Here is a 52848-nt window from a genome sequence, read left to right on the forward strand (position 1 = left end):
GGCAAACATGTGGGTCGGAATGCGGTTGTCCCACTCCTGCCGGTCATCATGGGCGAGTTCTACCTCCTGATCGGCGGTTCGGTGCTGGTCGAGAAGGTGTTCTCGATCAACGGGCTCGGGAACATGTTTTTCCGGGCCGTCCTGGGGCCGGACATTCCGCTGGTGATGGCGTTGGTTTTCATCTTCATCATCTTCCAGGTTCTCTTCAACATCACCCAGGACCTGCTCTACACGTTTATCGATCCGCGGATCACGCTGGAGGGGGCTGAGAGGTGACCAAGATGGACGACGATGTCATTTCCACGACACGGGCCGAACTGACTGATGCCGAGAAAGCCCCGCTGCGCGAGCGCATTGCTGAGAACCCGGAACCGGCCCTGCGCTGGGGCGCGGTGATGGCGTTTCTCGTTCTCATCGAGATATTCACGTTCGCAGAAATCGCGGTGACGCTCAGCCAGGCGTTAGTCGTGGCCGTCACAGGGCTTATCGATATCATTGTCGGACTCATTTCGCCCTCGGCCGCCGCGGTGATTGTTGACGTCCAAACCGCCATTACGGGCTTCCTCGATGGGGTTCGGATCTTCTTCGAGCAGCTGCCCACGTTGCTTGGCCGGGAAGTCATCCCCAACCAGGGCTACCAGACGGGACCTGACGGGCCATGGGTCGGCTCGTTCCTCGGGCTCGAACCGGCGATTGCCTGGGCGATCCGATTCACGCTCCTCGTCGCCTATACGATTTTCACCTCCTATTGGATCTTCCGAGGCTGGCTCGTCTTCCGTGACAATTACCGGCACGAAGGATGGACTCCCACAGATGACATTATCCGCCGATTGCGCGGACATCGATGGGGTCAGTTCGGAATCGTCGTGCTTATCCTGTTCTTGATGATGGCGACCTTCGGTCCGGCGTTGAGTCCCTCGACGGTCGAGCAGAACATTCAGAGTCCGTACAGTTACGACATCCAATACTTCTCGGAAGAGACGGGGCAGGTCGAAACGATTGCAGCTGGAACGGCGAACTTCGAATCGAAGTCGAAGGGATCGGTCGGGCAGAACATTGCCCCGATGACCTATGACGATTACAGCCGGTTCCATCCATTCGGCACACTCCCCAACGGCCGAGACTTGTTTACATATATGATGGGTGGGGCCCGCATCTCGCTCATCGTCGCGGGCATGGCTATCGGCATCGCTTCGATCATCGCAGCGATGCTCTCGATGATCTCGGCATACTACACTGGCTGGGTTGATCTCACGATCCTCACCACGGCAGAGGGGGTAATGTCCATCCCGAGACTACTCCTGCTCATCATGGTGAGTGTCGTCTTCGCGAACCACTGGATGGGGAGCGTTCTCGACGGCGGATTTATTTTAGCACTTGTGTTTGCCCTCACCACTTGGCCGTTCCTCTGGCGGGCGGTGCGCGGTCCGGCCCTCCAGGTCTCCGAAGAGGGGTGGATCAAAGCCGCAAAGAGCTTCGGCCAACGGCCGCGGACGATCATGCGCAAGCACATGCTGCCGTATATCGTCGGCTACCTGATGGTGTATGCCTCCATGTCGACAGGGGGCATCATCATCGGGCTTGCCGCACTATCCTTCCTCGGAAACGGGCTCGGGATCAATCCCCCGACTCCTGCATGGGGACGGGCCGTTTCCGCGGGCCAACCCTACGTTTCAGGACCGTCGTGGCACATTTCGTTCCTGCCCGGGGTGATGATCGTCTTCCTGGTGACCGGACTGAACGCGTTCGGTGACGGCATCCGGGACGCTATCGATCCCGAAACTGAAGGCAGTGACACTGAGGAGGCTCAGGTCGGAGGTGGTGGCTGATGGCCCGATCCAACGCGGAACCGATCCTTTCGGTCCGCAACCTCCAGACGGTGTTCTATACGGAACACGAAACGATCCGGGCTGTCGACAACATCAGTTTCGACGTGAATCGTGGCGAAACAGTCGGTATCGTCGGGGAATCGGGCTCGGGGAAGAGCGTGACCGCCCGGTCGATCATGGGGATGATCGAGTCGCCGGGCCGGATCCTGGAGGGGTCCTCGATCGAGTTCGAGGGCCGGGAACTCACCGAGTTGACGAACGAGGAGTACCGATCCGTGCGGGGCAGCGGCATCGGCATGGTCTTCCAGGACCCTCGGAACTCGTTGAATCCAGTCTACACGATCGGGAACCAGATCAAAGAATCTCTCAATGTCAATCGGGGAATAACGGGGGCAGAAGCCACGAGAGAGGCGATCTCACTGCTTGAATCCGTCGGGATTCCCGACGCGGAACGGCGTCTCAGCGAATATCCTCACGAGTTTTCCGGGGGGATGAACCAGCGGGCCGTCATTGCGATGATGCTCGCCTGCGAACCGGAGTTTCTCATCGTCGACGAACCGACGACTGCCCTGGACGTCACCATCCAGGCCCAGATCCTGGATCTCCTGAAAGAGTTGCAGGAAGAGCGGAACCTCTCGATCCTCTTCATCACGCACGACATGGGGGTCATCGCGGACATCTCCGATCGAGTCAACGTCATGTACGCCGGTCAGATCGTCGAGAAAGCGCCCGTTGAATCGCTGTTCGCGAATCCACAACACCCCTACACGGAGGCTCTTATCGAGACGATTCCGGGCGAGGAAACCCGCGAAGAGGGCCTTCGGACGATCGAAGGCGAAGTGCCGACGCCGAATGAACCGGCTACGTATTGCCGGTTTGCCCCGCGTTGCCCGAAGGCCTTTGACGCCTGTGAAACGAATCCGCCCGCCAATGTTCCGGTCGGGGAAGGCGACGAACACTTCGCGGCGTGTCTGCTCTATCCCGAGGGGCTATCTGAGGCGGAACGACTTGAACGACACCGTGAGCACCAACCCAGGACTGGGATCGACTCAGGAGGTGCAGACGAATGAGTGAGTCCGATCTCCGCCCCGAGCGTCCGGTCCGACCCGGTGAACCGCTTATCGAGGTTTCCGGCTTGAAAAAACACTACGGAGGTGATGGCGTGTTCGCGGGGCCACCAGTCAAGGCTGTCGACGGGGTGAGTTTCACCGTCAAACGCGGTGAGACACTGGGCCTGGTTGGTGAATCGGGCTGTGGAAAGAGCACCCTCGGCCGGACTCTGATCCGACTCGAACGGGCGACGGACGGTGAGGTGTTGTTCGATGGGGAGGACATCACGACCCTGTCGGGCCGAGACCTGCACAAGTGGCGTAAAAACGCCCAGATGGTGTTTCAGGACCCACAATCGAGTCTGGACGACCGGATGACTGTCGGTGAGATCGTCCGCGAACCGCTTGATGCCCACGGTTGGGGAACGGATAATGACCGCAAGACCCGCGTTCTCGACCTCATTCAGGACGTGGGGCTCCAGGATGAGCATTACTATCGCTATCCGGCACAGTTCTCAGGGGGACAGCGCCAACGGATCGGGATAGCCCGTGCCCTTGCACTGGAACCGGAGTTCATGGTCCTCGACGAACCGGTCAGCGCGCTCGACGTGAGTGTGCAGGCCAAGATCATTAGCCTCCTCGAACGGCTCCAGGACGAGTTCGACCTGACCTACCTCTTCATCGCCCACGACCTCTCTGTTGTCAGGCACATCACAGACCGTGTGGCGGTGATGTATCTGGGCAAGGTCATGGAACTCGGCGAGACCGAAGAGCTGTTCAGCAACCCCTCGAACCCGTACACACAATCGCTTCTCTCGGCGATTCCGGTCCCGGATCCAACGGCGGGCGATCACCGGATTACCTTGCCTGGCTCGCCCCCGAGCCCCCGGGACCCACCGACAGGATGCCAGTTCTCGACGCGGTGTCCAGCGAAGATCCGGCCCGAGGGGTATGACCTCTCCGAGGACGTCTGGGACGCGATCGAGCGGTTCCGCGAGATCGTTCGTGAACGATCTCGCATCGATCTGGGCGTTCCCGACCTGGTCAAACGACGGGTGGGGCTGTTCTCCCGCTATGACGACATCGATCACACCCTCGAAGATCTCTTCGCGGATCTTGACCTGCCTCCCGAGGTCGAGGAGATCATCGACGGGGCAGCGAACCGGGTGAAAGCAGGTCGCCCCTCGGAGGCCCGGAAACACCTCAGCTCGGCCTTCAACAGTGTTTGTGACGATAAACGTCCGGATTTCCACGAAGTCAGTGGATCGGGCCGACAGAGCTACTGTCACCGCCATGGACGGGAGTACGAGGATGTCGGCCCCGTCATCGAACGCCGCACGAAATGACGACCCGACTTCGGGTACTCGAAGCATTCTACTGGGTCGTTGCTGTGGCCCTGCTGCTTACAGTCGGCCTCACAGTGCTCGCCTTCATCTTCGGCGACGGGTGGTTGACGCTCAAATACCTGCTTTTCGTTGTCGGGTTTCTCATCTTCGGCGTGGGGAGCTGGACCCTCTGGGCACGCTCTCGCAAACGACCCACCATCTGGCCCTCGGTCGACGTCGGTCCTGACCCGGACGACGAACTGTGGTTCGAGCCCAGATTGTGGGAACTCCCGGGGCTCCGAGGTGAGTGGCTCCCACCCCGCGATCGAGTGAGCCGATCGGTCAAAACCTTCCTAACTGGCATCGCTGTGCTTGCTATTTCCTATGTGATGGAGACCGTCTTCGACGTGGCTGTCTGAGCCGGCAATCATTTATCCCTATTCACGTCCTTGAGGCCGTATGACCAGAAATAGGCCCGACGAGACGACCCTCGGGGAGGCCGAACGGATGGCTCGGACGAGCGACGAAGCCCGGAGCGGCTGGAGTCAAACCCTCGAAGACATGGCGGCAATGGCTGAGGACCGGGAGGCCGCCGGGTACGAGGTACTCACACTCCAGGCCGGGAACACGGCGCCAAAAGGGCCGGAACAGGGCGAGAAAGAGCGGTGGGGCCTGTTTTACGTCATCCCTGGTGACGATGCCGAAACCTTTCAGGACCTCCTCGAACGCGCCGATTTCGAGGAGACCGGCGTCTATCAGCAGTCGATCGGGCGGTACACCTTCATCGTGACCGAGTGCATCGACCACGATGCCGAACTGGATCTGCTGATCGCCGGGAGCTATCTCCGACGGGCAGCGCCGGACCTCGTCCGAGCCGCACTGGACCGTGAGGGGATGTACACCCACGTGAAGAAACTCGATGGGACCCATCTGGGTTCGATCGAACACGAGGACCCCTCGGCGTTTTTCCCGAACCCGGACTCGATTTTCGCCTACGAACAGTCTCTATAACGTAGCGCCGGATCTGTCGCTGTCGGCTGTCCGTTTTCTCAGCCCGTTTGTTGTTAATCCAACCATTCGTTCCCGTTCCGATGTTTTTAAATAAAGCCTGAGACTTCGTACCATATGTCATGGTGTCTGATGCCACGTCCATGGCCGTCACGGAATCGACCGGTGAGGTCATGGCCGCTGTCGAGGAGGCCGGCTCCCAGTCGCGGTATGTGATCGCTGACATTTCCCGGGATGACGCCTGGGTATCCGCGTCGACAGACGCGACACGAGACCTCAAGGCGTGGCGATAGGCCACCTTTTTGCCCACGGACCCCGTTCCGCAGTGTATGCACGCACAGGAGGTGACACCGGAGCGAACCCTGCTCGTCGAGCTCGAGTACGACGAGTCACTCTCCTCGGAACTCGCTGCCCTCGCCGAGTCCGCCGACCTCGAATCGGCCTGGATCCTTGGAACAGGGGCCGTCAGGAAGGCCGAACTCGCCGTCTACGACCAGGACGAGTTCAGCGCCGAGTCAGTTGCCTTCGACGAACCGCTGGAACTGCCGGTTTTCACCGGGACGATAACGACTGCAGACGAATCGCCCGCCAGTCAGGTTCAGGGAGTACTCGCTCGGCCATCAGGCCAGGCGCTGGCCGGTCGGATCGAGTCCGCGACCGTCTTCGGTGGGACGGCGATCGTTTGGGGCGTTGCCGAATCGCTTTCCCGGGACCCCGATCCCGCGACCGGTGTGGACCGGCTTTCTCTGTAGATGCGCGAGGTCGAATCCGCCTATTTCACCGAACTCGAAACGCGCCTCCAGCAGGCCATCTCGGTCGCCGAAACCGCACGCAAGCACGGAGCAGACCCGGTTCCGGACGTCGAAATCCCGGTCGCAACCGACATGGCCGACCGCGTGGAGAACATTCTGGGGATCGACGGCGTCGCCGCGCGAGTTCGGGAACTCGAGGACGACTATTCCCGCGAGCGAGCCGCGCTCATGCTCGTCGAGGACTTTGTCGAAGGGAACGTCGGCGAGTACGAAACCCGGCAGGGCAAAGTCGAAGGTGCGGTCCGGACCGCAGTGGCGCTGCTGACTGAGGGGGTCGTTGCGGCCCCGATCGAGGGCATCGATCGGGTGGAACTTCGTCAGAACGACGACGGGTCGGAGTTCGTGGCGGTCTCGTATGCGGGCCCGATCCGATCGGCCGGTGGGACGGCCCAGGCGCTCTCGGTGCTCGTTGCGGATTACGCTCGCGCCCTGCTGGGCATCGAGGCCTACCAGCCCCGCGAGGACGAAGTCGAGCGCTACGCGGAGGAAGTCGCACTCTACGACAAGGAGACCGGGCTTCAATACACGCCTTCGGACGAGGAGACCAAACACATCGCCAGGAACGTCCCGATCATGCTCGACGGCGAGGCCACTGGCGAAGGCGAAGTTTCGGGTTTTCGAGACCTGGAACGAATCGATACGAATCGCTCCCGCGGGGGGATGTGTCTGGTACTAGCGGAGGGTCTCGCGCTCAAGGCACCCAAGATTCAGCGTTATACCGACGACCTCGCCGAAGTCGAGTGGCCGTGGCTCCAGGCGCTCATCGACGGCGAAGTCGGGGCCGAGGCGGAGTCTGTGGAGGATGAACCTGGGACCGATGCCGACGAGCCCGACGAAACAACCGGCCCACCCCGAGTTGACTCGAACAGGAAGTACCTCCGTGATCTCATCGCCGGCCGACCTGTTTTCTCTCACCCGAGCGAACCAGGCGGCTTCCGCCTGCGATATGGCCGGGCCCGAAACCACGGCTTTGCGACCGCTGGCGTCCATCCCGCAACGATGCATCTCGTGGATGACTTCCTCGCGACGGGCACCCAGATCAAGACCGAACGACCAGGGAAGGCTGCAGGGGTGGTGCCCGTCGACTCGATCGAGGGTCCGACGGTGAAACTCGCGAATGGGGACGTGCGTCGCATCGACGACCCGGAGGAAGCCCTCGATGTCAGGAACGGGGTGGAAGCGGTACTCGATCTGGGTGAGTACCTGGTGAACTACGGCGAGTTCGTCGAGAACAACCAGCCATTGGCCCCGGCGTCCTACACGGTCGAATGGTGGGTGCAGGATATGGCGGCGGCCGGCGCCAACGTCCAGGCCCTCGAGGATTCCCCGTACGTGGATTTGGCGCACCCCGAGCCCGAACAGGCACTCAACTGGGCGCGTGACCACGACGCACCGCTCCATCCCGAATACACCCCACTCTATCACGACATCGACGTGGCGGATCTCGATCAACTTGCAGCCGCCATCGCGGCGGGGTCAATCGAAGATGACTCGCTGCATATCCCGCGGTCGCCTGGTGTCCGGGAAATCCTGGAGGTGCTCATTCTTGAACATCACCAGGCCGAGGAAACACTCGTGGTGGATGACTGGCGACCGTTTGTTCGGACTATCGGTCTCAGCACCGATCTCGACCGGGAATGGACTGTGAGGGAGCTCTCGGCGGCTGCCAGGGACTGGGGCAACGCCATGAAGGCCGTCGAGGAGGTGGCACCGTTCTCCGTTCGGGAACGAGCACCGACTCGCATTGGGAACCGGATGGGCCGCCCGGAGAAGTCCGAATCACGTGAGTTGAGCCCGGCTGTCCACACGCTGTTTCCGATCGGCGAAGCCGGTGGCAACCAGCGTGACGTCGGCAAAGCGGCCGCGGCGGGTGACGAGATCGACGGCACACAGGGCACCGTTGAAGTGGATCTCGGCAAACGCGAGTGTCCTGAGTGTGGCACTCGAACCTACAAACCCCGGTGTGAGGAATGCGGGGCCCAGACCCGCCCGGTCTATGAGTGTCCCGAGTGCTCGATTCGGGTCGAACCCGACGAGGCGGGCCGGGTCGAATGCCCGAAATGCGAGCGGGAACTCTCGAACGTCGAACGACAGACTGTCGATGTTCGCAGCGAGTTCCAGGAGGCACTCGCTTCCGTTTCGGAGCGAGAGAGCACCTTCGATATCGTGAAAGGTGTCAAGGGGTTGATGTCAGAAACCAAGATTCCCGAACCGATGGAGAAGGGCATTCTCCGGGCCAAACACGGCGTCACCGCGTTCAAGGACGGGACGGTTCGCTACGACATGACCGACCTCCCGGTCACGGCAGTTCGCCCGGCCGAACTCGACGTATCTGTCAGGAATTTCCGGGAGTTGGGCTATGAGGAAGACATCAATGGCGACCCGCTGGAGCATGCAGACCAGCTCGTGGAGCTGCGGGTGCAGGACATCGTGCTCTCGGATGGGGCCGCCGAACACATGCTCAAGACGGCGGATTTCGTTGACGAACTGCTCGAGGACTACTACGACCTCGAGCCCTTCTACAAGCTCACAGACCGCGAGGGGCTGGTCGGCGAACTCGTCTTCGGGATGGCCCCCCACACGAGCGCGGCCGTTGTCGGGCGGGTGGTGGGCTTTACTTCAGCGGCCGTGGGATATGCGCATCCGTACTTTCACGCCTCGAAGCGTCGGAACTGCTTCCATCCGGAGACCAAGATTTGGTTTCAGGACGAGAGGGGCGTCTGGCACTACGACCCGATCGAGGAGTTCGTGGAAGAACGACTTGATCCGACAACAGCAGCGGAAGACGATTTTGGTACGCTCGTTCAGGAATTGGATGGTGGGGTGGTTGTTCCGTCACTGAGCCAAGATGGCGAGATCGTCCGCAAACCGGTTGATGCAGTCTCAAAGCATGTTTCAACCGATCATCTGGTCACGATTCAAACCAGAAGTGGACGGGAGTTGACGGTAACTCCCGATCACGATATCCAAGTCCTCGAAGATGATAGTATTCATTCTAAAATGGCCAGTGAAGTATCCTCCTCTGATTCGCTTCTGACGCCTGCCCATCTGGAAGTTTTCGACAGTAGCGACAGCGCCCAGACGTTTGACCTTTTGGAGGAATTTCTCCAAGTGGATGAGATCGACCGCGAGTCTCTGATGGTGAAGGGAATCGATAAAGGAGAGTTATATAGCCTTTTTAAAGGTGTTCTCGCCGATGAATGGGAAGGCGAATTCTATCCACTGAAGAGTACTGCGGAGTTTCTCGGGTTACCGAAGAAAAGACTGAGTAATTACATCTATCGTGAAAGCATTCCGGTGGCGATTTTGATGGATTTGCTGGGGTCTTCCGAAGCGACAGTTGAACGGATTCCAAATGCGGTTACGTTGGGGATGAAAAGAGATCGGGTCGAAATAGACCGAATCGTAACTCTTGACAAAGATCTGGCTACGCTGATTGGATATTATGCTGCAGAGGGTTTTGCTCGGAAGCAGGAGACATCGAAGGGGACAATTCATCAGGCCACTATCTCCGGGATAGAATCAGTCGCTCGTGATTTTTTCGAAAACACGCTTGAACGGACATTCGGGGTCAAACCGTATCGTGAAAATCATGCAAAAGTCACCGTCTCAGGCCGGTTAATGCGAGTGTTCTTCGATAAGATTCTTGAAGTCGGGATTACTGCAGAGACCAAACATGTCCCACCGATAATTTTCAATCAATCGGACGAACTCGTATCATCGTTTCTAAGTGGCTATTTCAGTGGCGATGGACGGGTTGACAAATCATCTCTCCTAATCACGGCGACTACAGTCAGTCGGGAACTAAAGGAAGACTTGTTAGCACTTTTGACCCGTTTGGGAATAAGTGCTAGTGTTGATACGACAGACCCAATCCCGTTAAAAGAAAAGTTCCCCGACTTTTACGACGAAGAGGACAATTCAGTTTCACGGAAAGGGTATGTGATTAGAATCTCATCCACCGACGCTGTAGAATTCAGCCAGTCCGTCGGGTTGCATCTCCCCCGAAAGAACAAACGACTTCTCAATCACGTCAAGGAAACGAACCCTGCGGGTAGAAGAATTTTCGACGGGGGTGACGGCGACTATTTGGTAGACGAGGTGGCCGACGTAACGTATGTGGAATCCGGTGTCGAGTACACCTACAGTCTCACCGTCCCTGGCACGCATTCGGTCATCGTCAATGATACCTCTCAAAAGCAGTGCGACGGCGACGAAGATTGCGTGATGCTCCTCATGGATGGCCTGCTCAACTTCTCGAAGAAGTACTTGCCAGACTCTCGGGGTGGGAGAATGGACGCACCCTTGGTCATGTCCTCCCGAATCGATCCGGAAGAAATCGACGACGAGGCCCACAATATGGACACCGTGACCCAGTACTCACGGGAGTTCTACGAAGCCACCCGAGAGATGGCCGATCCCGACGCTGTCGACGTCGAACTGGCCGAGGACCATCTCGATACCGACCGGGCGTACTCGGATTTTGGATTCACCCACGACACATCGGACATTGCGCTCGGACCGGATCTTTCGGCCTACAAAACCTTGGGCTCGATGACGGAGAAGATGGACGCGCAACTCGAACTCGCCCGGAAACTCCGCGCCGTCGACGAGACGGACGTGGCCGAACGGGTCATCGAATATCACTTCCTGCCTGACCTGATCGGGAACTTGCGAGCGTTCACCCGCCAGGAGGTCCGATGTCTGTCCTGTGGCACGAAATATCGTCGAGTGCCACTTTCCGGGACCTGTCGAAACTGCGGCGGTGACGTGAATTTGACTGTCCACGAGGGCTCGGTGACGAAGTACCTCGAGACCGCCCTGGAGGTCGCCGAGGAGTACGGCTCACGGGAGTACACGAAACAGCGGCTGCGAATTCTGGAACGCTCGATCGAGTCGATTTTCGAGAACGACAAGAACAAACAAAGCGGCATCGCAGACTTCATGTGAATCGGCGGAAGTACCTGTTGACCCTCTCAGCCGCGGTTTATCGGACGTTCCACTGGGATTCCAGGACGGTGTGAGATTCCAGCGCAGATTCGAGCTCGGCCACACTTCGGGCGAGAGTTCTGGCGATGGACCGTTCGTACGAGATCCGGTGTGGAGAACCCGAGATATCCATTGCTCCAAGCACTGATCCATCCGGGTCCTGAACTGGGACGGCCACTGCTTTGAGGTTCTCCCAGGCCTCCTCCTCGTTGACTGCGTAGCCTCTCCGTCTGACAATATCCAGCTCCTCGCTAAGGGTTTCACGGTCGGTGATGGTGTATTCGGTCCGCTTTGGCAGGCCCCACCGATCGATGATGCTGTCGACGCGATGTTCGTTCATTTCGGCCAGCATTGCCTTGCCAGCCGCCGAACTGTGGAGATAGAAGTACTGGCCTCGCTGGAATCCTTTGAGAGTACCCGTATCGAGGCTATCGAAGAGCGTGATCGCTCGGCCGTTTTCCAGCACGGAGAAATTCACGACCTCGCTTGTCCGGCCGGCGATCTCGTAGACCTTCTCACGGGCCAGTGTAAACTCTGTTTCCCGCCCTTTGGCTTTCGTCCCGAGGTGGAACAGCTTGAGTCCCAATTGGTATCGGTCGTCCTGTTTCACTACGAGGTCGTTCGAAAGCAGCGTTTGGAGGTGTTTATGAGCCGTACTCACGGCCATATCGAGCGCCTCGGCGACTTCGCTGACGGTCGGGCTGTCCATGTCGGCAACTGCGTCGAGGATTCGAAGGGAGGTGTCTGTTGTTTCGTGGGTTCGTGGCGTGGGCCCGCTCATTGTATAGCCCAATGTTTCACGTTATAGAAAAACCCCGGCATCGAGTGGTGGCCAGCACAAAATTTTATATCGCTATATGTAGTTTATTACTTAAACGATGAGGCGGCCATGGCAGATGTCAGGACACTTTCGGCGGATTACAGCAAGGGTGAAAATTTGGCTCGGCTATTGGCCGAAACAACAGGATTTTGTAATTCTCCTGGGCTACTCGCTGATCTTTTATAGAGCGCCACGAGCGATAATTTCTATATTGGAATGTGGTTTGGTTGTGGAACCTTCCAATCTTCAGCGAGTTCTTCGTGGCGACTCTTTCACGATCGTCTTTGAATATGATCTGTGGCATCATGGTTTGGTGCCAAACCTCCGATTAGCATATAAGTTAAACTTCATACCGCTATACAAAATTTAGGCTGCGACCGAACACTCCGTGATAAACCTGATTATATCAGTGAATATGCCTCGCAAAGCTTCTCTTAAGCCCATTTCCCATAGCTGCCCTGTGAGGCTCTTTTGAGCCCGTTACGAAAACTGTCGTTTTGAGACCTCTTCCTGCTAGCTATGGTAAAACCCGTGGACGAGGTCAACCGCCTCGGGGTCAAGCCCCGAGGTATCCGCCTTGTAAATTGATGAAACCAAAACGGCCTTAGAGCAGACCGGTTAGGCAGGGGCTGGCGTTTCGGGCTCCTCCAGAATCGAGTTGAGGAGTTTGGATTGGGCGGCTGCCAGGTGTTCGGTAAACGTCGAGGTGGTAATTCCGAGTGCCTCTGCCACTTCGCCCGCGTTCGAGCCTTTCGGGTGCTTGAAGTACCCCATCGAGTGGGCGGTCTCCAGCACTTCGCGCTGTCGCTCTGTGAGCTCGCCCCGGTCGACGAACACGAGGTCCTCGGATCCTTCTTCGTCGCGGGAACTCACCAGCCGCTGGACGTCGACGTTATCGTAGTTGTCCCGTAGCGCCGTGACCGCCCCACGGAGTTCGTTCATTGTGGGGGCATGGAACACGATCGAGAGGTCGCCGTCGATCGCTTGGGTATCGACGATCGGGCAGTCGTACTCCTCAACCATCTCACAGGCACAATCGTGCCCGAACGAGCGCTGGAAACGATAGACTGACTGCTCCCCGTAGGAGAAGATCGGTTCGAGGTCCGCCCCTTCGGATGTGACCTCCGTGTCTGTGGCGAACTCCTCGGTGACACGACCGCTCTCCGGATCGACCCGTTTCGAGACGTTGAAACATTCGACCTCGTCCTGAGACACCTGTGCGACTGGACAGCTTTCCAGATCCGACAACCGTATTTTGGCCCTGATTCCACCAGCCTCTACGGCGTCGCTTGCGAGGGCGCTCATCGCTCGTCACCAAGCCCGTCCAGGCTCAACGACGGGGCCATGTCGGCGATTGACCCCATTCGTGATCTCACCGTGGCGCGATTCGTGTCGTACATATTTGGTTGTTTACCCCCAAGGGTCCTATAATCCGTTGTCCTTCCCAACTTTTGAAAACCGCGGTTACGCGCGGTTTCAGCCGCGTTATCGGCCGGAACAGACCTCACGACCCAAACAGCGGCTCCTGAAACCACCCCCCATATACGGGAAAGATGGGGTTAGCCTTGCTGGGGCCAAAACGGTTTAGCTGTCCTCTCCAGAATGATATATTGATGACTTCCGGCATTCGGGCTGAGTTGGCATTCGAAGATCCCTCAGCCTGTCAGATTGCCGGCTTTACCGATGGGGACACCGACGCGAAGTCGATTTCCTGGTCGGTCGCCCCCGAAACAGGGCAGATCACTGAAGAGTTCGCCGTCGAAGGGGACCCGGAGGTCGACGGGGCTTCTGAGGTGTTTTCTTATGGCAATCGAACCATCTACCGGTTCCAGCGCGATCACCAGGGATGCTGTCCTTGCGAAACCGTCCAAGATTTCGATGTCCCGGTTCGGGACATCCACACCGTCGATGGTGCACTGCACCTGGCCATCCATGTCGAGGACATGGAAGAACTCCGGGACATCATCGTCGGTATCCGTAAGGAGTTCTCTGAGGTGCGGATCGTTCGATTGGTCCATGCCGAGGAGACCGGCGATGACGACCTTGTGTTGGTCGATAGGGGCGAGCTCACAGAGCGACAGCGCGAAGTGCTGGAAACGGCCCACTTGTTAGGATATTTCGATCACCCGAAGGGGGCAAATGCCGGCGAAGTTGCCGACGAACTCGGAATTACCACCTCGACGTTTACCGAACACCTGGCGGCCGCCCAATCAAAGCTCCTCGCTTCGATTTTGTCGTAAACTCAGCCGTCCAATTGCGCCCCAATCACGTCGTCCACAGCCGCCAGAAACGCGGGTTCCTGCCCGGCAGGGACCGTGGCTCCCGCTGCCATGGAATGGCCACCTCCCTCGCCACCGACATCGGTTGCCGACACACGCATGGCCTGTCCCAGATCGATCCCGCGATTAGCCAGCCGTCCTGGGGCCCGGGCCGACACTTTGACCCCGTCGCCCGCAAGTTTGTCCGCAAAGCCGACGATGGGCCTGTGGCGGTCGATACCGTCCGAGCCCAACACCATGCCGGCGACTATCCCAACGATCGTGTCCCGGATCTCCGACCGGGCGTGAAACCACTGGACATGTGATTCTCGCCTGACGCCTGTTTCGACAACCCATTCGATGCCCTTCGAGAGGTTCATTCGATGCTCTCGAAGCAACTCCAGGGCGGCCTCGAGAGCCTCCTCACGGTCACCTCGACAGACTGCCAGGCCGATCTCGCTTCGTTCGTAGCGAGCCGTGGCGTTGAGCACCGTCGAGAATTCACTCGCATCTCGAAGTTGGGTACCTGGCTCCTCCCGGGCGAGTATGTATCGGGTCCCGACTAACCGCTCAATTCTGTCCGAGGGGACGCCTCGTTCCATGGCCCTGGTCATAAGCCCGCTCGCGACCGTGGTTCGGGTCTCGGGATCTAGTTCGGTCCAGGTCGGCCATCGATCCCCGTCTTTGATCGGGACCGGGAGCTCTTCGAGGAATTTGATCGCTCCCCGCCGGTTGCCCGTGATCCCCGGAATACGAACGTCCGAGGTGTATTCGAGGAGTTTCGGCAGTGGTCGGGTCTGGGTCCCGTAGACGGCGAGATCGGTGCCACTTTCGACCATCCCTGCTGTTTCGCCCTCCGCAGCGATCGCCTGATTCGCGCCGACGAGTTCGCCCTCGACAGTTTGCCTATCACCGATCGCCCCGACGACCGCCAGCGCTGCGAGTTCACGTGGGTCTCCCTCCACGGCCCCGATCTGGTCCGCCATCGCTCGAGCCAGGACGTAGGCCGTCCCCGCTCCCGCGAGTTCCCGGCCCCCATCGAGACCGACTGTACGGGGATTGAGAAAATGCTCGATGCTGGCATCGACTGGCTGATGGTGATCGACCACGATGGGTGTGAACTGTCCCGTACTGGCATGGTGGGCGAGCCGATCCAGTCCGCCACTACCCAAATCGGTGAAGAGCACCGTCTCCGTGGACGCGGCAGCGAGTTCGTCGATGGCATCCTCGTCGAGCCCGTGTTTGATCTCGGTCATTACTTCCACGCCGGCCCACTCGAGAGCGGTCCCAGCAATCGCAGCGCTGGTCAGGCCGTCGGCATCGTCGTGAGAAACCAGTCGGACCGAATCCGCAGCCGCGAGATGAGCGGCCGCCCGAGATGCTCGCTCGTGCAGGGCGGGGACGGGTGGCTCCATTACGCTCAAATCAGTCGGCACCCGGGATAAACGTGCGGACCGGCTCAGTGGCTCTCCAGTTCGCCGACGACGGCTCGGGCCAGCGCCGCAAAATCGGCTGACTCGGGCACGATGCTGACAGTGACTCCGGCCGCAGCTGCAGTCTCTGCAGTCGGGGAGCCGATGGCGCCGACGACGGCTGACTCGAGTCCGTCCCGAACCGCGGCTTCGACGTCCCGGTCGGCGGCAATGGAGAGGAAATGCTTGACGGTCAGCGAGGAAGTGAAAAGCGCCCCGTCAAGTGCTCCATCCGCTGCCAAAGCGACTGATTCTCCGGCCCCGTCGGGAATCACGAGTTCGTAGAGCACCGTTTCGTGAACATATGCGCCGGCGTCGGTGAGCCCCTGGATGAGGGTTGGGCTCCCGTGATCGCTTCTGGCCACCTCCACTCGCTCACCGTCGACCGAGTCTTCGAGGGCGTTGACGAGCCCAGCCGAGGTGTACACTTCGGGAACCAGATCGACGTCGAATCCGGCCGCCTCGGCGGCGTCCGCGGTGGCCGGCCCGATGGCCACAAACTGTGTGTCTTTTGACTCCCACCCGGCCTCGGCAGCGAGTTCGACGCCCGTTTTGCTCGTGAGAACGGTGACTGCGCCGTCTGATCTGGGTTCGGTGCCGGTTGGCTCGACTGCAAGCATCGGGTCCGGAACTGGCTCCACATCGTGTTCCTCGAGCAGTTCGACTGCGTCTTCGATGCGCTCGTCATCGGGGCGAAAAACTGCCACCTTGGGGGCCGACTCCGTGTCACTGGTCATGTCCGTTTGGCCTCCTCGATGAGTTCGGCCGCGCCACGGTCGGCCAGATCAGCCGCAAACCCTCTGGCGTCTTCGGCATAGGACTCGACGTTCAGGGCCCGTCGCTCGGTGAGTTCCTCGCTCCCGTCCTGGCTGAGCACCTGGACGTTCGTTTGTACCACGTCGCCCTGAAGCGTTGCGTGGACGCCCAGCGGAGCGACACAGCCGGCGCCAAGTGCTTCCAGCACGATTCGTTCGGTCGTCGTCGCGACACGGGTCGGCGGATGATCGAGCGCGGTGTGGATCGCCTCGGCAACTTCTGTTCCCTCGTGGGCAGCGACCGCAAGCGCTCCCTGTCCCGCGGCGGGAACGTGGGTTTCGACGGGAAGGTCATGGGTAGGGACGGCATCGAGGAGCCGGCTCCGGACCAGACCGGCTTTCGCGAGGACGATGGCGTCATATTCGGTTTCGACCTCGCGACCGAGGGCGGCCCGCTCGATTTCGGCCAGCGAGTCGAACCACTCCTCGGCGCTCTGACTGTCCGGTGGGGCGACGTCCTCGTTTTCTTCGGCTTCGAGCCTGGCCTCGTGTTCGTCCTGTAGCGTCGGAGCGAGCGCCTTCTCGAGTCGCGTGTCGACGTTCCCTCGCAGCGGTTCGATGGTCAGATCGGGGCGACGGGACTGAACCTGAGCGCCCCGTCGAAGGCTGGAGGTGCCGACGACCGCTCCCGAGGGGAGCCCGTTGAGCGTGTCGCCGTCGGGCGAAACGAGCACGTCCCCGACTGCACCACGGGCGGGAACGGCGGCGATGACGATCTCCTTGGGTTCCTCCGTGGGCACGTCTTTCATCGAGTGGACCGCGCCATCGACGCTTTCGTCCATGACGAGCCGATCGAGTTCCCGAACGAACGCGCCGGTCTTCCCCAGATCCTGGATGAGTGCATCCTCAATGCGATCACCTTGCGTAGTTACGTGCCGCAGATCGGCCTCGATGCGGTGGTCCGAAAGCCGGGACTGGATCTGGGTCGCCTGTCGGAGGGCCAGATCCGACCCCCGTGTCGCGAGTTCGATGGTCCCTTGAATACTCATACGGCCTCATCCGTCCCCAGGGAGGGAAAACCCCTCGTCTCTGCGCTTCCGTTCACAGGACGGCTTTGTAGGCCTCCAGGGTCTCCTCGATGTCCTCCTGGGTATGGGCGGCGGTGAGGAACTGCGATTCGAACTGGTTGGGCGTGAGGAGCACGCCTTCCTCGCGCATTTTGTGGTAGAACACCCGCTCCCAGCGATCGGTGGCGGCGGCTTCGACGTCACTCGCGTCGGTCGGGCAGGTCTCGCTTTGGGTGCAGTCGGGGTCCTGGCGACACCCGGCCGAACAGACTCCCTCCTGGCCGGCGCCGTTGCGGGTGAAGATGACCTTGAACATACTGTCGATGCCGGTCACCGTATAGTCCGGCGCCTGGTCGGCCACGATGTCGACTAACCCCGACCGAATCTCGTCCCCGAGATCGGCCAGGTGCTGGTAGACGTTTTCTTCAGCCACGTATCGCAGCGTTTCCAGCCCTGCGGTCATCGTTACTGGATGGCCCGAGAAGGTGCCGGCCTCGAAGACGTCACCTGAAGGGGTCAGCGATTCCATAATTTCGGCTCGACCCCCGACCGCACCGACCGGGAAGCCGCCGCCGATCACCTTGGCCAGGGTGGTGAGATCGGGTTCGATTCCGAAGTGGCTCTGGGCACAGCCCAATCCCCCGACCCGGAACCCGCTCATGACCTCGTCGAAGATCAGCAGGGCGCCGTGTTCTCGGGTCAGGGCTCGGAGTGTGTCGTGATAACCCTCTTGGGGCATCACGATGCCACGGTTGCCCAGGATCGGTTCGGTGAGGACAGCCGCGATGTCTTCACCCTGTTCGGTGAATACCTGTTCGATGGCAGCCTCGTCATTGAACGGAACGGGAACAGTCTGCGAGGCGAATTCGGCCGGGATTCCTGGACTTGACGGGACTGCCTCGCTCCGGTCGCCTTCGACGAGCGTGCTCTCCTGAGCGCCGTGATAGCCGCCCTGCATGACGACGACTTTGTCTCGGCCCGTGTACCCGCGTGCGAGTCGCACGGCCGCCGTCGTCGCTTCGGTCCCGGAGTTCACGAAGCGGACCATCTCGATGCTGGGGACGTGGCGCGCGATGAACTCAGCGAGTTCGATCTCGACCTCCGTGGGAGCTCCGTACATCGGGCCGTCGCTGACCTGGCTTTGGATGGCCGCGATCACTTGGTCGGGGAGGTCGTGGCCCAGGAGGACGGGGCCGTAACCGGCCACGAAATCGATGTAGCGGTTGCCGTCGGCGTCGATCACGTGGCTCCCATCGCCCCGTTCGATGAAGGCCGGATAGGGTTGGCTCGCTCGAACCGGGGAGTTCACCCCGCCAGGAAGCACGGAGAGGGCCCTATCGTAGAGGTCGCGTGACGTAGTGTGTCGCATGGCTCGTGGTTTGACAGGCGGGGCCATGAAGGTAGTGCTGTTCGCCGCGTGTGTTGGCAGTCACCTCCGCTCACCGACTCACAACTGCTCGGCGACCGTTTCCGCGAAATATGTAAGAATCAGATCCGCGCCCGCCCGCTTGATCGAGACGAGCGATTCCATGGCGGTCGCCTCCAGGTCGAGCCATCCATTTTCAGCCGCCGCATGAAGCATGGCATACTCGCCGCTGACGTTGTAAGCGGCGACGGGATAGTCGAAGTTCTGGTTCACCTCACGGACGACGTCGAGATACGGCAATGCGGGTTTGACCATCAACACGTCGGCCCCCTGTTCGACGTCAAGGGCCACCTCCCGGAGCGCCTCCTCGCCGTTGCCCGGGTCCATCTGGTAATGCCGCCGGTCGCCGAAACTGGGGGCTCCGTCAGCCGCGTCCCTGAACGGGCCGTAGAAGGCGGACTCGTACTTGGCGGCGTAGCTCATTATGGGTGTCTGTTCAAACCCTGCTTCGTCGAGTGCCCCCCGAATCGCCCCGACCATCCCGTCCATCATCCCACTCGGGGCGACCATGTCCGCTCCGGCTTCGGCGTGTGAGACGGCCGTTCGGGCGATCTGGTCGAGGGTTGGATCGTTGTCGACGGTCAAGGTCACGTCCTCAGGGGCCCCCGGTTCGAGGACGCCACAATGTCCGTGGTCGGTGTACTCACAGAGACAGACGTCCGTGATGAGGTAGGCGTCGGTCTGCCGGCTCACTCGGCGGGTCGCCTCCTGAATCACGCCGTCTTCCGCCCAGGCGCGTGAGCCGTCCTCGTCCTTGGCTTTGGGGACGCCGAAGAGGATGACCGATTCGACCCCGGTCTCGAGCACCGCTTCGACCCGGTCGACGATTCCGTCGACTGGCACCCGTTCGTGACCAGGCATCGAGGGAATTTCGACCCGTTCCTCGGCCGTCGCGTCGACGAAGACCGGCGCCACGAGATCGGTCGCCGAGAGGCCGGTCTCCCGAACCAGGTCCCGGATCCCGTCCTGTCGGAGTCGTCTGGGGCGTCGCGTGAGGTCCATACTATCTCTGGCGCGCCGACCAAGATAGTAGCCACGGTACCCAGAAATCACTGGCGACCGCTATTTCGGGGCAAACACCTTTTGTGGGTCTTCGTGAATGCCTGTGCATGCCAGGCGCCCGTTTCAGCCAGGCCGATCGTGTTGCCCTTCGGACGGTCGAACAGGAAGACGCGCCGTTTCTCAAGGCTCACGCGAACGACCCAGCGATCCGGGTTCCGCTGACCTTCACCGGCCCGACAACCCTCGCCGAGCAGGAGGAATACATCGAGGAGGACGATGACGGTGCTGCGTTTCTGGTGACGGTCGCGGGTGAGGAGACGGGGTACAACGACGAGTACGTCGTCGATTCCGAACCCCCAGTCGAACCAATCGGCTTTCTCACCCTGTTCCACGTCGACGAGGCAGCGGGCAGCGCGAATATCGCCTACTGGATCACCCCGTCAGCACAACAACAGGGCTACATGAGCGAGGCCGCGCCACTCCTCCTCGATTACGCGTTCGGGCAGCGGCGGCTCCATCGCGTGGTTGCACGGGCGCTCGAGAACAACACCGCCTCACAACAACTGCTCGAATCGCTTGGGTTCACCAGGGAAGGAACCGAGCGCGATGCCAAATTCGTCGAAGGTGACCATCGAGACGTGGCTCGCTATTCACTGCTCGCCCCTGAATGGAGGGTGAGCGATACACAATCGAGCTGATATCGGTTTGAAACGGTGGCCGTCAAAAAGTCCCAATATTGGGGAATTATGGTGTGTGAGCCCCTCACAACCCACCATAAGGTTTTTTACTCACCCCTCAGTATCGCGGGACGTTGCCGGTGATCGACATGACCACGCGCTACCCGATCCCCTCTCTGTTTGCCCCCCTCCTTCCCACCAGCTGGCGTGACGGGTCCACCGTCACTGCCACGGGGTCTCGGGAGCGTGACTGGGCGGTCATTTGCCTGGTCCAGGTCGCAGGGATTTCCCGGCGGACCTGACTCCGGCGACAATTCCGCCGCGTTCTCGTGCTCCACCTTCTGGTCACCAGTATCGCCCCCAGACAGTCCTTCGGCCCTCCATACCAATGCGACGACACGACCGACTCCATTCGCACGCACCACACGCAGACGGCCCCCGACCCGCTCCGCCCCTCCGGCGCTCGCTGGCGATGGCGGTGGCCATCCCGTTGATGGCCACGTTCCTGCTGTCCCCGGCCGGTCCGGTGTTCCTGCTGGGTTTGGCAGCCCTCTCGCTTGCCGCGATCGGGTTGTAGGCGGCTTGCTGACGAACTGTATTTTCACGTCTCCGCGACCGAAAGCAGCCGTTCGAAAGCCGAAAGAAACCGCTTGTAACCCAACTCCCGACTCAGTCCGCAGCGGCCGGCGTTTCGCTCCCCTGGTTGGTTTCAACGGCGTCCCAGACGACCTCCGCCAGGTCGACGACTTCGATGTCGTCCTGATAACCGCCGGACTTCGCGCCGTCCTCGTACATCGTCATACACATCGGACAGGAGACGATGAACTGGTCGACGTCTTGTCCGCCTGCAGTGTCCTCGAGGGCCTCTCGAATCCGCTCCTCGCCCGGTTTCTCCTCCTCGTCGGGGTCGAGCCAGAGGCCGCCGCCCCCACCACCACAACAGTAGGAGTCGGACTTGTTCCGGGGCATTTCGTCGAGTTCTGCGCCGGTGGAATTCAGCACCGCCCGGGGCGCCTCGAACTCGTCGTTGTAGCGGCCCAGGTGACACGGATCGTGGAAGGTCGCTCGGGTATCTAACTCCGTCCCGGAAAGCGGCAGCGCCCCGGTTTCGACGAGGTCCTCGACGACCTGGGTGTAATGCTCGACGTCGTCACCGCGCTCCCAGCCGAACTGGTGGTACTCGTTCGTGAAGGTGTTGTAGGCGTGGGGGTCCGTGGTGACCATGGTGTCGTAGTCGACGGACTCGAAGGTCTCGATGTTCTCCATGGCCAGCATCTCGAAGAGCCCCTCCTCGCCCACGCGACGGATGTCGTTGCCGGCGTTTTTCTCGTCCTCGTAAAGGATGCCATACGAGACGTCTGCGGCCTCGAACAGTTTGGCCAAGGCGCGGGCCACCTTCTTATTGCGTTCGTCGAAACTCGGGTAATCGCCGACGTACCAGAGGTAGTCCACGGCTTCCTCCCGGGCGTCCGGGATCTCGAAGTCTAGTTCCTCGGTCCACTCGGCACGGGTCCCTTCCGGCTCGCCGAATGAGTTGCCCTGCTGGAAGAGGGCCATCATGGCCTCTTGGACGTTCTCGTCCATCTGGCCGGATTCGGTGAGCCGCCGGTTCATCTCCGTGAACTGCGTGACGTGCTCGATCTCGACGGGACAGGCGTCCACACAGGCCATACACGTCATGCAGGACTCCATCGTCTCGGCGTCGATGACCGAGTCCTCGTCGCCCGAGATGATGGGGATTTCCTCGGTTTCGTCACCTTGGAGTTCGCGACCGTACTTCCGCAGGTCCAGAATGACATCACGCGGATCGAGCGGCCGACCTGACTGGTTGGCCGGACAGACCGAGGTACAGCGCCCACACTTCGTACAGGCGTCGTGATCGAGCAGCTGTTTCCAGCTGAAATCCTCGATGGTACTCGTCCCGATGTCCTCCGGGTCCGCGTCCTCGGGGACTCCCGGAAGCCGAACCCCAGCCTGCGGATCGCGAGCGATCACGTTTGCATAACTCGTCAGCATGTGGACCGGCTTGGCGTAGGGCACCGTCGCCACGAACCCGAGTGCGAGCAGGGCGTGGGACCACCAGAGCGGTCGATACACTGCCGCTGCAATGTCTGGGCTCAAACCCATTCCCGTGAATATCGAGGCGATCGTCCAGCCGACTACGCTCACAGTTTCGAAGTCCGGCATACCCATGCCGGCGATGCGAAGTCCCTCTTGCAGGAAGCCCCCGACACCGAGGAGGAACAGGGCCCAGACAAAGAGGTCGTCCTCTAACCGGGTGTGCTTCCCCCAGAGTCGGTCTTTGCGGGTGATGTAGCGCTGGAAGAGTGCCATCGCCATGCCGACGATGAAAACAAAGCCCATGACATCGACGACGAAGGAAAAGGAGAGGTAGAAGTCACCGTTGAAGAAATGCTCCTGCTGGAGGAGCTTCACCCAGATGTCCATCTCGAAGGCGACGATTGTCGTCGCCATCAGCAGGGTGAGAAAGCCCCAGAAGATGAAACTGTGCATCAAGCCGGCGAAGAAATCCCGATCGAACTGTTTGATATTACTCCCAACGATTCTCGTGGCCTCGACGATTCGAGCGGTGAGGTCATCCACCCGATCGAAGGGATCTTCGGACCCCTGTCGATACCGCTCGACCCGTTGATAGAGCCCGTACAGGAACAGCAGCACCGCCACGACGGTGAGGAAGTAAAACAGCAATTCCCCCGTGTGGGTGATCTGCCAGAACGCCTCCCGCGTAATGTCACTTGCCTGTGCGAGTAGCACCATACGGAATGGTCCCCACACTTCGCGCTTAAAACTTTCCAAGACCCGTGGAACGGGGCGAGTGTTGCCCCTTGTTGACGGAAAATATTACGGGAGGTGTGGTTTGTGCACACATCCCGAGCGATGGAAATCCTGGCATATGCGGGTGCGCGCAGTAGGAATACGGTCCTAATTCTCCGTCGAAACCGTCCCCACGAGTGTCCCTTGTGGAGCGCGCACGTTGACGACAAACCTATCCCGATCGTGTGCCAGGTATCAAGTATGGGCGATCGGACCGAGGAACTCCGCGAACTTTTCGAGTCCGTGACCGGAACTGAATCGGTCACCGAGCGGCAGCGACGCCCCCGGGGCTCGCTCGGATCAGATACGGATCCCAGGGAGGCCCTCGAAGCGGAGATCGAGACGATGCAATCGGCCCACCCGTTCGAGACGGCTCTCCCGCTCTCCGCATTGGCGACGGTCGTCGAACGCTTCTACGAGGGGGATTCCGATGCGGAGATCGCACATGAATTGAGCGGCCAGGGAGAGACCATTGACCCCTCGACTGTTGGGACGGCCCGCCTGGATCTGCATCTGGTCCGGGAGTCGGACCGACCCGATTCGGACGCGGGTCCGCTTCTCGAAGCGATCTCCGAGGGGACGAAATCGGTGGACACGGCCGCCAAGACCCTCGACGTGTCTGCCTCGACTGTCGAATACTGGTTGCGAGTTCGGGAAACCCAGATCGAACGCCGCCAAGTCGCAGACCGCTATCGACAGGCGTTCGAAACCATTCTTCAGGACCGTGACATCGGGGAACGGCTGACTGCGAGTCTGGAGGAAACGGGTCTCGGCGAGGCCGTCGCGGACCAGGAAGTCGACGTCGACATGTGAGGTGGGGAAAAAAGTTCCCCGGAAGCGATGGCTACTTGTCGGTCGGTGTCCTGCATTTCGTCTAACTTTAAGGGAAAAGACCGGGCCACTGGTGGCTATGCCCGACACCGTCCGACTATCCGATCTTTCGTTGGCGGCCTTCTGCCCACGGAAGCTCCACTATGCCCGGCAAACGGACCGAACGCCTCCATCCACCTACCAGGACGCGCTGGATCTGAGCCAGCGGTACGGGGACGTCTTCGGTCCCGGGCCGGCGGACCTCCCAGCGGAGAAATTAGCCGTCCACCCATCGACCTTCTGCGAGGCGCTTCGGGCGGCCCGCACCTCGCATGCGGCCTGGGAGGAACTGGTCGCTCCCGAACGGACAGACGTCTCGCTAACAGGGAAAGACGTCCATGGCGTCGTCGCGAAGGTCCTAACCGATCCCCTTACACCGTCGCTGGTGTCGCCGGGTGCGCCACCGCCAGAGGGCGTCTGGCAGCCCCAGGCAGTCAAAGCTGTGGGGGCGGCAAAGGCACTCGCCTGGGAGTGGGAAACCCCGGTCGATCGGGCGTTCGTTGAGTATCCTCGCCACGGCGTGATTCGTTCCGTGGAGTTGACCACCCGACACAAAGCCGCGTATCGCCGGACGCTGCGCTCGATTCGTTTGATGACGGCTCCGCCACAGCGAATTGATGACGACACCAAGTGTGAGACCTGCCGGTTCGCCGACCGATGTGGGGTCCGGACGCGGTCTCTCCGGTCACTGCTAACGGGTTGAGCTGCCCAGAAGCCCACAATCAGGGGTGGGCCTGGAGCCACGCCTCGATGTCAGCCACGAGCGGCCCGTCGCGGTGGATCTCCCCCCGCTCCACGTCGACAACCGTACTCCCAGTCCCGCCGGTCTCTCCCCCATCGAGTACCTCCGCTGCGGCCGCTCGGATCTCCGAATCGAGGGAGTCCGGATCGGTAACGCTGGGGCGACCACTCACGTTCGCGCTGGTCGCAGTAATGGGCTCGACAGCGTCGAGCAATGCGTGGGCCAGGTCGTGGTCTGGCACCCGGATGCCGACGCGATCCTCGCCAGCGGTTAGCGCGTCCGGCACGACCGCTCGCTTTGCCATCACGACAGTCACCGGACCGGGCAGGAATTCCGCCATGAACGCTCGCTCCCGCTCGCTCACCGAGACGTATGATAGGGCCGTCTCGGGGGTGGGAACGGCCAGCGAAATCGGCTCTGACCGGTTGCGCCCCTTCGCGTCGAAAACCCGGGTAATCGCTTCGGGGTCGAGCGCGTCCGCACCCAACCCGTAGACCGTCTCGGTCGGATAGACCACGAGGTCGCCAGCCTGGATCGCGTCGGCGGCCCGGGCAATTGGCCCTCGTGGAGTTTCGGCACGCCCCTCGCTCATGGTATGGGTGTGGATTCCGGGTGGGAATAAGGTTCGCCCTGAGAGGATCCTACAGGTCCTCGAGTGCGTCTTCAAGGGCGTCGTAGTCGGGGAACTGCGGCCAGGCATCCGCAACCCAGGTGAAGGCGACTGTCCGGTCCGGCTCGATGAGGAAGAAGGCGAGGCGCGGCTCTTCGATCCCTTCCATGCCGTCCAGGTCGTGGGTGACGCCGTACTTCGCGGCGATCTCGTTTGCCGGGTCCGAATAGAGCCCCCGGACCGATTCGATGCCCTCGTCCTCGATCGTCCGTGCGTGGTCGTAGGGGGTCGAGATCGTCAGGCCGACGACCTGGACTGCCGACTCCAGAATCGAACGGTCCGTGAGTTCGTTGTAGACGTAGGTTGTGGGGAAGGCACCGTCCATCGGGTGGAAGAAAAGTAAGATTGGTCCCTCCTCGAGCAGGTCGCTGAGTGACACGTCCTCCCAGAACTCCGTGTTCACCAGTGGGCGGGTAAAATCCGGAGCTTTTCCCCCCACCGCGACGTGATCAGTCTCCGGTAGCTCCACAACTTTGCGTCTCATTGGTCCGCCCCCCGGTTGCGGTAGGTGTTGTAGAGGTACTTCACGATCCGGCCGCTCTCGCCCATCGCCACGCCGGTGTTGTGATCGACGATGACCGGGACTTCACGGCTCCCCGTGAGGCGCTTGATGATATTCCGCTCGGAGTGCATCGCTTCGATGAACCGCGAGTGATAGGACACGCCCAAATCGTCTAGTGTTCGGACGACCCGTTCGCAAAACGGACAGCCCTGTAACCGATACAGCGTGAGGTCCACGTCGACTGACGGGGGCTCCTCGGGGACCGACTCTGTCATGTCCCAGATTCGGGGATGAATCGGGAAAACCCTGCCGAGTCCGGCCCACTCACCCGCCTTTCCCGACGAAGAAACTCTTTAGGTCACGGGCCCGGAACTCCAGGTGTTGATGGGTGTCCTTCCTACCATGACTGCTGGGCTCGGTATCGCAGCCTCGCCCACGGCCTGGACCGTGTTCGGTGTCGCCGTAATCCTGCTTCTGGTCGCGCTCTCGGGCTTTTTCTCCTCCTCCGAGATCGCGATGTTCTCCCTGGCGCGCCACCGAATTGATGCGTTATACGAGGAGGGCATTTCGAACTCGGCGGTTGTCAAGGAACTCAAGTCCGACCCCCATCGGCTGCTTGTCACGATACTGGTGGGGAACAACCTGGTCAATATTGCGATGTCCTCCATCGCGACGGCCTTGTTGGGCTACTATCTCACCCAGGGGCAGGCCGTCTTCGCGGCCACGTTCGGTATCACCGCGCTGGTCCTGCTTTTCGGCGAGATCGCACCCAAGTCATATGCGGTCGAACACACCGAATCGTGGGCGTTGCAGGTTTCTCGCCCACTCGCCTGGACCGAGCGACTGCTCTATCCGCTTGTCGTCGTCTTCGATCAGCTCTCACGGGTCGTGATCGGTTTCACTGGTGGACACGCGGCTATCGAGACCTCCTACGTGACCCGCGACGAGATCCAGAACCTCATCAAGACCGGCGAACGGGAGGGGGTCATCGAAGCCGACGAACGGGAGATGTTCCAGCGCATCTTCAGGTTCAACAACACGATCGCCAAGGAAGTGATGACCCCCCGGCTGGACGTCACGGCGGTCGACGCGGACGATTCCATCGAGACAGCCATCCAGACCTGTACCCAGAGCGGCCACGAACGGGTCCCGGTCTACGAGTCGGATCTGGACACCGTCATCGGCGTTGTCCGACTCCGCGATCTTGTCAGGGAACACCTCTACAGCGAGAACGGCGAGGCCACGCTGCGGGACCTCATCGAACCGACACTCCACGTTCCCGAATCGAAGAACGTCGACGATCTCCTCCAGGAAATGCAGGAGGAGCGGGTCGGCATGGTCATCGTCATCGACGAGTTCGGCACCACAGAGGGCCTGATCACCACGGAGGACATCATCGAGGAGATCGTCGGCGAGATCCTCGAAGGCGAGGAAGAACGACCTGTCGACCGAGTGGACGACCGAACAGTCCTGGTCCGAGGCGAAGTCAACATTGAGGAAGTCAACGGTGCACTCGACATCGAACTCCCCGAGGGCGAGGAGTTCGAGACCATCGCCGGCTTCATCTTCAACCGAGCGGGACGGCTCGTCGAGGAGGGCGAGGTCTTCACCTACGAGAACATCGAACTCCGGGCCGAAACGGTCGAAGACACGCGGATCATGAAAGCCCGGGTCACGAAACACGAAGACGAGGCAGGGCCTCCGGACGCCGAAAGGCCAGGCGTGGAAGAACTCTAGCTACAGAAACAGGGAGACGAGTCGGAAGCCCGCGTAGCCGACGACAATCGCGAAGATGAGCGATCCAACCCACGCGAGCACCGTGTATCCCATTTTGGACGCACTCACCCCCTCCCAGCCTTCGACGGCAAGTCCGCTGCCCATGATCGCGCTAACGACGATCTCGTTGAAGGAGACGGGAACGCCCAGAAACACTGCGAGTTGGGCCAGCACGAAGGCAGGAATGAGTGCCGAAATCGACCGCCTGGGGCCAAGCGAACTGTAGTCCTGCGCAATGGCCTTGATCATCCGCGTCGCTCCAGTCCAGGAGCCCACGAGTAGGCCGATACCCCCTCCAAGAAGGATCATCTGTAGGGGCACGGTCTCCCCCACGAGCGGAATCAACGGCCCCACGGCGAGGCCGACCTGGCTCCCCCCAGCCGAGAAGGCAACGAGCCCACCCATGGCGACCAGAAAGTGACGCATACCCGCCACGGGGTCCTGGCCGAGGTCCCACCAGAGAAGAACTGCGACAGCGACCCCCAGCGCAAGTGATGCGACCACGATGGCTGCTGTCGCTGGCCCTCCTGCCGCCTCGGCAGCCACCTGCGCGATCGAGCGCGCGGATTCCTCTCCGAGCACGTCGAATCGGATGTTCGCCACGATGATCCCCACCAACCCGCCGAGCAGGGGCACGAGGATCTGCTCGCGCTCGAATGCCAGGAACGCCTTCGCCGTTGCGAACGCCACACCGCCACCGACGAACGGGACGGCGACCCAGAGCGCGACGATCTCCTGATAGCCCGCCCACGCCGGGTCACCACCCAGGGCGAGCCCCACACCGACGACCGCGCCGGTCACAGTAAACGCGGTGGCAATTGGATAGCCAGCGAAGACGCCGACGGCGACGAGGGTTGCCCCGATGCCCAAAACCGTCACGACCGCGACGGGAGTCAACGTCACCCCCTGGATCAGGCCCGTGCCGACCGTTTTGGAAACGTTCGCCCCCTGCATCACCGCTCCCGCGAAGCCGAGAAGCCCGACGAGAAACCCCGCCCGCATGACCGAAATCGCGTTGGCCCCGACAGCGGGGGCAAACGGTGTCGAGCCGCTGGAGCCGGCGCCGATCGCCCACGCCATGAAGAGGCTGGCAAGCGACGCGACGAGTAACGTCGCGAGAGCGCCGACACTCATCACATTCGGATGAACGGGGCCCCGTTAAGTGCTTGCCGGGTTGGTGTTTTGCGGGTGGGAGTCAATTTGTCTGCGAATCCGGGGCCGCGTCGTCTGGGGAGTCCGTTCCGTCCGGTGCCTCGACACCCTCGACGGCCTCGACCGTCTCCACGTCTTTTTCGGTATCGACGTGCCACCGCTGAAAATCCTCGAAGGTGCGGAGGTAGTCGGTCACCTCTTCTTTCAGGGTCTCGTCGTTGACGTTGACCTCGAAGACGAACTCGTCTTGGGACCGGAGCCGCTGGATATTCGCGCTGATCAATTCGTTATCGAAGTAGTACGGTGCGACCTGGGTCATGACCCGCTGGTAGACGGTGTTTTCCAGCTTTCGCAGGACCTTTCGGCTTGCCGTATCCGCCGCCCGGGCGACGTAATCGATCGTGTCCTGCCACTTCTCGACGGCCCCATCCCGGTCGTTCTCCTCGATGTGCTCGTAGGATTCGGTCAGGCGTTCCCCGGCGGACTGCAGGTCTTCGTCGGCCGATTTACCCTCGGCTTCACCTTTTCCCTCACCGACGCTGGCCTGATCTGCGGTTTTCTCCGAGACGTCGGACTCGATCTGTTCGTGCATTTTGGGTCGCCACTCGACCCAGTCCTCGAAGGCTTCGGGGTACGACTCTGTCGTCGAGGCCTCCCGAAGGGCCGTGGTGATGCGCTCGCCGTGCTCAACGACGTCACCCCAGGTTCCCCGCGTTTTGAAACCCGAGATGCTCTCTTCCATTAGTATGCACTCCGTTCCGCACCGTAAACACCTTTTCCCTGCCGGGCGCGGACCGATACCGATAACCGCTCGGTGTGAGTGAACCCGCACATGCCAATTCGGGACCAAGAGCACGGCGCACTGATCTCCCACGCGTTTGCGACTACCACCCTCTCGACGCTGCGGGACGCCGAGACAGCGCAGATCGGCTTCCGCAAGGGCCTCGTCCAGCTCGGGCGGATCTGTGGCTACGAGATCATCGACGGCGCGATGGAGACCGAGTACGTCGAAATCGAGACCCCACTCACCGAGACGATGGGCGAACGGGTCAGTGGGTTCGAGGACGTCGTGATCATCAACGTCCTCCGAGCGGCGACTCCTTTCGTGGAGGGGTTACTCAAAGCCTTCCCCGCGGCCCGCCAGGGTGTCATCAGCGCAGGCCGGGACGAGGGGGCTGGGATGGACGAGGACGGGATCTTCCCGATCGACATCGACTACGTGAAACTCCCCCAGATAACCGCCGAAGACACCGTTATCATTGCGGATCCGATGCTTGCGACGGGCTCGACTGCCACGACAGTGTTGGAACGGGTCTCCCAGGACGCACCGGCTGAGGCTGATACCATCCTGCTGTCCGCCGTGAGTGCCCCGGAGGGTATTATTCGGGTCGAGGACCGCTTCCCGGAGGTCGAGGTGCTCACAGTTTCGGTGGATGACCATCTCGACGAGGATGGATTCATCGTTCCCGGTCTCGGAGATGCCGGTGACCGAGCCTTCGGCACCACCAACGCGGAGTGACCAAATTATATACCGATTGGAGACGGGACTTCGACCATGAGCGATGCCGATAGCTGTGACGCTTGCGGGGAGGCGGTCTCCGACGCGCTGGCCCGCACCATTCGTCTGACCGTCGACCGCTCCCAGATCGACGCCCAGCGACTGTGTCCCGAGTGTTTCGCTGAATGGATCGCCCGGTACGAGACCGAAATGCAAAACCGGCCCGAGCCGACGGTCGTCGAGGATGGCGACGATGAACTCATCGTCGATTGATCAGGTGTCGGCCTCGATCTCGGCCCGCCCGCTCGTCGCGCTTCTAATCCGGTCTTTGAGCGACGCGGCGTCCCCGACAGGCACCGTCACCGTGAAGCTGACCCGTTCCTGATAGTCCCCCTCGAAGTCCACACCCTCGGATTCGAGGATGCCACGGACCGTTCCGGAATCGTCGTAGGCCACCTCGATACCGAAGGTCTTCTCGGGCCGGGCCTCGGTGACTCCGGCGTCCTCGACGGCTTCTTTCACGCCGCGGCTGAAGGCCCGGGCCAGCCCCCCGATTCCGAGATTGGTCCCCCCGTAGTACCGGGCCACGACCGCCACTACGTTTTCGAGGTCCTGCTGGACCAGCACGTTCAGCGACGGTTTTCCTGCCGAGCCCGTCGGCTCATAGTGGTCGTCCTGGTACTCGCGGAGGATGTAGCCCGACCCCGAATCAACCCGAACCCGATAGGCCGGAATGACCGTCGCGCCGGAGAACTCCCCGCGAACCGAGTTGATGTAGTCCTCGGCGGCGGCCTTGCTTCGAGCCGGCGCGACATGACCGGTGAACTCCGACCCTCGAATCTCGAAATAGGAGCCCCCCTCGCCGGCGACCGTGAGGTACGGCTCGGGTTCCCCATCGGGGTCGGTCATTATCACGATTCGTGGGCTGAGCGCCTTCGGGATTGTGGTTCGCCCACGAACTTTCGGGCTGTGCGGTCTTGCTCTGGCCCCGTCAGTGGATCTCGATCGAACGCACGATATCGAGATTCGAGAGTTCCGTGAGCAGGTCGCCAGGAACTTGCTGCTCAGTGATGATGTGGAGGCGGGGTTCGTCGGTAAACTCGGGGTCCTCGCTCACCGCCTGCCGGATCGTAATGTCCCGTTTAGCCAGGCGGTCCGTGATTTCGGCGATGATGCCGGATTCCCCGGCGCTGCGGACCGCGACCGTGAGCACGGTCAAATCCAAAAGCGGCGCGAGGTCCATCAGGCTCGGAATCTGGGAGATGTTGCGGAAGATCCGTTCCAGTTCGGGATCAGCAAGAATGGCATCGGTGGTTGTGTCGACGACCCGACGATCGACGCCCGCCTCGGCCGCAACCTGGGTATTCGGGATCTCGATCGACCCCGAGACTACCCGACCGTCCTCGCTGACGGAGAAGCCGCGTTCGAGCAGGAGCTTGACCACTGCCTGCTGGCCCGGACTGCCCTCGAACTTCTCCATGATCGATTCGAACATCGATTATCGGAGGTAGCGGTTTCGACCCATCTACAGTGTCCCTTTGGTACTTGGCGCCCCACCGCGGCGGTCGTCCAGGCGCGTCGCGTCGTCAAGTGCGATTCCCAAGGCTTTGAACAGCGCTTCCACCTCGTGGTGGGCGTTGGTCCCTTCGAAGGCGACCTGGAGTGTCAGCCCCGCGTTCTCGGCCAGCGATCGGGCGAAGTGAGTCGCGAGTACGCTGGTGAACTCCCCCACCCGCTCCTGTGAGAACGTCCCCTCAGCGTCGAAATAGGGACGGCCACTGATGTCGAGGACCACTGTGGCTTGTGACTCGTCCATCGGGACGGTCCGGTCGGCGAATCGACGGATTGCGCGCCGCTCACCGAGCGCTTCGTCGATGGCCGCTCCCAGCACGATCCCGACGTCCTCGACGGTGTGGTGCTCGTCGATTTCGAGATCACCGTCACACTGGACGGTCAGATCGAGATAGCCGTGTCTCGCGAACGCGCTCAACATGTGGTCGAAAAAGCCGATCCCGGTATCGACGGTCGCCTCGCCCGCCCCATCGAGATCAATCGTGACCGAGATCTCCGTCTCGGCGGTCTCCCTGGTTCGGGCCGCCTGCCGTTCGCTCATGACTCAACCCAGCCGGGGGACCCATATGACCGTTGTGCTCGGCTGGGCCATTTGACCCGGCTTCTGGCCGCTTTGGCCCTACTCGACGGCGTGTTTGGCTGCCTCGAGCGTGAAGGCACCCTCGTAGAGGGCCGTCCCAACCACAACCGCTGTTGCACCGACGTCCTTGAGCGCGGCGATATCCTCGATACTGGCCACGCCGCCACTGGCGATCACCGGAATGTCGACGGCCTCGACGATCTCCTCGACGGTGCCGGTTCGAACCCCTGCTTTTTGCCCCTCGACATCGACATCGGTGAAGAGGATTCCGGCCGCCCCCAGGTCCTCGTAGCGCCCGGCAGCCGCTGCTGGATCGAGGCCGGTTCCCTCGGTCCAGCCCGAAACGACGACTTCACCGCCTTTCGCGTCGAGGCTGACCAGCAGGCCGTCCGGATTTGTGGCGCTCACCCGCTCGACCAGTTCGGGTTCCTCAAGGGCTGCAGTCCCGAGGATTACCCGGTCGACGCCTGTATCGAGCAACTCGAGCGCGTCCTCGTCCGTTCTGATCCCGCCCCCGAGCTGGACGGGAACGTCGACCGCGTCGAGAATCGCGTCGATCGCATCGGCGTTTCCCCGCTCGCCCTCGAACGCACCGTCCAGATCGACGAGGTGGAGCGTTTCGGCACCAGCGTCGACCCATCGGGTTGCGGCTGTGACGGGGTCGCCATAGCCTGTCTCGGTCCCACGCTCGCCCTGCACGAGTTGGACTACCTCGCCGTCTTTGAGATCCACCGCGGGGATGACTTCAAAAGCATCCTTGGTCATATGTCCGTTTCCATGGCGGTAGCCTTTAACTCGCCGACTTCACCGGTTGGAAAACTGCCTGACCGGCCTTTCCACGGTTCCGCTCGGAGGCCCACGAGCCGGCGAAATACCCCAGAAGGAAAACTACTTTGGCCTCTGCCTGAGAAAGGTGTCAATGATGCCCACAGTAGAATACATCAACTACGAGGTACTCGACGACCAGGGCTGGGACTTGGAGGACGATGGTCTCTTCGAGAAGGCCGAGAGTGCGGGACTGGACGACCAGGACTACGGCACGCTTGACGTTGGAGAGGGAGAGTATATTCTCGAGGCCGCCGAGGCCGCGGGATACGACTGGCCGTTTTCCTGTCGGGCCGGTGCCTGTGCGAACTGCGCTGGTATCGTCAAAGAGGGCGACATCGAGATGGACATGCAGCAGATCCTCTCGGACGAGGAAATCGAGGACGAGAACGTCCGCCTGACCTGTATCGGCTCGCCGGCGGCCGACGATGTTAAAGTCGTCTACAACGCGAAGCACCTGGACTTCCTCCAGGACCGTGTGATCTGATCGGGGCGGCGCTCTTCCAATCGATTTGTCGGACCTGTCAAACACATTTTCGAGCAGCCATGGGCCCAGCAGATGCGCCGGCCAACGGTAACATATAGGTAGCGCGGATCCGGCTGCCAACGACAACACCTAAATCGGGACCGGGTGAGAAGAAAAGTCGTGGACGCGACGCTACCGGATCTCCTGCGACTGCTCGCGGTACCGGTCCTCGGGTGGGCCGCTTATAGCGACATCAAAACCCGGCGGGTTCCGAACCGCACCTGGTATCCGCTCATCGCACTCGGCATAGTGCTGCTCATCTGGGACGCACTCGCGCTTGGCTTTGAAGGCCCGCGCTTCAACCGCTTTCTCCTCCAAACCATCATCGGGGTCGGCGTCGTGAGCGCGCTCGCGATGGGCTTTTGGTTCATCGGGAGTTTCGGTGGGGCCGACGCGAAAGCGTTTCTCACCATCGCCGTCCTCTTCCCGACCTATCCAGTGTACGAGTTCTTCGGGCTCACCGTGCCCGCCGTGGTCACCGACATTGGCATCTTCTCCCTGACCATCCTGACGAACGCCGTCCTGGTCGGAGCCGCGTACCCCCTGGCACTGGCAGTGGCAAACGCCCGATCAGGAAAACTCTCACTGCTTGCGTTTATCGCTAGACGGGTGTCAGTCTCGAGTCTCCTCGAGCGTCACGGGACCCTCCTTGACACCGACGGTTCGTTCACTCACTCCGGGCTGGACCTCGACGCCCTGCGGATGTACCTCAGATGGCGACGGATCGATTTGGAGACGCTCCGCTCGTCGCCTGGCCTCGTTGATCCGGCGACGCTTCCCGAGGACCCAGGGGCACCGACCGACGGAGCGGTCGCCGCGGGACCCGATTCACAGGTTACCGGCTCCCAACCTGTCGATGCGGCGCCAGAAACCCGTGACGGCCCAATCGACGACCCCTGGGGGGCCGAGGCCTTCCTTGATAATATTGAGACGAGCGCGTATGGCACCGCCCCTGAAGACCTCCGAGCCGGCATCGATCGGATCGTCGAAACTGAAAGGGTCTGGGTCTCGCCAGGCATTCCGTTCATTGTGCCGACGTTCTTCGGGCTCCTTCTGGCGCTGACTGCGGGGGATGTCCTGTTTCTCGTGCTGGAGGTTCTCGGCATCGTGGGATAATATCGGTCCTGAATCAGCACACCGTCCCCGAAGTGGTGTCGACTCGGGCAGGACGAAACGGCTATCCGGGGACCTCCCGTTCTCTCGGGTATGACATCTCTCGAGGTCGACCTCGAGTTCACCGACGGGTTGATTCCCGTCATCACCCAGGACGTCGAAACCGAGGAGGTGCTGATGTTCGCCTACGCCACCCGGGAGGCCGTCGAGCGGACCGTCGAGACCGATCGGGCCCACTACTACTCGCGGAGCCGCGACGAACTCTGGGAGAAAGGCCAAACCTCCGGCCATACCCAGTCTGTCGAAGAAATTCGGGTGGATTGTGACGGCGACACGGTGCTCTATCGCGTCGAGCAGACCGGCGGCGCCTGTCACACTGGCCATCACTCCTGTTTCTACCGAACGGCAGATGGAACCAACATCGGGGAGGTCGTTTTCGATCCAGATGCCGTCTACTGATAACACCGACGGCCAGTCGACCGAGGCCCTCCTCGAAGCACTCGCTGCGGCCCGACGCGAACGCGACGCGGCGGTCGAGCGCGTCGAGGCGGTCGGTGAGGCCCAACTCGAACGCCTGGAGTCCTTTCACGAGCAGTTCACCACGCTCCTGGGTCGCTACGAGGAGCGGGCCAGCGGCTCCGGTGACTTTCAGGCCTTCGTTGAGTTCCAGGAGCAACTGGAACTGTTCACCAACGAGTTGCCCGCGGACCTGCCAGAGCGGGAGACCTTCGAAGAAATCGACGACCGGCTTCAAAAGCGCCGGCTCACCGAGTCCGATTTCGAATGGGCGGGATCCCGACTTGAACCGGTCGAGGACCTGATTAGCCGACTGGAGGAACGTACTGAGGCCAACCGGCTGGTTGCGGCGACGAAAGGTGATATCCGGGACGCCATTCAAGAGACGCGGAACCGCATCGACCGGCTGGAAACGATCCGCTCGCTCGGGGCGGCGGACCTCGATGCCCCGGTCGAAGACCTTCGGGAACCGCTCGAGCGGTATAACGAGTCGGTACGCCAGGCCGTTACGGAGTTCCGTCGGTCCGCGCCGGCCCGGGATGTCCTTGGGGTCATGCAGCGTGCCCAGCGATTTCCACTGGTCCCGGTCCCGGAACCGCCTGAAGACCTGCAGGAGTACCTCGACTCGGCTCCAGTGGGCACCGAATCCATCCCGACACTCCTGGAGTACGCCGATTACTCGCGCTCGAAACTCGCCCATTACGTCGAGTCCCCGGCCACGTTCGCCCGGATCGTGGGCGGAAGCCGGACCTACCTGACCGGGATCGACGCCACCCCCCTTACGGTCGAGTGGCCCCCGCCCGCAGCCGAGACGCTGCGCTGGCGGGGCCGAGAACTCATTGCCGTACTCGATCGGTTCGCGCCCGACGAAACGATCGCTGCGTTCCGCTCGGCCTTCGAAATGGCCCGGACCGACCCGGATCGCTACGCCTCGCTGCGACTGACAGCTCGGGCGAAAACCCAACTCAGCGACGCGGAGCGAAACCGCGTTGCAGACGGCCGGATCGAGGCGGATCTGGCCGCCGCTCGCGAGCGGTTGGAAACGCTCCGAGACGCACTCGAGGACTGACCGACCGGTCGCCAGTACGAACCTTCTTAACCGATTGGGCAATACTCATTGGCGAATGGCTTCGGCCCGGGATCAGGAACTCACCGACAGATTCGAGACGTTCTTCCGCGAGTATAACAGCAGTGCGATCGCGGACCTCGCACGGCAGTTTCCCCGCGATGCGAAGTCCCTGGAGATCGATTATCAGGACCTCTTCCGGTTCGATCCGGACTTCGCGGACGACCTGTTGGAGACGCCAAATCGCTTCCTCGACGCCGCCGAGGAGGCGCTTCGGCTCTACGATCTGCCAGTCGACAAGGACCTCGCGAACGCCCACGTTCGGATCACAAACCTTCCCGAAGCGACCGAGATCAGGGCGATCCGGTCCGAACACCTCGGGACGCTCATTGCTATCCAGGGGATCGTGCGGAAGGCGACGAGCGTGAAACCCAAGATCGAACAGGCGGCCTTCGAGTGTCTGCGTTGTGGGACCGTCACGGTCGTCCCCCAGGCCGACGGCGACTTTCAGGACCCGTATCAGTGTGATGGCTGTGAACGGGAGGGTCCGTTCCAGTTTCTCACCGGCGCGAACGAGACGGAGTTCGTCGACGCCCAGAAACTCCGGATCCAGGAGAGCCCGGAGGGGCTTGGCGGTGGTGAAACCCCCGAGAACATCGACATGCATATCGAGGACGACATCACCGGTGAGGTGAGTCCGGGGGATCACGTCACCGCAACGGGCATCCTTCGGCTCGACGACAGCGACATCGACTCGACGGACTCTCGGGTATTTGATATGTACCTCGAGGGCGTCGACGTGACGATCGAGGACGAGGAGTTCGAGGAGATGGAGATCACCGATGCCGAGCGGGAGGAGATCATCCGTCTCTCGGAGGAACCGGACGTCTACGAGCGGATCATCGACTCCATCGCTCCGACCATTTACGGCTTTGAGGTGGCGAAACTCGCGATTGCGCTCCAGTTGTTCTCCGGGGTGACCAAACATCTCCCCGACGGAGCGAGAATTCGGGGGGACGTCCACATTCTCTTGGTCGGGGATCCGGGTACAGGTAAATGTGTTCGAGGGGAAACGAACGTCACGCTTGCAGACGGAACCCGGCGGGAGATCCGCGATATCGTCGAAGCGAACCTCGAATCACCAAAGCCGGTCGATGACGGTGTCTTCGCAGAGACTGACATCCCGGTCCTCTCGTTAGCTGAAGATGGGTCGATCCAGGAAGCGAGCGCGACGAAGGTCTGGAAGCGGGAGGCGCCGGAACAGATGTATCGGGTCTCCCTTTCGGATGGCTCGGAACTCGAAATCACTCCGTCACATCCACTTTTCACACTTACGAGATCGATACCAACGGCTGTGACTGGTGAGGAACTGTCGGAAGGGACGTTTGTTGCTGTCCCTCGAAACATGACCCAGACCGCCGATAATTCGCTTGCGGTCCCGTACCGCTCGGCACAATCGAACAATGCAGTCAGGGTTGACCTTCCGTCTGGATTGACTCCAGGTCTTGCTCGGTTGCTCGGATACATCATTGCCGAAGGGTATGCAGAGATCCGTGACGATAACACGGCGTATGTTGGGATCACGAACGAGGAGGAGGCGGTTCTCGAAGATGTCGAGACCCAGTTTGCGGAACTCGGACTGCCGGTGACGAAGCGACCGTCCCACCCAGGCAAGTCGGCCCAGGAATACATTTGCAATTCAAGCGAATTCGCTACGTTCCTCGAATCACTCGAGCCACGGCTGCTCGAAGGATCGGCCCACCAACGCGTGCCGGAAGCGGTATTCGAATCGTCGGAACCGGTTCGGGCGGATTTCCTCAAAGCGTATATCGAGGGAGAGGGTCACGTCTCAGTGAAGGAACGCGAGATTACGGTGGCCACGGTTAGCGATGAACTCCTCAAGGACGTACGATCGCTCCTCCTTTCCCTCGGCATACGTGGCCATTTCGAGGCGAAAGCGGGTGATTCCTACCGACTTCGAATTAGTGGCAGGGACTTCAACCGGTATAAATCGATGGTCGGTTTTGTCTCGGATCGAAAAACAGCTGCAAGCGAGGTGTTTGAGGAGACGCCACAGAACACGAATACGGATGTGATTCCGGATGTCGGACCGGAACTGCAAAGAATCAGAGAACGGCTCGCGCTCACGCAATCGGAATGTGGCATTCCTCGATCCACGTTCCAGCACTACGAGCGGGGCGATCGACATCCGGGACGCGACTCTCTGCGAGCGGTCATTTCGACTTTCGAATCCCGGTTGCAGGAATTAGAATCCGCACACGAAACGCTTGTGGAGGCCGATTGGGAGACTGTGGAATGCCTTCGACAGGAACTCGGCATCTCACAAACTGATTTGGCAAACGGCATCGGCGTCAAGCAGACAACTGTCTCGATGTACAGCCGGGGCGAAATAGTTCCGGATGGCGGCCGCGTACAGGATGCACGGGCCGTCCTGCGCGACCGAATTGAATCAGCACTCGCAGAAGCTGACTCCATTCGAGCCCTCTCTCGACTCGTTGAGGGAGACCTGGCGTGGGCGGAAATCACAGATATCGAGGAAGTTGACCCGGATTACGACTGGGTGTATGACCTGGAGGTCGAAGGGACCCATTCGTATCTCTCCAACAACGTCCTCTCGCACAACTCACAAATCCTTCAATATATCCGACATATCGCCCCGCGGTCAGTGTACACCTCCGGGAAGGGCAGCTCCGCGGCCGGGCTGACTGCGGCTGCCGTCAGGGACGATTTCGGCGACGGCCAGCAGTGGTCCCTCGAAGCCGGCGCGCTGGTCTTGGCTGACAAGGGTGTTGCAGCGGTCGACGAATTGGATAAAATGGCCCCGGACGATCGCTCGGCGATGCACGAAGCACTGGAGCAGCAATCGATTTCGATTTCCAAGGCCGGAATCAATGCCACCCTCAAATCTCGCTGTGCCCTGCTGGGCGCGGCCAACCCCGAACTCGGACGCTTCGACCGCTACGAAACCCCGGCCAACCAGATCGATCTCGAACCCGCCCTCATCTCCCGCTTTGACCTCATTTTCACGGTCACGGACCAGCCTGACCAGGAGAAGGACGCCAACCTCGCCGAGCACATCCTCCGCACCAACTACGCAGGCGAACTCAATACCCACCGCAACGAGGTCAGCACCTCGAACGTCTCCGCGGCGGACGTCGATACGGCGACTGAATCGGTCTCGCCGGCGATCGAGCCGGATCTGATGCGAAAGTACATCGCTTACGCACGGTCGACGTGCTTCCCGACGATGACCGACGCCGCGGAATCCCGTATTCGGGATTTCTACGTCGACCTCCGGGCCCAGGGGACGGGTGAGGACTCGCCGGTCCCGGTGACCGCCCGGAAACTGGAGGCCATCGTCCGCCTTGCGGAGGCCTCAGCCCGGGTCCGGCTGTCTGACACCGTCGAGACCGAAGACGCCGAGCGGGCCCTGGACATCGTCGATACGACGTTGAAGGAGATCGGCATGGACCCCGAGACCGGCCAGTACGACGCCGACGTGATCGAGACCGGTCAATCGAAGTCCCAACGGGATCGCATCCGCTCGATCAAGGAACTCATCTCCGAGATCGAGGCCGAGTTCGACGAGGGCGCGCCGATCGACGAGGTGCTGGCTCGGGCCGAGGAGATCGACATGGATCGCTCGAAAGCCGAACACGAGATCGATAAGCTGAAACAGCAGGGTGAGGTCTACGAACCGACGACCGAACACCTCCGAACGACCTGATCGGGATCCGAATGCTCATTGGGGCCCCACGACAGCACTCGTCATGGACCGCATCGCCGCGCTGCGAACCGTCGAGGAAGCCCTCTCGGCCTTCGAGGCCGGCGAGATCGATCTCGATACCATGGAGGCCCGGGTGCAGGGGACACTTCGGACCTACGCGACTGACTTCGAGGACGGCCAATTGTGTGCGTATCGGGCGACCGGCGAACCTGCCGTCGAGGGGCTGGTCGTCGTCGCGGAAACACCGGCTGGGGCCCGCGAACAGATCGCGGAACTGGTCGATACCGAACGCCCCACCATCGAGGTCGAGCGCGCGGACTAATCGAACCACTTTTTTGGCAGAGGGCACCGGGTTCAATCGTGTTGTTGGTCATTGCCTATTCGTCGGAAGCCCGCCAGAAACTCCGGAACACGGAGCGGGCATATCCCGAAGCCTTTCGGCGTCGGTTCGGTCGCGTCGCACTGCTCGCAGAGACCCATTTGGGCGCGTTTCTGGCACTTCGCCTGCGGGAGCGCCATGGGCCCGACGTGCAAGTCGCTCGCACTGAACCCCTCAACGAATTCAGTCACGTCCCCGGCTCAGTTAGAACGGCCGCAACTGCCTACGCAAACCGGGAGACTGCGGCGACCCCATACACGAAGTTCGCCGCGGGTACGGCTCACCCGTCGATCGATTCGCTCCGGGATCGCGAGTTATGAGAATCCAGGTGGGAGAGACGGACCGAGTGGGGCAAGCTATCGACCTTCGAGGGACACCGATTCGGGCCACCCGGCTCGCCGCGGCGATTCGTGATCCGGCCGATAGTCTGGTGATCGCCCCGCAACCGACGCCAGTTTACGACCATCTCGAGCCGATTCGGCCAGGGATGGAGTTCGACTGTCGGGTAGCGTTGGCCGCGGCCGGGCGTTCGCTCGGTCTCGAATCACCACATGCGACGGCGATAGCCCGGCTCGAACGACGTATCGAGTCGATCGACCTGGAGACACCCAACCTCCGGGCAGCGCGGCGGCGGGCAGCGGAAGCGGGCACGGACGTCGCAGCGTTAGAAGAGCAAGTCGCAAGAACGAGTGGCCGGGTGAACGCCCGGCAGGAGGCCGACCTCCCGGTCGAAGAACTCGAAGAGCGGCTCGCAGCGCTTACACGGGAGTTGACTGAGGCAGAGACAGAAGCCATCGCGGCACGTGAGGCACTTTCGCGCGCCGAATCGGAGGCCGCGGCGGCGCGGGACGACAGAGCAGACCGCTTGTCGCTCGTGGATCGGCGAGAGAACCGACGGCGGGCGGCTCGTGAGTGGTTTCTGGATGTCCTCGCTGGGCCGTTCGAACGGGCGCTGCAGGGGCTTCCAATCGGTGCCGAACCGGCCCCGCCCTCGGACTACACGGGGCCCAGTCAGGAAGCCGCGCTTGCGATCGCCAGAATTGCCGACCTGGCGGCCCCGGTGGTGCTCGTCGATGGCCCCTTCGAGATACCAGTCACCGCTCGGGCTGGCCTCGACGCGCCGGTGATTCTCGCGAGAGTTTAAATCGGGTTATCGGCCCAGGTCGGCCCATGGACTGTGTCACATCGACGACCGAGATCGGCGGCGCAACGCTCGTCTCGGTGATCGTCGAAAACCCACATGATGAACCCGCCAGGTACCGGCTGACAAACGAACTCGACGGTCCAGTGTGGCCCCCGCGACGCCGCGGGTATCCCGAACGGGGCTGGGACGAGTCCGGATACGAGGGTGTTCTCGGCCCGGGCGAACGGGACGCGCTTGGCTACGCTGTGCCTGCGAGTCCGGTCGACCCGCCTGCCAGGATCGCCTGGACCGAACCGGCCGAGGTACCCGAACCGTCCCGTGACACCAGATCGACCGCTCGCTCTTTTCGTGATCCGCGTCCCCCTCGCAGTGTCTTCACGAGCCCCCGGTGGGAGCGTGATTCGAACCCCTTGGAAACGGGTGATCGCCCGTGATCGTCACCGTCTGCGGGGGCAAGGGTGGTGTCGGCAAGAGCACGGTCTCGCTCAATCTCGCTGCGGCACTTGATGGGGTCGTCGTCGACGCCGACCTGGGGATGGCCGATCTTCCCACGGACGGTGGGCCGACGCTCCATGACGTGTTGGCAGGCCGGATCGACCCGCTCGACGCAGTCCGAACGGATTGGGCAGTCGGGGTTTTGCCGGCCGGTCGCTCACTTGCTGGGGCCCGGTCCGTGGAGCCAGCCGAGCTCAATCCGGTTCTCGAGACGCTGTCGGAAACCTACGAGTACGTGATCGTCGACGCGCCAGCCGGGTTCGACGCGGATGCGGCGCTGCCGATCGTCGCCGCGGATTGCTGTGTGCTTGTGACGACACCGGAGCCGGCGACCTTGGCGGATGCGGTCCGGACTCGTTCCCTGGCCAGGGAGTTGGGGACCGACCTCGGCGCCGTGGTGTTGAACCGAGCCGCTCAGACGCGAGACGCCGTCACGAAGACCCTGGGTGGCCCACAGGTGGCGGTGCCGACCCACCAGGACATTCACGAGGCACAGCAGTCCGGGTTGCCGGTCTCGTATACTGATGCCGATCCGGAGCCAGTCCAGCGATTCGAATCGGTGGCCGACCGGCTTCGAACCGTGGCTCGCGACCGGCGAACTGGCACTCTCACAACTGGCGGCGCGAAGAACAGTTAGTCCGAAAAAACCTGAGCGGCGGATCTGAGGGTTACGGGGGTGACATCGGCCAACTTGGCGGCTTCGGCTTGGGTTGGACCGTCCTTTTCGACTGACGTGACGGTGTACAGCGCCGCTGCGGCCACACCGCTCGGATTGCGGCCGCCGATGTCGGCTTGGTTTGTCGCTTCGAGACGGCGTCGTGCAGCCGCTTCGACGTCTGGCCCGAGGTCCAGTTCCGTGGCGAACCGAGGCAGGTATTCGGCCGGATCGATCGGGCCGGTTTGCAACCCGAGGTTGCGGTTCATCGCGTCGTAGGCCGCCTGGAACTCATCGTGGGTGGCTTTGGCGGTGCCCGTGATCTCTTCAGTGGTCCGGGAGAGGCCGTTCGTCCGGCACACTGCGTAGACTGCTGCAGCGGCGAACCCTTCGAGTGAGCGTCCTGGCAGCAGGTCTTGGTTTTGGGCTGTCTCAAAGAGCACGCAGGCCTGGTCGCGGATATCGGTCGGAAGGGAGAGTGCCGAAGTAACTCGACGGATTTCGGTGAAGCCGTAGATCTGGTTGCGCTCGGCGGTCGAGCTGACTTTCGCCCGGTCGTGTTGGCGGCGCATGCGACTGAGCCGCCGGCGTTTGCGCCCGGAGAGCCGCGTCGAGTGACCGATCTCGGTGGAGAGTCCACGATCGTGGCGGGACCGGGAAAGGGGCGCGCCAGTCCGGCGCCGATCCTCTTCGTCGTCGAAGTTCCGCCATTCCGGCCCGCGATCGAGCCGGTCCTCCTCGACCACCAGGCCACACTCGCGACAGACTGTCTCGGTTCCATCGACGCGCAACGAGCCGGCACATTCGGGACAGGTCTGAGTCGTGTCGGTGACGCTCATCACATCTAATACTTGACTCCGATTGGGTATTTAAGGGAGGGCTGAACCGGGGGACAAACCTTGAGACGGCGACCTGGAACCGAACGGTTACCGGTAGGTTCCCGGTCAAATATATTAGAACACTAACTATCATACGAAGGTTTTTGAACGGCCACGTCCCAAGCCCGAGCATGTCGCTTTCGGATATCGCCGAGGGAGTCGCCACGACCCGGTCCCAACAGGACCGGGGCGTCGCGGTCGTGGACCGGGCGAGCGGGTCGCTTTCGACAGTCCTCGAGGAGTATGCGTCGGCCCTTCCATGTGGCGCGGACCAGGCTGCGACACTAATCACCGCATACCGCGGGGGACAGAGCGTCGATGCGGCGGGGACGGCGGCTGGGGTCCCACCGGTTACCGCCGCGAAGATCCTCTATCGCCTCGGGTTCGAGGGCCTTTCTCCGCTCTCACCGCTTCAGCGCGACATCTGCCGGGACTGGCTCGCCGGCGACCTCTCACGAACCGACGCCCAGGAACTCGTGGACGTGGGCGATCGTGCATTCGCGCTCGGGGCCTACATCGAGACCCACGACCCGATTTCGGGGGCCGAAGAGGCGATCGAAGACGCCCAGGCCTCGAGCGAGGACGCGATGGTCGAAAAGCGGGACGCGTTGGCCGAGACGATGACCGCCGCCAACGACTTCCTTTAGGGTCGGAGCCGGTCGCCAAGATTTTCTAACCGGTCGAGGGCGCCCTCCGGTTCCGGGGCCTTGACAGTCACCGGGAGCACTGCCTCAGTTGCCTGCGCTACAGCGCTGGTGAACGAACTGCCGCTTTCGAGGGTGGCCGGTCGGTGGGCTGGCGCTCCATCGGGAAGCACCGGAAGATGGGCATCAGCATCCGGTGGGACGTCGCCGGCTCCCACGGCGAGTACGTCGTCGAAGGCGGTTCCCACGTCAGCGAGCCGCCCTCGCTCGCGCTGGAGTGCATCGATACCCCGCTCGGTGGGCGGAATGACTGCGATGGTCCGATCGGTCGCCGTGACGGCCCCGATGGCCTGGTTCGAGACGACCGGTGGCACATCGAGGAGTACCCAATCGGCCCGTTCGGTCGCCGCTTCGAGCCGGTCGCCCACCCGGGCCCCCGCGGTTTCGGTTTTTGCCGCCGCGATCTTGACGAACGGTGAGACCGCTGGAATCACTCCGAGTTTACCGTCCCCGTCGACACGCACGTCGTGGATCGTTTCCTCGAGGTCGTGTTCAGGATCGGCTAGCAGGGCCGCCGAATCGACAGGAACGGTCCCGTCCACATGCCGGCTGAGACCCTGCATGGCGAAATCCAGGTCGATGACCAGGACTGACGCCCCGGTACTGGCGAGCAGGCCCCCGATTTCCAGCACTGATCGCGTGGTTCCGATGCCGCCAACTGTGCCGACGAATCCAACACTCGTTCCAGCCATAACTCCCCGCAAGCGGTGGGGTCGGAAAAATCCCCGTTTCTCACAGCCGGGTTGCAATCGACGCGGCGATGTCTTCGGGCTCTTCCTCGGGTGGGCTTTGTCGGGGAAGGACTGCATGAATCGGCCCACCCCCGTCGCCCCTCGACCTGGGGATGATGTGGCCGTGAACGTGCGGGACTTCTTGGCCCGCGGCCCGGCCGTTGTTGAACCCGACCGTGGTGGCATCGGCGTCGACAGCGTCCTCGATTGCCGGTGCGAGGACTCGAAGCTGGTCCAGTATCGCCCGGCCGGTCTCCGGGTCCATGTCTTCGAGTCGCGTTGCATGCGTGCGTGGGATTACGAGTGTGTGGCCCGGCGAGAGCGGGTTGGCATCGAGGAAGGCAATGGTCTGTTCGTCCTCGGTAATTTTCGCCGCCGTGGCCTCTCCGGCGGCGATCCGACAGAAGATGCAGGATTCGGGCATGTCTCCGGTTTGCTGGTGGGTGCACAAAAACATTAATTGGGCGGATGTGGCCCGCGGACCGATTATCATTTTACCCGGGAGCGATTGGCACTCCGTATGACACACTTCGCCGGGGATGTCCCCGATCAGTACGACCCGCAGGCTGTCGAGGAGCGGGTCTTTGCGTACTGGGACGACGTGGACGCATATGAGGCGACCAAAGACCATCGGGCCGACGGCGAGGACTTCTTCTTCGTCGACGGGCCGCCTTACACCTCCGGAGCCGCCCATATGGGCACGACCTGGAACAAGACGCTAAAGGACGCTCACTTGCGGTTCCGGCGGATGCAGGGTTACAACGTGACCGATCGCCCGGGCTATGACATGCACGGCCTGCCCATCGAGACGAAAGTCGAGGAGAAACTCGACTTCGAGAACAAACAGGACATCGAGGCCTTCGGCGAACAGCGGTTCATCGAGGAGTGCAAGGCCTTCGCGGAGGAGCAACTCGAAGGCCTGCAAACCGATTTCCAGTCCTTCGGGGTCTGGATGGACTGGGAGAACCCGTACAAAACAGTCGACCCCGAGTACATGGAGGCCGCCTGGTGGGCGTTCGACCAGGCCCACGACCGTGGTCTCGTCGAGCAGGGCCAGCGCTCGATAAACCAGTGTCCCCGCTGTCAGACCGCGATCGCGAACAACGAGGTCGAGTACGAGGATGTGACCGACCCGTCGATCTACGTGAAATTCCCGCTCTCCGATCGCGAGGGCTCGCTCGTCATCTGGACGACCACCCCCTGGACCATCCCAGCGAACACCTTCGTGGCGGTCGACGAAGACCTGAGCTATGCCGCCGTCGAGGCTGAGAAGAGGGAGGCGCAACGCGCCTCGAATCGAAGCGGTGAAGCCGCGGAGAAAGACGTGCTCTATCTCGAGGAATCACTCGTCGAGGACGTTCTCGAGGCCGGTCGATACAGCGACTACGAGGTCCTTTCGACCCACTCCGGCGAGGAGTTGGTCGGGTGGGAGTACGACCACCCGCTCCGCGAGCAAGTCCCGGACGCCCCGGACTTCGAGGGCGCTGGGCAGGTCTACACCGCGGATTATGTGGAAGCCGAAGACACGGGACTGGTTCACTCTGCGCCCGGCCACGGGGAAGTCGACTTCGAGCGCGGGACGGAACTGGGCCTGGAGATCTTCTGTCCGGTGGGGGAGGACGGCGCGTTTGACGACCGGGCGGGGGCCTACGCCGGGGAATACGTCAAGGACGCCGACGAGCAGATCATCGCAGATCTGGAGGAAAACGGCGCCCTCCTTGCCCAGGAGACCGAACACCACTCCTACGGGCACTGCTGGCGGTGTGATACCCCGATCATTCAGATCGTCACCGACCAGTGGTACATCACGATCACCGACGTGAAAGACGACCTCCTCGAGAACATCGAGGAGACCGAGTGGCACCCCGAATGGGCCCGTGACAGTCGGTTCCGGGACTTCGTCGAGGAGGCCCCGGACTGGAACGTGTCCCGCCAGCGGTACTGGGGCATCCCCATTCCGATCTGGATCCCGGAGGACTGGAATGGCACGATGGAGGAGGCACTCGTGATCGGCACCCGCGAGGAACTGGCCGACCGGGTCGATCAGGACGTCAATCCCGAGTCCGTTGACCTCCATAAAGGGAGCGTTGATGACCTGACGATCAGCAAGGAAGGCCGGACGTACACCCGTGTTCCGGACGTGTTCGACGTCTGGCTCGACTCCTCGGTGGCCTCCTGGGGGACGCTTGGCTATCCCACCGATAAAGCGACCTTTGAGGAGCTCTGGCCGGCGGATCTGATTATGGAAGCCCACGACCAGACCCGGGGCTGGTTCTGGTCGCAGTTGGGCATGGGCACCGCCGCGCTCGATCAGGTCCCCTACCACGAAGTGTTGATGCACGGACACGCGTTGATGCCCGACGGCCGGGCGATGTCCAAGTCCAAGAACATCACCGTCGATCCGGGCGAGGTCATGGACGAGTACGGTGCGGACCCCATGCGGTTGTTCCTCCTCTCGGTCTCCGCCCAGGGTGATGACATGCGCTTCTCGTGGGAGGGGACCGAGACGATGCAGCGAGACCTCAACATCCTCTGGAACGCCTTCCGGTTCCCGCTGCCCTACATGGAGATGGACGACATCGACCCGCTGGCACTTGACGTGTCAAGGGAGCCCCTCGAACGGATCGACCGCTGGCTGCTCTCACGGCTCCAGACCGTCGAGGCGACCGCCGATGAAGCCTGGGCGGACTTCGAGCAGGACCGGGCGCTGGATACGATCCTCGAATTCATCGTCGAGGACGTCTCGCGATACTACATTCAGGTGGTTCGCGAGCGGATGTGGGATCCCGAGGAAAGCGGCTCGAAGCGAGCCGCCTATGCGACCCTGTCCCATGTCTTGCAGGAGGCTATCGCCCTTTTGGCCCCGTATGCGCCCTTTGTCACTGAAGAACTCTACCAACGGCTTACGGCTGGGAAGGGGCTTACCTCTGTTCACATGCTCGATTGGCCCGAACCCGACGGTAACCTGCGCGATTCTTCGCTCGAGGAGGCGATCGCCCACGTCAGGGCCATCGAGGAGGCCGGTTCGCGGGCCCGCCAGGATGCGGGTCGGAAGCTTCGCTGGCCGGTGACCCGGGTCGTAGTTGACGCCGACTCGGACTCGGTCGTGGAGACGCTGTCGGATCACGACGATCTCCTGGCCGAGCGACTGAACGCCCGGACGATCGAGGTGGTCGAGCCTGGGTCGGATTGGGAGGAACTTCGGTACACGGCAACAGCGGACATGAGCGAACTGGGGCCTGCGTTTGGAGACAAGGCCCATGACGTGATGGAAGCGCTCAACGACGCCCACATCTCGGAGCCGGATCTCGAGGCACTCGAACAATCGGTGACCACGGACCTCGGGGAGTCGGTCACGCTCTCCGAGTCGATGGTCTCCTTCGAAGAGGTGCCGCCGGAATCGGTCGCAGGAACTGACTTCGAAGGGGGCCGGGTGTATGTTGACGCCGAACTCACCCGGGACGTGGAAAGCGAGGGCTACGCTCGCGAGATCATTCGTCGGGCCCAGGAGATGCGCAAGACCCTCGATCTGGACATGGATGCCTCGGTCCGCCTGGAGATCGTGATCTACGACGAAGGGGTCGCCAAACTCGTCGCCGAGCACGAGGACCTGATCACCGAGGAGGTCCGGGCGATCGAAATCGACGACGTTGAGGATGGACACCGCGAGTCCTGGGACGTCGAAGGCTCGAAGGTTGAACTGGCGATCGATCCGGCCGAGTAACCAGGTTCAGTCCTGGAGCAGGTCGGCGATAACCGGGGCGACGCTGACTTCTGAAACCGACCGTTCGATCGTATCGGTGCCGTAGACGGCTTTAACGCCCGCATTGGCGAGTTTGGCCAGCGCGCCGTCGACCAGAAGCGGGTGGACGGCTCCGACGAACACCCGCGCTGGCTCTTCGCCAAGGGCGTCGATGGCAGCGCTCATCGTGCGACCCGTGGCGATGATGTCGTCGACGACGACCAGGTCTCGGCCCGCGACGTCGAGGGTCGCCGGTGTGATTTCGACGGCGCCGGTTTCTCTGTCCCGGTGTTTCTCGAAGGCGTCCGTTTCGCCAGTGCCGTAGGCGTCTCGAACGGTTTTTGCGAGGTCGATAGCGCCGCGATCCGGGGCGAGGAAGATCGGGTCGGTGAGATCGGCCGGAAGCGGCTCGGCCAATCGACCGGCCGCGTCGAGCATCTCGCATGGGACGGGGAAGAACTCTCGAATCGCCGGTTCGTGGGGACTGACAGTGAGCACCCGGTCCGTACCGGACCCGATAGCCTTGGCCATGGCTCGGGCGGTGACCGGTTGGCCCGATTCGAAGGCCCGGTCCTGGCGTGCATAGCCCATGTAGGGGATGACGGTCAGGACTTCGTCGGCGCCGGCCTCGCGGACGGCGTCCTGGAGCTGGAGCAACTGGATGTGTGCGTCACTCGACCCGGTGGCGGCGACGACGATTGCGCGCCCGTCCTGGGGTGGGACTTCGACCAGCAGTTCTCCGTCGGCAAACCGCCGGTATTCGACTTCGGCGAGGGGCTCGTCGATTTCGGTGGCGAGTTCGGCGGCCACCGCTTGGGAGGAGGACCCTGGAACGATCATGTGAAGGGGATTGGGTGGGGTTGGCTTACACGTTATGATGGGCGAGACGGCGATTCGGGGTTTTCACAACGGCTTTGGGGGTGCCTGTCCTCCCCTCTGATAATGCAGGTATTCGGGTCCAGCGGCACCCGGGGACGGGTTACCGAGGAGTTGACACCCGACTTTGTCCTTCGGGTTGCAGCCGCGGCCGGCACCGTGTGGGGAGTTGATCGGGTCGCGCTGGGGCGGGACACGCGATTGACCGGGCCGATGCTCGTCAACACGGCCGCGAGCGGGCTTGCGAGCGTGGGCGCGGACGTGGATCGGTTGGGAATCGTTCCGACGCCGGCGCTCCAGTCCTACGCCGCGGACGAGGGGGTCCCGGGGGTCATGATCACTGCCTCGCACAATCCGCCGGCGTACAACGGCATCAAACTCGTCGGGGCGGACGGCGTCGAACTGTCGGTCGAACGGCTGGAAGCGATCGAATCGGCGCTTTTGGACGACGATCCGGCGTATGCGGACTGGGACATGACAGGCCGGGACCGGACGGTCGAGTGGGCAGGGCGGGCCTATATTCGGGAGCTGTTGGGGGCCGCCGACCGGGAGGCGATTGCTGCGGCCGACTTGACTGTGGCCCTGGACCCGGGCCACGGAGCGGGGGCTCTGACGAGTCCCGAGTTCTTCCGCGAGTTGGGTTGTTCGGTGCACACGGTGAACGCCCATCCGGACGGGCACTTCCCGGGACGGGATCCGGAGCCGGTCGAAACGAACCTCTCGGATCTGGGTCACCTCGTTCGGGCCACCGACGCTGACGTGGGTGTGGCCCACGACGGGGACGCCGATCGGGCGATTTTCTTCGACGAAACCGGGTCGTACATCGAGGGGGACGCCACGCTGGCCGCACTCGCGGATGCAACGCTTTCGGCCGGTGACACCACGGTCTCGGCGGTCAATGTCTCCCAGCGACTGGTCGACGTGGCGGCCGCAACTGGAGCCGACCTGGAGCTGACACCCATTGGGAGCACCCGGATCATGACCCGGATCCGTGAACTCCAGCAAGCCGGGGAGCGGGTGCCGGTGGCGGGGGAGGGCAACGGCGGCGTGATCTTTCCGGCCTATCGCATCAACCGGGATGGGGCGTACACGGCGGCACGGTTCCTGGAACTCATTACGGAGGCCTCGGCCAGCGAGGTCGTCGCCCCGTACAACGGCTACGCAAACGTCCGCAGGAACGTGCACTACAAGGACGAGGCCGAACGGGCCACGCTCGTGGAGCGGGCTGGGGAGTGGGCCAGAGGGACGGAGGGCGAGGTGACGACTATCGATGGCTACCGGGTCGATTTCGGGGACGCGTGGGTTCTGGCGCGGCCGAGCGGGACCGAACCGGTCGTGCGGGTGTATGCGGAGGCTCACGAGCGCGAGCGAGCGACCGAACTGGTCGACCGGTTGGTCGAGGTGCTCGAAGCGGCCGCCGCGAGCGGTGGGTAAAAGGAGACGCGCCTCGAACAGCGATGCAGTTAGTTACCGATCGGCTCCGGCCGATCCTGTGATCCCAAATGAGCTACCATTCCGAGAAAACCTACAGCGAAAGCGTGGAGATGTATCTCAAGGAGATCTACCTGTTGTCTCGGGACGGTGATCCCGCAGCGACCGGGGCGATCGCCGATCGCCTGGGGGTCTCGCCACCGAGTGTCACCGACCGCCTCAATCACCTCACTGAACTGGGTTTGGTCACTTACGAGAAACACCGTGGGGCCTCCCTCACGGACCAGGGCGAGACGGAGGCGGTTGCGCTCCTGCGCAAACACTGTCGGATCGAGCGCTTCCTCGTCCAGGAACTGGGGGTGACCGAGGGCTTTCACGAGGAGGCGTGTCGGCTGGAACACGCGACCACGGATGAAGTCGCCAAGCGGTTGGACCGGTTTGTCGAGTTGCCCGAGGAGTGTCCGGACTGTTATGACCCGGAGGCCCAGCACTGCAGTCACCTCTCGCCGTGAGAGATGCCAAGGACTATCACGCCACCTCTCAGAGAACAGGTATGACATGGTCGCTGCCCTCGCGAGGGGTGCTTTTTGGCGCGCTCATCATCGTGGGGCTGATTGTGCTCTCCCAGTCCCAGTACGGTGACGCCTTCGAGTCATTGTTGTACGTCAGCTATGGCATTGCGATTCCGGTGCTTTTCGTGGTCATCATCATCGCGGGCATTTATTTCAGCATTCGGCATTTTGTGAGCGGTTGAACCCAGAAGACCCAAGCGGGTGGCAGTTCTTGGGCGGATATGGACTGGGATTCGATCCGGGAACTTTTGCCCCACTACCTGGCGCTTATCGTCATCCTCACGGTACTGTTGACCGGGCTGACACTCTTCTGGCCCGGCGGCGAGCCGAGCATCTGGGTTCAGATCGGCCTGGCGGTCGTTCTCGGTCTGGCCTACCCGACTGCAGTGCGGTACCTGGGCTACGCCCCGGCGGCGTGGGAGTGAAACGCGGTCGGTGAACGGTCGGGTTTTGGTCGGTATGGGTCTGTGACACCTTTTACTCCTCTATCCGCATGATTATCCGTGGTCGGACCATAAATTCGGTAAGCGTCGGGCATTAGGACCCCCACTTGGTGGCGGTCCAGGGAATCCGGACGTACATACCATGATAGACACACAACTCGGCGAAACACTGGACAAGCGTGGCGTGTCACCGGTCATCGGAGTCATTCTGATGGTGGCAATTACCGTGATTCTGGCCGCGGTTATCGGGAGTTTCGTGCTCGGAATTGGTGGGGATATTCAACAGGCGCCCCAAGCGAGTCTTACGATGCAGGATGC

General features: G+C 61.8%; 55 protein-coding genes. 34 read left to right on the forward strand and 21 right to left on the reverse strand.

The genetic code is table 11. From position 1 onward, the window contains the following. The 9 genes from V5A26_RS05890 to polC all read left to right on the forward strand — a co-directional run. Positions 1 to 276, forward strand: a 276-nt coding sequence (locus V5A26_RS05890) for an ABC transporter permease subunit (protein WP_332322266.1), incomplete at its 5' end; no start/stop codon positions are given. Between the two features lie 5 nt (positions 277 to 281). Beyond that, positions 282 to 1829, forward strand: a complete 1548-nt coding sequence (locus tag V5A26_RS05895; protein WP_332320582.1) for an ABC transporter permease — start codon at positions 282 to 284, stop codon at positions 1827 to 1829. Beyond that, entirely contained in the window at positions 1829 to 2899 is a 1071-nt protein-coding gene (locus tag V5A26_RS05900; protein WP_332320581.1) for an ABC transporter ATP-binding protein, read from the forward strand. Before V5A26_RS05895 ends, V5A26_RS05900 begins: the two co-directional genes overlap by 1 nt. Beyond that, positions 2896 to 4224 carry an ABC transporter ATP-binding protein gene (locus V5A26_RS05905; protein WP_332320580.1) on the forward strand — a complete coding sequence of 443 codons (1329 nt, stop codon included), beginning with the start codon at positions 2896 to 2898 and terminating at the stop codon, positions 4222 to 4224. Before V5A26_RS05900 ends, V5A26_RS05905 begins: the two co-directional genes overlap by 4 nt. Next, positions 4221 to 4622: a DUF7555 family protein gene (locus V5A26_RS05910; protein WP_332320579.1), complete on the forward strand. Its 402-nt coding sequence runs from the start codon at positions 4221 to 4223 to the stop codon at positions 4620 to 4622. Before V5A26_RS05905 ends, V5A26_RS05910 begins: the two co-directional genes overlap by 4 nt. Before the next feature lie 40 nt (positions 4623 to 4662). Further along, positions 4663 to 5214, forward strand: coding sequence for a DUF7529 family protein (locus V5A26_RS05915; protein WP_332320578.1), 552 nt, complete (start codon positions 4663 to 4665; stop codon positions 5212 to 5214). 119 nt (positions 5215 to 5333) lie between these two features. Then, positions 5334 to 5504, forward strand: coding sequence for a DUF7556 family protein (locus V5A26_RS05920; protein WP_442908736.1), 171 nt, complete (start codon positions 5334 to 5336; stop codon positions 5502 to 5504). Between the two features lie 36 nt (positions 5505 to 5540). Then, positions 5541 to 5963 carry a PPC domain-containing DNA-binding protein gene (locus V5A26_RS05925; RefSeq protein WP_332322267.1) on the forward strand — a complete coding sequence of 141 codons (423 nt, stop codon included), beginning with the start codon at positions 5541 to 5543 and terminating at the stop codon, positions 5961 to 5963. Continuing rightward, a complete protein-coding gene (polC, locus tag V5A26_RS05930; RefSeq protein ID WP_332320575.1) occupies positions 5964 to 10973 on the forward strand; it encodes a DNA polymerase II large subunit in 5010 nt (1669 codons plus the stop codon). A gap of 37 nt (positions 10974 to 11010) precedes the next feature. Here the strand turns inward: polC and V5A26_RS05935 are convergent, their stop codons facing one another. Then, complete coding sequence (locus V5A26_RS05935; protein WP_332320574.1) at positions 11011 to 11793, reverse strand: IclR family transcriptional regulator; 783 nt, start codon at positions 11791 to 11793, stop codon at positions 11011 to 11013. Between the two features lie 657 nt (positions 11794 to 12450). Next, a complete protein-coding gene (locus V5A26_RS05940) occupies positions 12451 to 13137 on the reverse strand; it encodes a helix-turn-helix domain-containing protein (protein ID WP_332320573.1) in 687 nt (228 codons plus the stop codon). A 308-nt stretch (positions 13138 to 13445) separates the two neighbouring features. Between V5A26_RS05940 and V5A26_RS05945 the strand changes: the two genes are divergently transcribed. Next, positions 13446 to 14072, forward strand: coding sequence for a helix-turn-helix domain-containing protein (locus tag V5A26_RS05945; protein WP_332320572.1), 627 nt, complete (start codon positions 13446 to 13448; stop codon positions 14070 to 14072). A gap of 2 nt (positions 14073 to 14074) precedes the next feature. Here the strand turns inward: V5A26_RS05945 and V5A26_RS05950 are convergent, their stop codons facing one another. From V5A26_RS05950 to hemB, 5 genes are all read right to left on the reverse strand, one after another. Beyond that, positions 14075 to 15505 carry a DHH family phosphoesterase gene (locus V5A26_RS05950; protein WP_332320571.1) on the reverse strand — a complete coding sequence of 477 codons (1431 nt, stop codon included), beginning with the start codon at positions 15503 to 15505 and terminating at the stop codon, positions 14075 to 14077. A gap of 44 nt (positions 15506 to 15549) precedes the next feature. Further along, positions 15550 to 16299 (reverse strand): uroporphyrinogen-III synthase, encoded by a 750-nt coding sequence (locus V5A26_RS05955; protein ID WP_332320570.1) that lies wholly within the window; start codon positions 16297 to 16299, stop codon positions 15550 to 15552. Beyond that, a complete protein-coding gene (hemC, locus tag V5A26_RS05960) occupies positions 16296 to 17366 on the reverse strand; it encodes a hydroxymethylbilane synthase (RefSeq protein ID WP_332320569.1) in 1071 nt (356 codons plus the stop codon). The genes V5A26_RS05955 and hemC overlap by 4 nt, the downstream gene beginning before the upstream one ends. Positions 17367 to 17418: 52 nt before the next feature. Next, positions 17419 to 18753, reverse strand: a complete 1335-nt coding sequence (gene hemL / locus V5A26_RS05965) for a glutamate-1-semialdehyde 2,1-aminomutase (protein WP_332320568.1) — start codon at positions 18751 to 18753, stop codon at positions 17419 to 17421. A gap of 78 nt (positions 18754 to 18831) precedes the next feature. Then, entirely contained in the window at positions 18832 to 19812 is a 981-nt protein-coding gene (gene hemB, locus V5A26_RS05970; RefSeq protein ID WP_332320567.1) for a porphobilinogen synthase, read from the reverse strand. 107 nt (positions 19813 to 19919) lie between these two features. Here hemB and V5A26_RS05975 point away from each other — a divergent pair, with 107 nt between their 5' ends. Together V5A26_RS05975 and V5A26_RS05980 are read left to right on the forward strand one after the other, a co-directional pair. Next, the gene (locus tag V5A26_RS05975) at positions 19920 to 20510 is read left to right on the forward strand and encodes a GNAT family N-acetyltransferase (RefSeq protein WP_332320566.1); all 591 of its coding nucleotides are present in this window, start codon (positions 19920 to 19922) and stop codon (positions 20508 to 20510) included. Positions 20511 to 20877: 367 nt separating this feature from the next. Then, complete coding sequence (locus V5A26_RS05980) at positions 20878 to 21066, forward strand: hypothetical protein (RefSeq protein ID WP_332320565.1); 189 nt, start codon at positions 20878 to 20880, stop codon at positions 21064 to 21066. Positions 21067 to 21158: 92 nt separating this feature from the next. Here the strand turns inward: V5A26_RS05980 and V5A26_RS05985 are convergent, their stop codons facing one another. Then, positions 21159 to 23267, reverse strand: a complete 2109-nt coding sequence (locus V5A26_RS05985) for a 4Fe-4S dicluster domain-containing protein (protein WP_332320564.1) — start codon at positions 23265 to 23267, stop codon at positions 21159 to 21161. 258 nt (positions 23268 to 23525) lie between these two features. Between V5A26_RS05985 and V5A26_RS05990 the strand changes: the two genes are divergently transcribed. Beyond that, a complete protein-coding gene (locus V5A26_RS05990; protein WP_332320563.1) occupies positions 23526 to 24137 on the forward strand; it encodes a conditioned medium-induced protein 4 in 612 nt (203 codons plus the stop codon). A gap of 97 nt (positions 24138 to 24234) precedes the next feature. Then, entirely contained in the window at positions 24235 to 24897 is a 663-nt protein-coding gene (locus V5A26_RS05995) for a CRISPR-associated protein Cas4 (RefSeq protein ID WP_332322268.1), read from the forward strand. 19 nt (positions 24898 to 24916) lie between these two features. Here the strand turns inward: V5A26_RS05995 and V5A26_RS06000 are convergent, their stop codons facing one another. From V5A26_RS06000 to V5A26_RS06010, 3 genes are read right to left on the reverse strand one after another with little or no spacing between them, the layout of a single operon-like run. Continuing rightward, positions 24917 to 25528 (reverse strand): L-threonylcarbamoyladenylate synthase, encoded by a 612-nt coding sequence (locus V5A26_RS06000; RefSeq protein ID WP_332322269.1) that lies wholly within the window; start codon positions 25526 to 25528, stop codon positions 24917 to 24919. Between the two features lie 49 nt (positions 25529 to 25577). Continuing rightward, the gene (locus V5A26_RS06005; RefSeq protein ID WP_332320560.1) at positions 25578 to 26090 is read right to left on the reverse strand and encodes a redoxin domain-containing protein; all 513 of its coding nucleotides are present in this window, start codon (positions 26088 to 26090) and stop codon (positions 25578 to 25580) included. Then, positions 26087 to 26383: a glutathione S-transferase N-terminal domain-containing protein gene (locus V5A26_RS06010; protein ID WP_332320559.1), complete on the reverse strand. Its 297-nt coding sequence runs from the start codon at positions 26381 to 26383 to the stop codon at positions 26087 to 26089. Before V5A26_RS06010 ends, V5A26_RS06005 begins: the two co-directional genes overlap by 4 nt. 109 nt (positions 26384 to 26492) lie before the next feature. Between V5A26_RS06010 and V5A26_RS06015 the strand changes: the two genes are divergently transcribed. Further along, positions 26493 to 27845 (forward strand): hemolysin family protein, encoded by a 1353-nt coding sequence (locus tag V5A26_RS06015; RefSeq protein WP_442908735.1) that lies wholly within the window; start codon positions 26493 to 26495, stop codon positions 27843 to 27845. On the opposite strand, the gene V5A26_RS06020 is transcribed toward V5A26_RS06015, so the two are convergent. Both V5A26_RS06020 and V5A26_RS06025 read right to left on the reverse strand, forming a co-directional pair. Continuing rightward, positions 27846 to 29021 carry an inorganic phosphate transporter gene (locus V5A26_RS06020; RefSeq protein WP_332320558.1) on the reverse strand — a complete coding sequence of 392 codons (1176 nt, stop codon included), beginning with the start codon at positions 29019 to 29021 and terminating at the stop codon, positions 27846 to 27848. Positions 29022 to 29079: 58 nt separating this feature from the next. Then, positions 29080 to 29778 carry a DUF5828 family protein gene (locus V5A26_RS06025; RefSeq protein ID WP_332320557.1) on the reverse strand — a complete coding sequence of 233 codons (699 nt, stop codon included), beginning with the start codon at positions 29776 to 29778 and terminating at the stop codon, positions 29080 to 29082. 90 nt (positions 29779 to 29868) lie between these two features. On the opposite strand from V5A26_RS06025, the gene upp reads away from it, so the two are divergent. Then, positions 29869 to 30555, forward strand: a complete 687-nt coding sequence (gene upp, locus V5A26_RS06030; RefSeq protein ID WP_332320556.1) for a uracil phosphoribosyltransferase — start codon at positions 29869 to 29871, stop codon at positions 30553 to 30555. Between the two features lie 36 nt (positions 30556 to 30591). After that, complete coding sequence (locus V5A26_RS06035) at positions 30592 to 30807, forward strand: DUF7569 family protein (RefSeq protein ID WP_332320555.1); 216 nt, start codon at positions 30592 to 30594, stop codon at positions 30805 to 30807. Here V5A26_RS06035 and V5A26_RS06040 read toward each other — a convergent pair whose 3' ends face one another. The 4 genes from V5A26_RS06040 to hisA all read right to left on the reverse strand — a co-directional run bounded on the left by V5A26_RS06040 (position 30808) and on the right by hisA (position 33451). Beyond that, complete coding sequence (locus V5A26_RS06040) at positions 30808 to 31443, reverse strand: IMPACT family protein (RefSeq protein WP_332320554.1); 636 nt, start codon at positions 31441 to 31443, stop codon at positions 30808 to 30810. Between the two features lie 82 nt (positions 31444 to 31525). After that, on the reverse strand, positions 31526 to 32029 hold the full coding sequence (locus V5A26_RS06045; RefSeq protein WP_332320553.1) for an amino acid-binding protein: 504 nt from the start codon (positions 32027 to 32029) through the stop codon (positions 31526 to 31528). A gap of 30 nt (positions 32030 to 32059) precedes the next feature. After that, on the reverse strand, positions 32060 to 32647 hold the full coding sequence (gene hisB, locus V5A26_RS06050; protein ID WP_332322270.1) for an imidazoleglycerol-phosphate dehydratase HisB: 588 nt from the start codon (positions 32645 to 32647) through the stop codon (positions 32060 to 32062). A gap of 78 nt (positions 32648 to 32725) precedes the next feature. Continuing rightward, positions 32726 to 33451, reverse strand: a complete 726-nt coding sequence (gene hisA, locus V5A26_RS06055; protein WP_332320551.1) for a 1-(5-phosphoribosyl)-5-[(5-phosphoribosylamino)methylideneamino]imidazole-4-carboxamide isomerase — start codon at positions 33449 to 33451, stop codon at positions 32726 to 32728. A 157-nt stretch (positions 33452 to 33608) separates the two neighbouring features. Here hisA and fer point away from each other — a divergent pair, with 157 nt between their 5' ends. From fer to V5A26_RS06105, 10 genes are all read left to right on the forward strand, one after another. After that, a complete protein-coding gene (fer, locus tag V5A26_RS06060) occupies positions 33609 to 33998 on the forward strand; it encodes a ferredoxin Fer (RefSeq protein ID WP_332320550.1) in 390 nt (129 codons plus the stop codon). A 159-nt stretch (positions 33999 to 34157) separates the two neighbouring features. Next, positions 34158 to 35153 carry an A24 family peptidase gene (locus V5A26_RS06065; protein WP_332320549.1) on the forward strand — a complete coding sequence of 332 codons (996 nt, stop codon included), beginning with the start codon at positions 34158 to 34160 and terminating at the stop codon, positions 35151 to 35153. A 90-nt stretch (positions 35154 to 35243) separates the two neighbouring features. After that, on the forward strand, positions 35244 to 35609 hold the full coding sequence (gene hisI / locus V5A26_RS06070; protein WP_332320548.1) for a phosphoribosyl-AMP cyclohydrolase: 366 nt from the start codon (positions 35244 to 35246) through the stop codon (positions 35607 to 35609). Beyond that, positions 35596 to 36735 carry a DUF7118 family protein gene (locus V5A26_RS06075; protein ID WP_332320547.1) on the forward strand — a complete coding sequence of 380 codons (1140 nt, stop codon included), beginning with the start codon at positions 35596 to 35598 and terminating at the stop codon, positions 36733 to 36735. Before hisI ends, V5A26_RS06075 begins: the two co-directional genes overlap by 14 nt. A 55-nt stretch (positions 36736 to 36790) precedes the next feature. Next, a complete protein-coding gene (locus V5A26_RS06080; RefSeq protein ID WP_332320546.1) occupies positions 36791 to 40480 on the forward strand; it encodes an LAGLIDADG family homing endonuclease in 3690 nt (1229 codons plus the stop codon). A 43-nt stretch (positions 40481 to 40523) separates the two neighbouring features. After that, positions 40524 to 40802 (forward strand): DUF7854 family protein, encoded by a 279-nt coding sequence (locus V5A26_RS06085; RefSeq protein ID WP_332320545.1) that lies wholly within the window; start codon positions 40524 to 40526, stop codon positions 40800 to 40802. Positions 40803 to 40840: 38 nt separating this feature from the next. Next, positions 40841 to 41179, forward strand: a complete 339-nt coding sequence (locus V5A26_RS06090; protein WP_332320544.1) for a DUF7855 family protein — start codon at positions 40841 to 40843, stop codon at positions 41177 to 41179. Next, positions 41176 to 42003, forward strand: a complete 828-nt coding sequence (locus V5A26_RS06095; protein ID WP_332320543.1) for a DUF7856 family protein — start codon at positions 41176 to 41178, stop codon at positions 42001 to 42003. The genes V5A26_RS06090 and V5A26_RS06095 overlap by 4 nt, the downstream gene beginning before the upstream one ends. A gap of 26 nt (positions 42004 to 42029) precedes the next feature. Further along, entirely contained in the window at positions 42030 to 42437 is a 408-nt protein-coding gene (locus tag V5A26_RS06100) for a DUF7857 domain-containing protein (RefSeq protein WP_332320542.1), read from the forward strand. Continuing rightward, positions 42434 to 43135: a MinD/ParA family ATP-binding protein gene (locus V5A26_RS06105; RefSeq protein ID WP_332320541.1), complete on the forward strand. Its 702-nt coding sequence runs from the start codon at positions 42434 to 42436 to the stop codon at positions 43133 to 43135. The genes V5A26_RS06100 and V5A26_RS06105 overlap by 4 nt, the downstream gene beginning before the upstream one ends. Here the strand turns inward: V5A26_RS06105 and V5A26_RS06110 are convergent. Beyond that, the gene (locus V5A26_RS06110) at positions 43132 to 43992 is read right to left on the reverse strand and encodes a transcription initiation factor IIB (protein WP_332322271.1); all 861 of its coding nucleotides are present in this window, start codon (positions 43990 to 43992) and stop codon (positions 43132 to 43134) included. The genes V5A26_RS06105 and V5A26_RS06110 overlap by 4 nt on opposite strands. Positions 43993 to 44162: 170 nt before the next feature. Between V5A26_RS06110 and V5A26_RS06115 the strand changes: the two genes are divergently transcribed. Beyond that, positions 44163 to 44678 (forward strand): DUF7858 family protein, encoded by a 516-nt coding sequence (locus V5A26_RS06115; protein ID WP_332320539.1) that lies wholly within the window; start codon positions 44163 to 44165, stop codon positions 44676 to 44678. Here the strand turns inward: V5A26_RS06115 and V5A26_RS06120 are convergent. Together V5A26_RS06120 and V5A26_RS06125 are read right to left on the reverse strand one after the other, a co-directional pair. Further along, positions 44675 to 45427, reverse strand: a complete 753-nt coding sequence (locus V5A26_RS06120; RefSeq protein WP_332320538.1) for a ParA family protein — start codon at positions 45425 to 45427, stop codon at positions 44675 to 44677. The two genes, V5A26_RS06115 and V5A26_RS06120, sit on opposite strands and share 4 nt — an antisense overlap. Before the next feature lie 40 nt (positions 45428 to 45467). Continuing rightward, on the reverse strand, positions 45468 to 45890 hold the full coding sequence (locus tag V5A26_RS06125) for an HIT family protein (RefSeq protein WP_332320537.1): 423 nt from the start codon (positions 45888 to 45890) through the stop codon (positions 45468 to 45470). A gap of 96 nt (positions 45891 to 45986) precedes the next feature. Between V5A26_RS06125 and ileS the strand changes: the two genes are divergently transcribed. Continuing rightward, a complete protein-coding gene (gene ileS, locus V5A26_RS06130) occupies positions 45987 to 49190 on the forward strand; it encodes an isoleucine--tRNA ligase (protein WP_332320536.1) in 3204 nt (1067 codons plus the stop codon). 6 nt (positions 49191 to 49196) lie between these two features. Here the strand turns inward: ileS and prs are convergent, their stop codons facing one another. Continuing rightward, positions 49197 to 50048 (reverse strand): ribose-phosphate diphosphokinase, encoded by an 852-nt coding sequence (gene prs / locus V5A26_RS06135; RefSeq protein ID WP_332320535.1) that lies wholly within the window; start codon positions 50046 to 50048, stop codon positions 49197 to 49199. A gap of 102 nt (positions 50049 to 50150) precedes the next feature. Here prs and glmM point away from each other — a divergent pair, with 102 nt between their 5' ends. The 5 genes from glmM to V5A26_RS06160 form a co-directional block, all read left to right on the forward strand. Continuing rightward, positions 50151 to 51518, forward strand: a complete 1368-nt coding sequence (gene glmM / locus V5A26_RS06140) for a phosphoglucosamine mutase (RefSeq protein WP_332320534.1) — start codon at positions 50151 to 50153, stop codon at positions 51516 to 51518. A gap of 68 nt (positions 51519 to 51586) precedes the next feature. After that, complete coding sequence (locus V5A26_RS06145; protein WP_332320533.1) at positions 51587 to 52027, forward strand: metal-dependent transcriptional regulator; 441 nt, start codon at positions 51587 to 51589, stop codon at positions 52025 to 52027. 41 nt (positions 52028 to 52068) lie between these two features. Then, entirely contained in the window at positions 52069 to 52269 is a 201-nt protein-coding gene (locus V5A26_RS06150; RefSeq protein WP_332320532.1) for a hypothetical protein, read from the forward strand. Between the two features lie 39 nt (positions 52270 to 52308). Then, positions 52309 to 52512: a hypothetical protein gene (locus V5A26_RS06155; RefSeq protein WP_332320531.1), complete on the forward strand. Its 204-nt coding sequence runs from the start codon at positions 52309 to 52311 to the stop codon at positions 52510 to 52512. A gap of 160 nt (positions 52513 to 52672) precedes the next feature. Then, a partial coding sequence (locus tag V5A26_RS06160) for a type IV pilin N-terminal domain-containing protein (RefSeq protein WP_332320630.1) occupies positions 52673 to 52848 on the forward strand: 176 nt, incomplete at its 3' end.

Source organism: Halodesulfurarchaeum sp., assembly GCF_036626455.1.
In the GTDB taxonomy this organism is placed as follows: Archaea; Halobacteriota; Halobacteria; order Halobacteriales; family Halobacteriaceae; genus Halodesulfurarchaeum.

What these genes read in the sequence shown, in the direction of transcription:
- V5A26_RS05900 (WP_332320581.1), top strand. Translation starts at nt 1,829, where the DNA reads ATGGCCCGATCCAACGCGGAACCGATCCTTTCGGTCCGCAACCTCCAG.
- V5A26_RS05985 (WP_332320564.1), bottom strand. Translation starts at nt 23,267, where the DNA reads ATGGTGCTACTCGCACAGGCAAGTGACATTACGCGGGAGGCGTTCTGG.
- V5A26_RS06040 (WP_332320554.1), bottom strand. Translation starts at nt 31,443, where the DNA reads ATGACCGACCCCGATGGGGAACCCGAGCCGTACCTCACGGTCGCCGGC.
- V5A26_RS05905 (WP_332320580.1), top strand. Translation starts at nt 2,896, where the DNA reads ATGAGTGAGTCCGATCTCCGCCCCGAGCGTCCGGTCCGACCCGGTGAA.
- V5A26_RS06005 (WP_332320560.1), bottom strand. Translation starts at nt 26,090, where the DNA reads ATGAGACGCAAAGTTGTGGAGCTACCGGAGACTGATCACGTCGCGGTG.
- hisI (WP_332320548.1), top strand. Translation starts at nt 35,244, where the DNA reads ATGACATCTCTCGAGGTCGACCTCGAGTTCACCGACGGGTTGATTCCC.
- upp (WP_332320556.1), top strand. Translation starts at nt 29,869, where the DNA reads ATGCCAATTCGGGACCAAGAGCACGGCGCACTGATCTCCCACGCGTTT.
- V5A26_RS05980 (WP_332320565.1), top strand. Translation starts at nt 20,878, where the DNA reads ATGCGACGACACGACCGACTCCATTCGCACGCACCACACGCAGACGGC.
- V5A26_RS06125 (WP_332320537.1), bottom strand. Translation starts at nt 45,890, where the DNA reads ATGCCCGAATCCTGCATCTTCTGTCGGATCGCCGCCGGAGAGGCCACG.
- hemL (WP_332320568.1), bottom strand. Translation starts at nt 18,753, where the DNA reads ATGCGACACACTACGTCACGCGACCTCTACGATAGGGCCCTCTCCGTG.
- V5A26_RS05895 (WP_332320582.1), top strand. Translation starts at nt 282, where the DNA reads ATGGACGACGATGTCATTTCCACGACACGGGCCGAACTGACTGATGCC.
- V5A26_RS05950 (WP_332320571.1), bottom strand. Translation starts at nt 15,505, where the DNA reads ATGGAGCCACCCGTCCCCGCCCTGCACGAGCGAGCATCTCGGGCGGCC.
- V5A26_RS05925 (WP_332322267.1), top strand. Translation starts at nt 5,541, where the DNA reads ATGCACGCACAGGAGGTGACACCGGAGCGAACCCTGCTCGTCGAGCTC.
- V5A26_RS06155 (WP_332320531.1), top strand. Translation starts at nt 52,309, where the DNA reads ATGGACTGGGATTCGATCCGGGAACTTTTGCCCCACTACCTGGCGCTT.
- V5A26_RS06095 (WP_332320543.1), top strand. Translation starts at nt 41,176, where the DNA reads ATGAGAATCCAGGTGGGAGAGACGGACCGAGTGGGGCAAGCTATCGAC.
- V5A26_RS05920 (WP_442908736.1), top strand. Translation starts at nt 5,334, where the DNA reads ATGGTGTCTGATGCCACGTCCATGGCCGTCACGGAATCGACCGGTGAG.
- V5A26_RS06100 (WP_332320542.1), top strand. Translation starts at nt 42,030, where the DNA reads ATGGACTGTGTCACATCGACGACCGAGATCGGCGGCGCAACGCTCGTC.
- V5A26_RS06045 (WP_332320553.1), bottom strand. Translation starts at nt 32,029, where the DNA reads ATGTTCGAATCGATCATGGAGAAGTTCGAGGGCAGTCCGGGCCAGCAG.
- glmM (WP_332320534.1), top strand. Translation starts at nt 50,151, where the DNA reads ATGCAGGTATTCGGGTCCAGCGGCACCCGGGGACGGGTTACCGAGGAG.
- hemB (WP_332320567.1), bottom strand. Translation starts at nt 19,812, where the DNA reads ATGGACCTCACGCGACGCCCCAGACGACTCCGACAGGACGGGATCCGG.
- V5A26_RS05990 (WP_332320563.1), top strand. Translation starts at nt 23,526, where the DNA reads ATGGGCGATCGGACCGAGGAACTCCGCGAACTTTTCGAGTCCGTGACC.
- V5A26_RS06085 (WP_332320545.1), top strand. Translation starts at nt 40,524, where the DNA reads ATGGACCGCATCGCCGCGCTGCGAACCGTCGAGGAAGCCCTCTCGGCC.
- V5A26_RS06075 (WP_332320547.1), top strand. Translation starts at nt 35,596, where the DNA reads ATGCCGTCTACTGATAACACCGACGGCCAGTCGACCGAGGCCCTCCTC.
- fer (WP_332320550.1), top strand. Translation starts at nt 33,609, where the DNA reads ATGCCCACAGTAGAATACATCAACTACGAGGTACTCGACGACCAGGGC.
- hisA (WP_332320551.1), bottom strand. Translation starts at nt 33,451, where the DNA reads ATGACCAAGGATGCTTTTGAAGTCATCCCCGCGGTGGATCTCAAAGAC.
- V5A26_RS06025 (WP_332320557.1), bottom strand. Translation starts at nt 29,778, where the DNA reads ATGGAAGAGAGCATCTCGGGTTTCAAAACGCGGGGAACCTGGGGTGAC.
- V5A26_RS06000 (WP_332322269.1), bottom strand. Translation starts at nt 25,528, where the DNA reads ATGAGCGAGGGGCGTGCCGAAACTCCACGAGGGCCAATTGCCCGGGCC.
- V5A26_RS05910 (WP_332320579.1), top strand. Translation starts at nt 4,221, where the DNA reads ATGACGACCCGACTTCGGGTACTCGAAGCATTCTACTGGGTCGTTGCT.
- V5A26_RS05915 (WP_332320578.1), top strand. Translation starts at nt 4,663, where the DNA reads ATGACCAGAAATAGGCCCGACGAGACGACCCTCGGGGAGGCCGAACGG.
- V5A26_RS06120 (WP_332320538.1), bottom strand. Translation starts at nt 45,427, where the DNA reads ATGGCTGGAACGAGTGTTGGATTCGTCGGCACAGTTGGCGGCATCGGA.
- V5A26_RS06015 (WP_442908735.1), top strand. Translation starts at nt 26,493, where the DNA reads ATGGGTGTCCTTCCTACCATGACTGCTGGGCTCGGTATCGCAGCCTCG.
- V5A26_RS05995 (WP_332322268.1), top strand. Translation starts at nt 24,235, where the DNA reads ATGCCCGACACCGTCCGACTATCCGATCTTTCGTTGGCGGCCTTCTGC.
- V5A26_RS05945 (WP_332320572.1), top strand. Translation starts at nt 13,446, where the DNA reads ATGACTTCCGGCATTCGGGCTGAGTTGGCATTCGAAGATCCCTCAGCC.
- V5A26_RS06110 (WP_332322271.1), bottom strand. Translation starts at nt 43,992, where the DNA reads ATGAGCGTCACCGACACGACTCAGACCTGTCCCGAATGTGCCGGCTCG.
- V5A26_RS06150 (WP_332320532.1), top strand. Translation starts at nt 52,069, where the DNA reads ATGACATGGTCGCTGCCCTCGCGAGGGGTGCTTTTTGGCGCGCTCATC.
- V5A26_RS05975 (WP_332320566.1), top strand. Translation starts at nt 19,920, where the DNA reads ATGCCAGGCGCCCGTTTCAGCCAGGCCGATCGTGTTGCCCTTCGGACG.
- V5A26_RS06145 (WP_332320533.1), top strand. Translation starts at nt 51,587, where the DNA reads ATGAGCTACCATTCCGAGAAAACCTACAGCGAAAGCGTGGAGATGTAT.
- prs (WP_332320535.1), bottom strand. Translation starts at nt 50,048, where the DNA reads ATGATCGTTCCAGGGTCCTCCTCCCAAGCGGTGGCCGCCGAACTCGCC.
- V5A26_RS06080 (WP_332320546.1), top strand. Translation starts at nt 36,791, where the DNA reads ATGGCTTCGGCCCGGGATCAGGAACTCACCGACAGATTCGAGACGTTC.
- hisB (WP_332322270.1), bottom strand. Translation starts at nt 32,647, where the DNA reads ATGAGCGAACGGCAGGCGGCCCGAACCAGGGAGACCGCCGAGACGGAG.
- V5A26_RS06035 (WP_332320555.1), top strand. Translation starts at nt 30,592, where the DNA reads ATGAGCGATGCCGATAGCTGTGACGCTTGCGGGGAGGCGGTCTCCGAC.
- hemC (WP_332320569.1), bottom strand. Translation starts at nt 17,366, where the DNA reads ATGAGTATTCAAGGGACCATCGAACTCGCGACACGGGGGTCGGATCTG.
- V5A26_RS05955 (WP_332320570.1), bottom strand. Translation starts at nt 16,299, where the DNA reads ATGACCAGTGACACGGAGTCGGCCCCCAAGGTGGCAGTTTTTCGCCCC.
- V5A26_RS05935 (WP_332320574.1), bottom strand. Translation starts at nt 11,793, where the DNA reads ATGAGCGGGCCCACGCCACGAACCCACGAAACAACAGACACCTCCCTT.
- V5A26_RS06010 (WP_332320559.1), bottom strand. Translation starts at nt 26,383, where the DNA reads ATGACAGAGTCGGTCCCCGAGGAGCCCCCGTCAGTCGACGTGGACCTC.
- ileS (WP_332320536.1), top strand. Translation starts at nt 45,987, where the DNA reads ATGACACACTTCGCCGGGGATGTCCCCGATCAGTACGACCCGCAGGCT.
- V5A26_RS05940 (WP_332320573.1), bottom strand. Translation starts at nt 13,137, where the DNA reads ATGAGCGCCCTCGCAAGCGACGCCGTAGAGGCTGGTGGAATCAGGGCC.
- polC (WP_332320575.1), top strand. Translation starts at nt 5,964, where the DNA reads ATGCGCGAGGTCGAATCCGCCTATTTCACCGAACTCGAAACGCGCCTC.
- V5A26_RS06115 (WP_332320539.1), top strand. Translation starts at nt 44,163, where the DNA reads ATGTCGCTTTCGGATATCGCCGAGGGAGTCGCCACGACCCGGTCCCAA.